Source organism: Antarctobacter sp., from assembly GCF_965277915.1.
Classification (GTDB): Bacteria; Pseudomonadota; Alphaproteobacteria; order Rhodobacterales; family Rhodobacteraceae; genus Antarctobacter.
The window spans coordinates 847,104-902,699 of sequence record NZ_OZ255849.1 but is presented as its reverse complement, the minus strand read 5'-3'; the positions used below and the strand labels follow the sequence as shown (position 1 = coordinate 902,699).

Genomic DNA, 55,596 nt, shown 5'->3' with positions numbered 1-55,596 from the left:
TGGAAGCTGTCCAGGGGCGCAGGAGGACGAATTGTCCCGATCAGCCGCGGAACATGACCTTGCCCTTGCGGCCCGTGGCGCGCGCGGCGGTCGCGGCCTCGGCCCCCTGGTCAAGCGAAAAGACCTGGTCGACCGTCATCGGCAACTTGCCCTGGGCCGCCAGGGTGACCAGTTCGGTCATCAGGCGCTTGCGGTCCTCGCCAGACATCTCTTCGATAACCTTCTTGCCCCAGAAGCCCTTCAGCGTGATGTGCTTGAAGATGATCGGCCCGGTGTCCAGTTGCAGCGGCGCGCCGGTCGCGGTTCCGAAAGTCACGAGCAAGCCCTCGACCCCCAGCAATTCAACGAGGTTGGCGCCCATGTCGCCACCGACCGAGTCGACCGCAGCGCGCGCCCCCTCGGGCCCCAGCAGCGCCTTTGCCTCTTCGATCCAGTCCTCGCCCTCGGTCACCAGCACGTTGTCGATACCCAGTTCGGTCAGCTCTGCCTTCGCGGCGTCGCGACGGACGAGGTTGAGCACCTTGACGCCGCGGGCTTCGGCGAGCTTGGCCAAGATCTTGCCCACCGCGCCGTTGGCCGCGGTCTGGACGATCCAGTCGCCTTCGGAGACATGCAGGAACTCAAGCAGCGAAATGGCCGAAAAGGGCATTGCGACCAGCTGGGCACCGGCCTCGTCGGAAATCGCGTCAGGCAGTGGCACGACACCGGCGGCAGGGGCCGCGAAATACTCGGCCCATGTGCCCATTGCGCCGGCCGAGGTCACGCGCTTGCCCAACAGTTCCTGCGGGACGCCCTCGCCCAGCGCCTCGACGACGCCGACGGCCTCTGTACCGCCGATGGCGGGCAATTCCGGTTTCACGCCGTAGGAGCCATGCACGGTCCAGAGGTCGTGGTTGTGGATCGTCGACAGGATCGTCTTCACCAGCACCTGACCGGCACCCGGCTTTGGCGCATCGACGTCGGCGGTCTTGAGAACTTCGGCAGGCTCGCCGAATGTTTCGTGAATCACGGCTTTCATCAGGTTTTCCTTCTTCGGAGTGTTCAGGCCCGCAAACGTGCGCGGGCGTCTTTCGTTGCATCGCGCAGGGCGGTGTCTTCGCGCGAAATCCGCGCGAGGATCGCCGCACCCAGAAGCGAAGCATAGATGCGTCGGGCTTCTGACAGGCGGTCCGGAACCGAACGCAGGCTGCCATCCTCGGCCCCTTGCCTCAGAAGGTCGGCCAGCCGGCCGATGAATTGCTCGATTCCGCCCTGCATCGTGGCGCGCATCGGTTCGGACAGATCCGAGACCTCGGCCCCCAACTTGACCACGAGACAGCGTTCGACCAGCCCCGGCCCCGCCGCCTGCGACAGCCAGGCGTCCATGAAACGGTCCAGTTTGTCCGCGGCCATTCCCGGCCCGTCGATCAAGGTGTCGAGACGCGCGATATAGGCGTCCGTATAGGCCTCGATTGCGGCGCGACCGAAATCCTCCTTGGAGTCGAACCAGTGATAGAAGGACCCCTTGGGCACGCCTGCCGCCTTGAGAAGGGCGGACAGGCCAAGCCCGGCGAACCCGTGCGTCAGCAAGAGCGCCTCGCCAGCGTCAAGAATGGTCTTTCGGGTATCCGGCGTCTCTGTCATGAGCGCCAGATAGGAACAATTAGACCGGTCGTCTAGCTACTTTTTCGTGACTTACAGGAATCAGGCAACAACGGCGGCCCGTTCCAGCGCCGGGTAGCGCAGCGCCAGGGTCGCTGCGCGGGTGACGTAGGCGATCATCAGCGCCGCCCAGAGCCCATGCGCGCCCCAGACGGGGATCAGGACGGACACGGCGGCAAAGTAGACCACCACCGAGATCGCCATCATGTTGCGCATGTCGCGCGTGCGCGTGGCGCCGATGAAGATCCCGTCCAGCATCCAGGATGGCAGCCCCAGCACCGGGGTCGCCACGATCCACGGCAGGTAGATCCGCGCCGTTTGCTGCACCTCGGGGTCCTTGGTCATCGCGTCGATGATCGTGCCTCCGAGCAGGGCAAAACCCAGCGCGAATACCAGATTCGACAGAAAGCCCCAGAGCGCGGTCAGCCAGACCGCCCGCCGCAGCATGGCCACGGCACGGGCGCCGAAGGCCTGCCCCACCAGCGCCTCGGCGGCAAAGGCGAACCCATCCAGCGCATAGGCCATGACCTCGATGAAATGCAGCAGGACCTGGCTGGCGGCCAGCGTCACCACGCCAAAGCCGGCGCTGTAGTAGAAGATGAAGGACAACATGATCGCCTGCAGCAGAAGCGAGCGGATCAGGATATCCGTGTTCACGGCGGCCATGTGACGCAGGCGCGCGCGGTCGAAGACCCGCGGCCAGTCACGCCATGCCGGGTTGTCGAATGCGGACCGGCACAGCCAGAGGCCCAGGACCAGCCCGGTCCAGTCCGCGATGACAGTGGCCAGCGCCACGCCCTTGACCCCCATGTCCATCCCGACGACGAACAGCAGGTTCAGGCAGATGTTCACCGCAACCAGCCAGAGTTGCAGCACGAGCATGGCGCGCGTCTTTTCCTGTGCGCCCAGCCAGCCGTTGATACCGTAAATTGCCACCGCCGCCGGGGCCGACAGGATGCGGATGTCCATGTAGCCGTGGGCCAGCGACTTGACCTCGTCGCTGGCGGGCGACAGGCCGAACCCGAAGCCGGCAATCGGCCCCAGCAGCGGGATCAGCAACAGCCCCCCTGCCCCGCCGATCATCAGCGCGCGGGTCAGCAGGGCCGCGACCTCGGCCCTGTTGCCCGCGCCCTGCGCCTGTGCGGTCATGCCCGCCGTGCCCATGCGCAGAAAACCGAAGATCCACAGCACGGCGGTGATCAAGGCCGCCCCAACGGCCACGGCGGCGATCGGCGTTGCATCCGGGATCTGGCCGATGATGGCGGTGTCCGCGATGCCCTGCAGCGGCACGGTCATGTTGGAGATGACGATCGGCACGGCAATCGTCAGGACACGGGCATGGGTGATGGGCTGGGACGCGGTCATGGCTTGCCGGAAATCGGGGACAGGGAATGACCCCGGGATATGGGCGCCCCGCCGAAACGGCAAGGGTGGGCCACGAGCTTACGTGGGGTCACCCTGTGTACTCTGCCCGCTTACCCTTCCTTGCGCGGCATCAGGAAATGCGCATTGGCCTGGGCAATGGGACGGTCGCGATTGTCCTGCCAGGCCTCGGCCTGGACGCTGGCATAACGGCGCCCGGACCGGGTGACACGGGCGCGGCCATAGGCGTCGCGTGGCAGGCCCGACCGCAGGTAATCGACGGTAAAGTCGATGGTCTTGGGCAGGCGCGGCAGCGTGCCCCGGGTCATGTCGTCGGGATCCAGCGCGCCGGATTCGATGTCCTGCCAGAGATAGGCCCAGTTCAGGGTGACCATCGCGGTGATTTCCAGGAAGGCGGCTGTCACGCCTCCATGAATCGCGGGCAGCATCGGGTTGCCGATCAGCTTGTCGTCGTAGGGCAGCAGGGCCGTCAGTTCGTCCCCGCGCCGGTCGAAACGCACGCCGAGGTACTGCATGTAGGGCACGCCGGAGACCAGCGCCGACAGCGCCGCGTCACGACGTTGCTTGATGACCTGAACGGGTTCGGGCGCGGAACGCTGCATCATTTGCTCTCCACGGTGAAGGTGCCGGTGGCGGTGGCCACCGGGCGGTCGGTGTCGTCGTCCGTGGCGGTGGCGCGAACAAAAGCGACCGAGCGCGTGATGTGATGGCAGACCGCCCGCGCGGTAATGGCCTGACCCGGTGTCGCGGGGCGCATGTAGTCGATGCGCAGGTCAATGGTGGCGGTGCCCGCGGGCGATTTCGGATGGCTCATTACCGCCGCCCCGCCGCAAGTGTCCATCAGGGCCGAAACGGCGCCGCCATGAATCACGCCGGTTTCGGGGTCGCCGACGAACCGGGCGTCATAGGGCATCCGGATGACGGCGATGCCTTCTCCAAGTTCTGCGATCTCCATGCCCAGCGCCTTGCAGTGCGGGATGGAATCGATGAACTGGCGGGCGATGTCGACCTTGTCTGCACTCATGCGCGATCTCCTTGGGGTCTTTATGGGCGCGGGATCGCGGCGCTGCAAGCGGGGCGTTCCGCCGGGCGGGGCGAGGCGGCTTGTCACCCCGGCAGGCTGGGCTTAGATTCCGCCGCAGGCGGATGGGGAGACAAACGATGGACGACACGCGTCTGACGTTCAAGGAAATGTGCGCGAAGTTCGACGTGACGCCGCGGACCCTGCGGTACTACGAGTATATCGAGCTGATCTCGCCCCTGCGAGAGGGCCGGACGCGCCACTATGGCGCGCGCGAGATCGCCCGCATGACGCTGATCCTGCGCGGCCGACGCTTTGGTTTCCAGCTCGAGGAAATCCGCCAATGGCTGATGATCTACGAGGAAGAAGGCACAGAGGCCCAGATGCAGGCCTGGCTGGAGATGGCGGACCGGCAACTGAAACAGTTGGCCGAGGAACGCCGGCAGCTGGATGAGGCGATGGCCGAACTCCAGGCGCTGCGCGACCAGACAGCCGACTCGCTGGGTCAATCAGCCTGACCAGCCCTCCCCTGAATCAAGCGGGTCCGGAATTCCTTACCCCGGGAATTTTTACCACTTGGTAGAAAATTGCGCTGATGGCAGGTTGACCTTGCCTTATCTTACGTCAAGCATAAAGTGACGCAGCGTATGAGTTACGTCACCCGGTTTTCCCATTGTATGAAAGTCCGGAAAGACGCACCTCGGTTGTCGCTACGGAACTGTGACGGACGGAGAACCGAGGATGCGAGACATGGCAGACGAGCAACTAATGACGATCCGGGAAATGTGCGACGCCTTCGAAGTGACCCCGAGGACGCTGCGCTTTTACGAGCAGAAGGAGCTGCTCTTCCCGATCCGCGAAGGTCAGAAACGGCTGTTCACCCGGCGTGACCGGGCCCGGCTGAAACTGATCCTGCGCGGCAAGCGTTTCGGCTTCAGCCTCGAGGAAATCCGGCAGCTGCTGGATCTCTACGATGTGGGCGACCAGCAGCGCACGCAGCTGGCGGCGGCCTACGACGTGGCCCAGGAGCGCCTGGCGGAGCTGATCCGGCAGCGAGACGAGCTGAACGCGGCAATCGGAGAGTTGCAGGACCAGATGAAATGGGGTGAGCGGATGCTGGCCTCGATGGAGAACAAGCGCGCGGCCGAATAAGCGCGGCCGCGGGCAGGACTTTCAGGGAGAGAGAGACATGCCCATCTACACGGCGCCGACCAAGGACCAGGTGTTCCTCCTGGACGACGTGCTGCAACTCAGCACACAGGACGTTCCCGGCTACGCCGACCTCGACCGCGAGACGCTGGACGCGATCCTTGGCGAGGCAGCAAAGCTGGCTGAAAACGTGCTGGCGCCGCTGAACCCGGTCGGTGACGAAGAGGGCTGCACCCTGGAAAACGGCGTTGTGCGCACGCCCAAGGGGTTCAAGGACGCCTTCGACCAGATGCGCGAGGGCGGCTGGACGGCGCTGGATTGTGACCCCGACTATGGCGGCCAGGGCCTTCCTTACGTCGTGGCCACCGCAGTGGGTGAGATGTTCTCCTCGGCCAACATGGCCTTCAACATGTACCAGGGCCTGACGCATGGCGCCTACAACGCCATCCATGCGCATGGCTCGGACGAGCAGAAGGCGATGTACCTGCCCAAGATGGTCAGCTGCGAATGGGGCGGCACGATGAACCTGACCGAGCCGCATTGCGGCACGGACCTCGGGCTCATCCGCACCAAGGCGGTGCCCAACGATGACGGCAGCTATGCCATCACCGGCCAGAAGATCTGGATCAGTGCCGGTGAACACGACATGGTGGACAACATCATCCACCTGGTCTTGGCGAAACTGCCGGATGCCCCGGATGGGGTGAAGGGCATCAGCCTCTTCATCGTGCCCAAGTTCATGGTGAACGAGGACGGCAGCCTTGGGGATCGCAACGCGGTGTCCTGCGGCGGGCTGGAATCCAAGATGGGCATCCACGGCAACGCCACCTGCGTGATGAACTACGACGGCGCCAAGGGCTTTCTCGTGGGCGAGCCCCACAAGGGCATGCGCGCCATGTTCACCATGATGAACGAGGCCCGGCTGGGCGTCGGCCTGCAGGGCTATGCGCAGGGCGCGGTCGCCTACCAGAACGCGCTTGCCTTTGCGAAGGACCGCGTTCAGGGCCGCGACGTGACCGGCGTCAAGAACCCCGACGGCCCGGCCGATCCGATCATCGTGCACCCGGACGTGCGCCGCAACCTTATGGACCAGAAGGCCTTTACCGAAGGCGCGCGTGCCTTCGTCATGTGGGGCGCGTCGATGATCGACCGCGCGCACCGCAACGAGGATGCGCAGGCCGAAGGGCTGATTTCCCTGCTGACCCCGGTGATCAAGGGCTTCCTGACCGACAAGGGGTTCGAGACCACGGTGCTGGCGCAGCAGACGCTGGGCGGGTCGGGTTTCACCCGCGAGTGGGGGCTGGAACAGTTCGTGCGCGACGCCCGCATCACCATGATCTACGAAGGCACCAACGGCATCCAGTCGCTGGACCTCGTGGGCCGCAAGCTGGGTCAGGATGGCGGTAAACACGTCATGGCCTTCTTCGAGATGGTCAAGGGCTTCATCGCCGAGCACAAGGGCCAGGACGATGATTTCGACGCGCAGTTCCTCGACCCGCTCAAGGCGGCCTCCAAGGACCTGCAGGCGGCGGGGATGTATTTCATGCAGCACGGCATGAAGAACCCGAACAACGCCCTGTCCGGGTCCTATGACTTCATGCATCTCTTCGGCCATGTCTGCCTTGGCCTGATGTGGGCCCGCATGGCCTGGACCGCACGCGGCAAGCTGGCGACAGGTGATGGCGATGCCGAGTTCCTGAGCACCAAGATCGCAACCGGGCGCTATTACATGGCACGGCAACTGCCGATGACGGCGACGCACCTGAAACGCATCGAATCCGGGGCAGAGCCGGTCATGGCGCTTGAGGCAGAGGCCTTCTGAGTCAAAGGTGTGGCGGCGGGGATCTCCCCGCCCTGCGCCAGCGGCGGACGTCCCGCCCGGCGCCCCTGACTTCGGAGGACCCATGCCCAAACGCTTTCGCCTGACCCGCCGCTTTCCGGTCGCCATGACCGAGGACGGCTATCGCAAGCTGAAATCCTTTGCCCACGAAGCCGGGCTGGACGAAGGCGAGGCCCTGTCCTTCCTATTCGAACACTTCGAGAGCGTGACCGACAGCGAGGCGCTGGCCCACCGGCTGCGGCTGTTCAACGCCGATCTCGACGAGCGCAAGAAATAGGAGGTCCGATGCCGCGCGACTGGATGACAGACGAGCACGCGATGCTGTCCGAGATGATCGCGAAGTTCATCGAAACCGAATGGACGCCGCTCTACGACAAGTGGCGCCAGCAGGGCCAGATGGACCCGGAGACCTGGCAACAGGCCGGGAACCTGGGCCTGCTGTGCCCCTCGATCCCCGAGGAATACGGCGGCGCCGGCGGCGATTTCGGCCATGAGGCGGTGATCCTGATGGAGGCTGCCCGCGCCAACCTCGCCTCCTGGGGGCACGGCATCCATTCGGGCATCGTGGCGCATTACATCCTGGCCTATGGCACCGAGGACCAGAAACAGCGCTGGCTGCCCAAGATGGTCTCGGGTGAGATCGTCGGCGCCCTGGCGATGACCGAACCCTCGGGCGGGTCGGACGTGCAGGGCATCCGCACGCGGGCCCTCCGCGAGGGCAACGCCTATCGGCTGACGGGGCAAAAGACCTTCATCACCAATGGCCAGCACGCGAACCTGATCGTCGTGGCCGCCAAGACCGACCCGGCCGAGGGCGCCAAAGGCGTGTCCCTGGTGGTGGTCGAGACCGAAGGCGCCAAGGGGTTCTCGCGGGGGCGCAACCTGGAAAAGATCGGCTGCCACGCGGCGGACACTTCCGAGCTCTTCTTCGACAACGTCGAGATCGCGCCGGAAAACCTGCTGGGCGGCGAAGAGGGGCGCGGCTTCTACCAGATGATGCAACAGTTGCCGCAGGAACGGCTGATCATCGGCTGCGGCGCAGTGGGCGCGATGGAAGGCGCTGTCGAACGGACAATCGCCTATTGCAAAGAGCGTGAGGCCTTCGGCGGTCCGCTGATGCAGTTCCAGAACACCCGCTTCAAGCTGGCCGAATGCCAGACCAGAACGACAGTGGCCCGCACCTTCCTCGATGCCTGCATCGCGGAGCATCTCGAAGGCAAGCTGACCGTCGAAAAGGCGGCGATGGCGAAATACTGGCTGAGCGACACGCAGGGCGAGGTCCTGGATGACTGCCTGCAACTGCACGGCGGCTATGGTTTCATGCAGGAATACGCCGTGGCCGAAATGTGGACCGACGCAAGGGTACAACGCATCTATGGCGGCACCAACGAGATCATGAAGGAGCTGATTGCCCGATCGCTCTGACCGGGTCGCGAGTGGATATGGGAGATTGGAGTATTTTCAGAGAGAAGAAACAGGAAGGTCGCACATCGGACCCGCACGTCCGGGCAGCAGTCGACCTTCCCGCCTTGCCCGCGCCTTTGGCTAGGCACGGGGCTTCTCCTCTCGCGGTCATCGGCTCTCCAGCCTGTACCGCGAGGGTGAGCATGGCGCGTTAGACTTAATGCAAGGTTACCGCCAGAAGCGCCCTTTGGGCTTCTTCTCTCTGAAAATACCTCCACGGGGGTGCGGGGGTGTGAAACCCCCGCGGCCCGACGGGATCAACAAGCGCAACGGGAGGCGCGACGCATGACGATGAAACTCTATTGCTTTGGCGAGTCGGGGCATTCCTACAAGGCGGCGCTTGCCCTGCAGCTCGCCGGGCTGGACTGGCAGGCGGTGCAGGTCGATTTCTTCAACGGTGAAACCCGGAGCGCAACCTATCGCGCCGAGGTGAACGAAATGGGCGAGTGCCCGGTGCTGGTGGACGGTGATATCTGCCTCAGCCAGTCCGGCGTGATCCAGCAGTACCTGAGCGAGACCTACGGGCATTTCGGCGGCGCCACGCCAGAGGAAAGCCGCGAGGTGCTGCGCTGGGTGCTCTGGGACAACCACAAGCTCAGCTCGATGGCTGGCATGACCCGCTTCCTGATGAACTTCCTGCCAGAGGACAAGCGGCCCGCCGAGGTGATCGCCTTCAATCAGGGGCGCCTGAAGTCCGCCTACCAGATCCTCGATGGCCACCTCCAGGGGCGGGACTGGATTGTTGGCGACGCGCCCACCAACGCCGATCTGACCTGTTGCGGCTACCTGTTCTACCCGGAACCCTTCGGGTTTGACCGCAGTGACTGGCCAGCCATCGACCGCTGGTTGACGAACATCCAGGGCCTTCCCGGCTGGAAGGCCCCCTATGACCTTATGCCCGGCTCCCCCGCTGACCGAAGCTGAAAGACACCGGGCCAGACGAAGAAGGACTGACCATGACCGACGCATTTATCTACGACGCCGTCCGCACTCCGCGCGGCAAGGGCCGCAAGGATGGCGCGCTGCACGAAGTGACCTCGCTGCGCCTGTCGGCGCAGGTTCTGAACGCCGTCAAGGACCGCAACGGGCTTGACGGCCACGCGGTCGAGGACGTGATCTGGGGCAATGTCACCCAGGTCGGCGAACAGGGCGGCTGCCTGGCACGGTCGGCGGTGCTGGCCTCGGACCTCGACGAGACCATCCCCGGCCTCGCGATCAACCGGTTCTGCGCCTCCGGGCTGGAGGCCGTGAACCTGGCCGCCAACCAGGTCCGTGGCGGTGCGGGCATGGGCTATATCGCCGGCGGCGTCGAGATGATGGGCCGCGTGGCCATGGGCAGCGACGGCGCGGCAATCGCCGTCGATCCCAGCCTTGCGATGGAGAGCTATTTCGTTCCGCAGGGGATCAGCGCCGACATCATCGCCACCGAATACGGGTTTTCCCGCGACGATGCGGATGCGCTGGCGGTCGAAAGCCAGCGCCGGGCGGCCGCCGCCTGGGAGGACAAGCGGTTCGAGAAATCCATCGTCACCGTGCGCGACATGAACGGCCTGCCGATCCTCGATCACGACGAATACATGCGCCCCGGTACCGACATGCAGACGCTGGGCGCGCTGAAGCCCTCGTTCAAGGACATGGGCGAGTCCATGCCGGGTTTCGACAAGGTCGCCCTGATGAAATACCCGCACCTCGAGCGGATCGAGCACGTCCACCACGCGGGCAACAGTTCGGGCATCGTCGACGGCTCTGCCGCGATGCTGATCGGCAACAAGGAGTTCGGTGAGAAATACGGGCTGAAACCGCGCGCGCGCATCCGCGCCACGGCCAAGATCGGCACCGATCCCACCATCATGCTGACCGGCCCGGTGCCCGCGACCGAGAAGATCCTGAAGGACAGCGGCATGTCGATTTCCGACATCGACCTCTTCGAGGTCAACGAGGCCTTTGCCTCGGTGGTGTTGCGTTTCATGCAGGCCTTCGACGTCGACGACAGCAAGGTCAACGTCAACGGCGGCTCGATCGCGATGGGGCACCCGCTGGGGGCCACCGGGGCGATCATCCTCGGCACACTGCTGGACGAGCTTGAGCGCAGCGGCAAGGGCACCGGGCTGGCCACGCTGTGCATCGCGTCCGGCATGGGCGCCGCCACGATCATCGAGCGGGTCTGAGGCCCACCCATGAGCCTGTCGCCGGAAACCGCGCAAGAAGTGGCCGCCAGCCTTCTGGCGGCCACGGGCGATGCGTTGGCCACCGGCGACTTCGAGCTGTTCCGCAGGAATTTCCAGCTGCCCCAGTCCATTGCAACGATCGGCGGCACACGCACCCTGAACACAGAGGAGGACCTGCGCCGGACCTTCGAACAGATCCGGGCACACTACGCCGAAATCGGGCTGGACCGCCTGGACCGCTGGATCGAGGTGGCGCTTTTTGACGGCCCGAACGAGATCCGCAGCTGCCATATTACCCATATGCTGTCCAAGTCGGGAAAGCTGCTGAACACCCCGATCCTGACCATGTCGCGCCTCGTGCGCGCTGGCGAGCGGTGGCTGATCGGCGGAACGCAATACACCATTTCCGCCGAAAGCGCCCACGGGCAGGCCCTGCTGAGTGACGGCACGCCCTATCGCCCACAGGGCGCCGGCGGCGCAGCCGAAGCGATCTTTCAGAACCACCTGGACCGGGTCACTCGGGCCTACCTCGAAGACAGGTTCGACCTGCTGACGGCGGCGGTTCAGCTGCCGCTCTTCCTGCAGGCCAGCGAGGGGGCCATGCTGATCTCGGACGTCCAGCAGCTGCGGGAGGATTTCAAGCGCTCGGTCACCCGGCTGCGTGTGCAATCGGTCAGCGACATCGTGCGCCGCGTCCAGTCGGCCGAGATCATCGGGGAAAAACGTATCCACGGCACCTATCGGACTCATATCCTGAGCGCGGAACAACTGGTTATCCCCGCGTACAAAAGTTCCATGAGCATCGAGATGGGAGAGGACCTCAACTGGCGCATGACCTCGGTCATGCATCCGATTGGCCACCTGACCCTGCCCGACGGACCGGCGCACGCGGAGGGTTTCGGCCCGGGAGAACGGGTATGACATTGCGCAGTGCTGCGGAAATCTACCAGGCGAACCTGGACGCGGTCAGCCGGATGCTCTTTGCCGGGGATCTCGACAGGATCGCCTGTCATATCGCAGTGCCCTGCGCGGTGCACACGCAGGACAGTTCGCAGCGTATCGAGCAGTTGGACGACCTGATGGTCATGCTGCGCGAACAACGTGACTGCCTGCGGCGGCTGGGCGCGACGGAATACCACCGCATCTGCATCGAGGCAGAGTTCACCGACCCGACAGGCCAGCGCATCCGGGGACACCACAGGACCTACCTGCTGCGCGGCGGCTCTTACCTGATGGAGCCCTACCCCTGCGAGCAGCAGATCGAATTGCAGGGAGACGACTGGAAGGCGCTCGACCTGAACTGCCAGATGCGGAACAGCGACCTGACGTTGGTCGGTCCGCAGTTGATGGAGCATCTTCGTCGCCGCGAGGCCCACTCCGACAAGGGAGAGAGCTGATGCCGAAAATCGACCTAAACGCAGTGCCGGTCAGGTCAGGCTCATCTTACCCGCCCCCGCACGATGCGGCGATGGCGGGCCGCAGCCAGCAAAGGCTGGGCGATGCCGCCGGATTGACGCAGTTCGGCGCAAACCTGGTGCGGCTGGCCCCGGGGGCGATGTCCTCCTTGCGGCACTGGCACGAGCGCCAGGACGAATTCCTGGTCGTCACCGAGGGCGCGCTGACGCTTGTGGACGATCATGGAGAGACGCCACTGGCGCCCGGCGATTGCTGTGCCTTTCCGGCAGGCGATCCGAATGGGCATCACATCGTCAACCGTTCGGAGGTCGAGGGCGCCTTTGTGGTCGTGGGCACCCGGACAAGACAAGAGACCGGCTGGTACCCGGATCACGACCTGAAAGTCGAGGTCACGGATGGCGACATGCGTTTCCTGCGCCGGGACGGCGGGGAGGTGACAGATCCATGAGTTCTGCCGTTTTCACCGACAGCGACTTCGCCGAGTTCATCGCCGATATCTCTGCCCCATTTCTGACCGGCGAGATCGCGCGCTGGCGGGCGCGCATCCGCCTACCGTTCAGCATGGTCACGGGCTCAGGCCAGGTCACACTGGAGACCGACGATGACGTCGCCCGCAATTTTCGCCTCTACCTTAACGTGGTCAAGGTGATGGGCCTGAATCTTGTGCACCGAGAACCCGTGGGGGTCGAGCACTGCGAGGACGGTACCGTGCTTGCGACCTACCGCACGCAGCTGCTGCACAACGGCACCCGCATGGTCGAACCCTACACGTCGACGGCGCTCCTGCATCCCGACCCCGAAGGTTGGCGCATGTCGGCAATCCTCAACGCCCGTGGCCACCACGACTGGAGCGGGCGCCCCCTGAAAGACACTGGAGAGTGAACATGACTGATTTCACGATGGAAACCGGCGCCGATGGCGTGTCCGTCATCACCTGGGACGTTCCCGGCAAGTCGATGAACGTGATGACGCTGGAGGCCTGGGACGAGTTGGACACCCTGGTTGACCAGGCTCTGGCGGACAATGCGGTCAAGGGCGTCGTCATCACCTCGGGCAAGGACAGCTTTGCTGGGGGCATGGACCTCAAGGTGATCGCCAAGATGAAGGAGATGGCGGGCGACGATCCCGCCAAGGGTCTCTTTGACGGGATCATGAATGCCCACCGTATCATGCGCAAGATCGAGCGCGCGGGCATGGATCCCAAGACCCTGAAAGGCGGCAAGCCCATCGCCACCGCCCTGCCCGGCACCGCGCTGGGGATCGGGCTGGAAATCCCGCTGTCGACGCACCGGATCTTTTGCGCCGACAATCCCAAGGCCAAGATCGGCCTGCCCGAGATCATGGTCGGCATCTTTCCCGGCGCGGGCGGCACCACGCGGCTGGTGCGCAAGATGGGCGCGATGGCGGCCTCTCCGCTGCTTCTGGAAGGCAAGCTGAACGACCCGAAAAAGGCCAAGGCGGCCGGTGTCATCGACGAGGTGGTCGAGGACCCGCTGGCGGCGGCGAAGGAATGGGTGCTGCAAGCAGGCGACAAGGACATCGTGAAGCCCTGGGATGCCAAGGGTTACAAGATGCCCGGCGGCGCACCCTACCATCCGGCGGGCTTCATGACCTTCGTGGGCGCCAGCGCGATGGTGAACGGCAAGACCAAGGGCGTGTACCCCGCCGCCAAGGCGCTGCTCTCGGCGGTCTACGAAGGCGCGCTGGTGCCCTTTGATACCGCGCTCAAGATCGAGGCGCGCTGGTTCACCAACGTGCTGATGAATCCCTCCTCCGGGGCGATGATCCGCTCGCTCTTCATCAACAAGGAGGCGCTGGAGAAAGGCGCGGTGCGGCCCGCCGATGTGCCGGATCAGAAGGTGAAGAAACTGGGCGTGCTGGGCGCGGGCATGATGGGCGCGGGCATCGCGCTGGTCAGTGCGCAGGCGGGCATCGAGGTGGTCCTGCTGGACCAGCAGCAGGAGGCCGCCGACAAGGGCAAGGCCTATAGCGCCGACTATGCCGCCAAGGGGGTCAGCCGCAAGAAGATCACCCAGGAGAAGGCCGACGAGATGGTGGCCCGCATCACCGCGACCACCGATTACGACGCGCTCAAGGGATGTGACCTGATCGTCGAGGCGGTGTTCGAGGACCCGAAGATCAAGGCGGAGGTGACCAAGGCCGTGGATGCGGTGACGGGCGACGACTGCATCTTTGCCACCAACACCTCGACCCTGCCGATTTCGGAACTGGCCAAGGCGTCGAAGTCGCCCGAGCAGTTCATCGGCATTCACTTCTTCTCGCCCGTCGAGAAAATGATGCTGGTCGAGATCATCAAGGGCAAGGCAACCGGCGATCGCGCCGTGGCCAAGGCGCTGGATTTCGTGCGCCAGATCCGCAAGACGCCCATCGTCGTGAACGATGCGCGGTTCTTCTACGCCAACCGCTGCATCATTCCCTACATCAACGAGGGCATCCGCATGGTCAAGGAAGGGGTCTCCCCCGCCCTGATCGAGAATGCGGCCAAGATGGTGGGGATGCCGTTGGGGCCGCTGCAATTGGTCGATGAGACCTCGATCGACCTGGGCGCCAAGATCGCACGGGCGACCAAGGCGGGCATGGGCGATGCCTACCCGGACGGCGAGGTGGACGAGGTCATCTTCTGGATGGAAGGCGAAGGCCGGCTGGGCCGCAAGGCCAAGGCCGGGTTCTACGACTACGATGAACAGGGCAAGCGCACGGGCCTGTCCCAAGCGGTCAAGGCGCGCTATCCGCAAGCCGAGGATCAGCCCGACCTGATCGAGGTGCAGCACCGCCTGCTCTTCGTCCAATCGCTGGAGGCCGTGCGCGCGCTGGAGGAAGGCGTGCTGATGGACATCCGCGAGGGCGACGTGGGCGCGATCCTGGGCTGGGGCTTTGCCCCATGGTCCGGCGGTCCGTTGAGCTGGCTGGACATGATCGGCGCGCCCTACGCGGCGGAACGCTGTGACCAACTGACAGAGGCGCATGGACCCCGGTTCACCTGCCCTGCCCTGCTGCGCGAGATGGCCGAGAAGACACAGAGCTTTTACGGACGGTTCGCTCCGGACAGCGCAAAGGCGGCCTGATCCCTGACCCGAGCCTGGCGCCGCGAGGGCGCCAGGCTCATGTCTGCCGCAGGGGGGCGCGGACTTGTGCCTTTGAAAGGCCGCGTGCAAGCTGCAGCGACTTCCGCCACTGGAGGAACCCGGATGTCCATGTCGCGAACGGGCGGCTGCCCAACGGATAGCCCCCTGCACCCCTCGCTGGAAGAAAGCGCTGCATGGGCCGGGCACTGGCACGCGGCACAGCGGGACAAGGCCGGTCAACCCTACGTCGGGCATCTGGTCCGGGTGTCGCGCCACCTGGTGCGCCTGTTCCCGGATGCTAGTGCCGTAGAGCGTCATGCCGCCTGGCTGCATGATCTGCTGGAGGACACGGAGGTCACCGCAGCGGAACTTGCCGCACGAGGTTATGCGCCCGAGGTGATCGCAACGGTGCAGGCCGTGACCAAATCTCCTGACCCCGAACTGACCTATGCCCAGCGGATCGACCACTTGGCACGCGCGGGAACGGTTTCGGCCATCCGGGTCAAACTGGCCGACCTGAGCGACAATTCCGATCCTGACCGGCTGGCACAATTGCCAAAGGACAAGGCGGCAAGCCTGGGTGCGCGCTATCGTGCCGCGAAACAGCGCCTGTTCGAGGAACTGGACCGGCGTTCAGGGGATCAGGGTGCCGACGGATCGAACCACCCGTCATAAGAAATCCGCCGTGTGCCAGGCACAGGCGTCCTGATCTCGATCCGAACCGACAGGCCCCAGCCTCGGCCCCTCCCGCGCCTGCCCAACGTGGATAGCGTCGCAACAAGGGCCGCCTTAGAGGGGCGCGCAATAGGCCTTGCTGTCGCTCAGCAGAGCCCGCTCGCTCTATCCGTCCCCACCAGAATGCGCGTTTCATCAAACGCAGGTGTGGTTCGGCCTGCCAAGAATGACCGGTGTGGTGGGCGGCACACATCAGGGGCCTTTTTGCAGATGCGCTGCAATGCAGCAAGACGAAAGACCTCAGCGGGTTAGGTCAGCCGGCCCTCTCGCAGGCGAGTCTTGACACTCTGGGGTTGAGACCACTGGCCAATCAATAGACTGAGGCGACGCCGAACCAGGAAGGGATGGCTTCAATTGTCAGTTTTCAGGGTACGGGGAGTGCCTGCAGACGAACGGCGATATCAGCCGTTTTTTTCATCCATTTCAGACCGTTAAATCGATTTTCCAGCTCGGCGAAGCACGATCGCAGCGACCCAACGGCCATGCTGCGCCAGCTGGAGATCAGAACCCTTTGTTAAGGTGGCATCCTTATTCCTGCCGGAAGTCAGATGTGCCGTTTCAAGGCTCAAACCCGTGCCACGAAGGATGCATACCCGCGATGTCAGACATCAGTTTCCACGCCCTCGGCCCGGCCCGGGCCCGCTCTGGCGAAGATCCGCTTGTCGCCTTTCTGCTGAACGCGCGGCGCATGCCGGTCACGATTTCGGCGCGCGAGGTCAACCGGCTCGACTCTCACCGGCTGCAATTGCTGCTGGTGGCTCGGAAACAATGGGAAACGGACGGTATTCCCTTCGACATCACCGACATGGCGCCAAGCTTTCGCGAGGGACTCGAAAGGCTCGGTCTCTCCCCAGACCATTTCGACAAGGAACCGCTGCAATGACCACCAAAGTCCTGGCAATCGACGACTCGCGAACGATCCGAAACCTCCTGCGCGTCTCCCTCGAGGGCGCGGGGTTCGAGTTTCACTCTGCCTGTGATGGCCAGGAGGGGGTCGATGTCTTCCCCGACGTGGATCCGGACGTGGTCATCACGGATATCAACATGCCCAAGTTGGACGGGTTCGGCGTGATCGACACCCTGCGCGGCGGCCCCAACCGGACGAATGTTCCGATCCTTGTGCTGACCACCGAAAGCTCGGACGAACTGAAGGCGCGCGCCCGCAACGCCGGGGCGACCGGCTGGATCGTGAAACCCTTCGACGACGCCTCTCTGGTGTCCGTCCTGCGACGCCTGACGGGGCATGTGAGCTGAGATGTCCGGAAATTCGATCAGAGATACGTTCTTCGAGGAATGCGAGGAACTGCTGGAGGCGCTCGTCGAGGGTCTGTCCCAGATGGAACAGGCCCCCGACGACATGGAGGTGGTGAACGCCGTCTTCCGATCGGTACATTCAATCAAGGGCGGCGCCGGGGCCTTTGCCCTCGACCGACTGGTGTCCTTCGCCCACTCCTTTGAAACGGTGATGGACAAGGTCCGCGACCGCGAACTAGTGGTCGACGAAAAACTGATGAGCCTGTTTCACCGTGCGGGCGACCACCTTTCCGACCTCGTCGACTCCGCGCGTGACGAAACCCATCTGGACGACGAAGCCGAGACCGGCCTGATTGGCGAACTCGATAGCTACCTGGGCGACGAAGCAGCAGCCGAAGAGTTCAGCTTTGACGCGATCACGCTGGATTTCGACGGCCCCGCGATCGAATTGCCCTCCGAGGACGACAGCGCCGCCTTTCGGGTCTTCGATATCCGCTTTGCGCCAAGCCGTGCGCTCTACGAGAACGGCCATGAACCCCTGCTGATCCTCGACGCGCTTGCCGACCTGGGGGACCTGACGGTCGAGGCCGACATCAGCCGCATCCCCGAGTTCGATGCCTTCGATCCCGCGGACGCCTTCTTGTCGTGGCACATGCGTCTGACCAGCAGTGAACCGGAAACCACGCTGCACGAGGTGTTCGAATTCGTCGAAGGCCTGTGCGATCTGGATATTTCCGTCACTGCCGGGGGTAAGGAGGTGCCTGTACCCGCCCCTTTGGATCCGGAGCCATCGACCGGCACCGTAGAGGCCATGGCTGAAATCGAAGCGGCGGAACCGCCATGCGAGGACACTCCCTACGACGGTCCGCCGCGTGAGCGACGCAAGGAACCGCGCGGCCCCAAACCCACCCTCAGGGTCGACCTCGACCGGGTCGACCGGTTGATCAACACGGTGGGCGAGTTGATCATCAACCAGGCGATGATCTCTCAGAGGATCGAGGAACTGGACCTGCCTACAGTCGCGCATCTGACCAACGAACTCGAAGCCTACAAGCTTTTGGCCCGCGACATTCAGGAAGGCGTGATGGCCATCCGCGCGCAACCGGTCAAACCGCTGTTCCAGCGCATGTCACGCATCGTGCGCGAAGCCTCGGACGCCACCGGCAAGAAAGCGAAGATGGTGACCGTTGGCGACTCGACCGAGGTCGACAAGACCGTGATCGAACGCCTGGCGGATCCGCTGACGCACATGGTGCGCAATGCCGTCGACCACGGATTGGAAAAACCCGACGGCCGGGTCGCCGCCGGCAAGGATCCCGTGGGTACGATCCGCCTGTCGGCCTCGCACCGGTCGGGCAGCGTCTTCATCGAGATATCGGACGATGGCGCCGGCCTTGACCGCGAACGGATCCTGGCCAAGGCGATCGAAAAGGGCCTCGTTCCTCCGGACGTGGAACTCTCGGACCCGGAAATCGACAACCTTCTGTTCCTGCCCGGCTTTTCAACGGCGGGCGAGGTCTCGGCCCTGTCGGGCCGAGGTGTCGGCATGGACGTGGTCAAGAACGCGGTGCATGCGCTTGGCGGACGGGTGTCGATCACATCGACCCCGGGCAAGGGCACGACCTTCGCCATCGTCCTGCCGCTGACCCTGGCCGTGATGGATGGTTTCGTGATTTCGGTGGCCGACCAGACGATGGTCATTCCGATCTCCTCGATCCTCGAGACCATACGCCCCAACCCGCGCGACATCCATGTGGTCGGCACCGACAGCGAGGTGGTCAGCGTCCGCGGCTCGTATGTGCCGATCGTGGACGTGGCCGACAACCTTGGCCTCACACGCCACGACGACGCCGGGGGCACCGGCATCCTCCTGCTGGTCAGCACGGAACTGCAGGGCCTGACCGCACTCAGGGTCACCGCGATCCATGACCAGCGGCAAGTGGTGATCAAGAGCCTGGAAAGCAACTATGCCGCCATCCAAGGCGTTTCCGCGGCAACCATCCTGGGCGATGGCAAGATCGCCCTCATCCTCGATCCCGAAGAGCTGATCAATCTGGCCCATGCCTCGGGCAACGATCCCTTTGCACAGCACAGCAGAATGGAGCTTCGTCATGGCTGAGACCGCGGAAGCGCATGCGGATACGCAGTTCGAATTCATCACCTTCTCGGCAGGTGGCCAAAATTACTGTCTCGAGATCACGCAGATCCGCGAGATCCGCCGCTGGACCCCGGTGACCGCCCTGCCCCACACTCCCGGTGATGTGCTGGGCGTGATGAACCTGCGCGGCGCGGTGATCCCGATCTTCGACCTCTCGGCCCGTTTCGGCCTTGGCGCCACGCCGGCGAACGAGCGCAATGTCGTGATCGTGGCCGCCGTGGACGGCGCAACCATTGGCCTGTTGGTCGAGTCGGTGTCCGAGATCCTGTCGGTCGACAAGAGCGAGATCCAGGAAACCCCCGACATCAAGTCCGAGGCAACTCGCAACAGCATCCAGGGCATGATCTCGGTCGACGAAACGATGGTGCGCGTGGTCAACCTCGGCGCGGTTGTCGAAAGCGGCAAGGGATTGCCTGCATGACAAGCTCTCCGCCGGGCGCCTTCACGCGTGACATCCCCTTCAGCGATGCGGATTTCCGCGCCATCGCGCGGCTTGCCCAAGAACGGTTTGGCCTCAGCCTTGCGGAGAGCAAGAAGCCGCTGGTCTATTCACGGTTGTCGCGACGCCTCAAGTCCCGGCAAGTCGGGAACTTCACCGACTACCTGACGTTACTCGAACGCAGCGAGGAAGCGGCAGAGCGCCTGGAACTGATCTCGGCCCTGACCACCAATGTCACCAGTTTCTTCCGCGAGAAACACCACTTCGACGCCCTGGCAGAGGGATTGGCACAGCGCGTGACCGCCGGGAAACGGGTGCGGATCTGGTCGGCGGGCTGTTCCTCTGGCCAAGAACCCTATTCCATCGCGATGACGGTTCTGGACACCGTTCCGGAAGCCGCGCGCGCGGATCTGCGCATCCTCGCAACCGACATCGACCCAAAGATCGTGCGCAAGGCCCGCGACGGGGTCTACTCGGCCGAGGATGTCGCCGGCATTCCCGCGCCGATGCGCGGCAAATGGACCAAGGCAACCGATGCGACCGGCAAGACATACGGCGTTACGCGCGCATTGAAGGATCTGATCACCTTCAACGAGTTGAACCTCATGGTGGACTGGCCCTTCCGCGGCCCCTTCGACGCGATCTTCTGTCGCAATGTCGCGATCTATTTCGATCAGGAAACGCAAAGGCGCCTCTGGCAACGCTTCAGCACCATGCTGAACCCCGATGGGCTCTTGTTCATCGGACATTCCGAACGGGTGACAGGCCCGGCCCTGCAGACCCTCACCGCCTTCGGGATCACCAGTTACCGCAAGGCACGCGCCGGCGTGCCTCCCGCGCTGCAATAGGAGAGCAAGATGGGAATGAAGGATTCTCTCAGGGTCATGGTCGTCGACGACATGGCGACAAGCCGCGGCCTGATCACCCAGGCCCTCGATGACATCGGGGTCAAGAACTATGTCACGGAAAACGACGGGCGTGCGGCGCTCGAACGCATGGCTGCAGGCCCGGTGCACCTGGTTCTGTCGGATTACAACATGCCCGGACTGGACGGTCTTGGGCTGCTCAAAGCCGTGCGCGGCCACCAGACACTGAAGAAGATGGGATTTATCCTGGTCACCGGCCGCCCGACGCCCGAGATCGTGGCCGAAGCCAAGCGGCTTGGCCTCAACAACATGATCAAGAAACCCTTCACCTCGGCCTCGATGAAACAATGCATCGAAAGCGTGGTCGGCCGCCTATGACCGGGGGAAAGGACACCGTGCTGCCCCTGAAACTGGCCACCCGGCGCGCCTCGGACGAGTTGGAGGGCCTGCACGCCCGCCTCGAACGGATCGAACACGGGCTGGACGCGGTGATCGGCCAGTCCACGCAGGCCTTCGATTCCAAGTCGATCGGCATGCTGCAGGAACTGGACATGCTGAGGCAGTCGATCGGTGCGCTTGCCGACTACCTCGATCAGATCTCGGCCGCGACCGATGCCAATGGCATGGTCAACGTCGGCGAGGCACTGACCGCCGTTCCGCTGCGCGACATGGCCTGCCGGCTGGGTGGTCAGGCCAATTCCGCTGCAATCGGCGGCCGCGCGGAACTGTTCTGATGAACCGGGTGCATGATCCCCGGCGACATTGGTCCCATACGGGCGGGGCCTAGCCATGTCGGTCAAGAGTGTCGTCATCGCCACGCCGGACGCCGCACAGCGTAAACGGCTGGGCCTTCTGGTGGATCGCATGAGCGAGTTCGAGGTCATCGCCCAAACCGGCGACCTCATGAACACCTATAATGTCGTCGAGGAACAGTTGCCCAAGGCTGTTCTTATCGCGGACGTCCTGGCCGGCCTCGCAGAGTTCGAGGTGATGCGGGCGCTGTTCTCGACACTGGATATCCGCTGGCTGGTGGTGACCGTGCCGAACCGCAGGACGCGCCAAGCGGCCCCGATCACGGCAGGTTGCGACCCACGATCCGACCTGTTTTCGATCCCGGCGGATGCACCCGGCGAGGTCTATGAACAGCAGCTTTGCGCCCTGACGCGGACCGGCCTTAACCCCCGCCCGGCGGCCAACCCCCATCCGCCCCGTCCGACCGACACCTCGCGGGATCAGGGCGCGACAGGCAACGCGAACAGGCCGGCGATCAAGACCGCCACGGTGCATAATCAAATGCCCGGCGTTTCCCGTGTGGCGCAACCTCTTGGGACACATACGACAGAACCGACGCCGGCAGCGGGGGGCGATCCGATCGTCCTGATCGGCGCCAGCACTGGGGGGGTCGATGCGCTGCTGACTGTGCTGACCCGCTTTCCCGAAGGTTGCCCACCCACATTGATCGTGCAGCACACCGGATCCGGCTTTGGCGAGAGCCTGGCCGGGCTACTGGATCGCCAGTGCCTGCCGACTGTCATACTGGCGAATGAGACCATGCCCCTGAGACGGGGGCAGATCCTGATCGGCGCCGGCATACAGGCGCATCTGGTTCTGGACGGGCGGACCGCAACACGGGTCACGACCATCGCCGACGGCCCGGTCGCTGGTCATATCCCCTCGGTCGACCGACTTTTTCTGTCGGCTGTGCCCGTGGCGCCACGGGTCTCCGCCGCATTGCTGACCGGCATGGGCCGCGACGGCGCAGAAGGGATGAAGGCCCTTCGGCACGCTGGCGCCCGCACGCTCGCACAGGACGAGGCCAGCTGCGTGGTCTACGGCATGCCGCGGGCTGCCGTCGATCTGGGCGGTGCCGAACGGGTCCTGCCCCTGAACAAGATCGCCGAAGCCTTGCTGGCCCGCCGCGGCACAAGCGTCGGCCCAGGCAGGGAAATGCAGAAATGACACCCCAATCCGAGAAGCTGGTAAATGTCATCCAGGGCGAGTTCGAGATTTCGGACAGCCCCGAGGTCATCCTGACGACCGTGCTGGGCTCCTGTATCGCGGTGTGCATGTTCGATCCGCAGTGCCAGATCGGGGGCCTCAATCATTTCCTCTTGCCCAAGCGCGACGGTGGCGAAGGCACGAGTGTCCGCTATGGCGCCTACGCGATGGAGTTGCTGATCAACGGGCTGTTGCGTCGCGGGGCCGAACGCACCCGGTTGCAGGCCAAGATCTTTGGCGGCGCCAGCATGATGGGAAACCTGCGCGACATCGGCGCGTCGAACGCGGCTTTCGCGCGCGGCTTCCTCAAGGATGAAGGCATCGCCTGCATCGCCGAGAGCGTCGGCGGGACATCGGCCCGGCGGATCCGGTTCTGGCCCACAACCGGACGAGTGCGCCAGCTTCTGGTCTCTGCGGATGCCGTATCGTTGCCGGCAGAGCGACCGGCCCCCATCCCCCGGCCCAAGACGGACGAGATCACGCTTTTCTGAGCGGCCCTTCGTCGGTATCCCAACCAGGCGGGCAACTGACCGCAGGCCGAGGGAGACCGAGATGAAGCCATCGTTCCATCCTTTTACCCGCGATCTCGTGCTGGTCGGGGGCGGTCACAGTCATGCGCTGGTCCTGCGGTCCTGGGGGATGAAGCCGCTGCCCGGCGCGCGCCTGACCCTGATCAACCCAAGGCCCGCCGCCGCCTATTCCGGCATGTTGCCCGGACATATCGCCGGACATTACACGCGCGACGCGCTGGAGATCGACCTGGTCCGGCTGGCACGGTTTGCGGGGGCTCGGCTGGTCCTTGGCGCGGCCGAAGGGATCGACCTGTCCCGTGGAGAGGTTCACGTGGCAGGCCGTCCGCCCATCGGATTTGACCTGGCCAGCATCGATGTCGGCATCACAACCGCCATGCCGGAAATCCCCGGGTTTGACGAATTCGCGGTGCCCGCCAAGCCGCTGGAACAATTCGCCGCCGCCTGGCAGAGCTTCCTGCAAAACAGCGGCCGGGCCAGCGTGGCCGTGATCGGCGGCGGGGTGGCGGGCGCCGAATTGATCCTGGCAATGGGTCATGCATTGTCACAGGCCGGACGGCACGCAAAGCTGCACCTGATCGAGCGCGACACGGTGCTGACCGCCCTGCCCGCGCGTTCGACGACACGCTTGCGCGCGGCATTGGAACAGGCCGGTGTCACGCTTCATGAAGGGGCAAAGGTGCAGGCGATCACGCAGGATGGCGTGACGCTGGACGGGCATGAGATCGCCGCGGACTTCGTCTGCGGCGCGGCCGGTGCCCGCCCTCATTCTTGGCTTGCGGAAACCGGACTGGCGCAACAGGATGGCTACCTGAGCATTGACCCGCAGTTGCGCACCTCGGACCCGCACGTCTTTGCGGCGGGGGATTGTGCGCATATGCCATTCTCCCCCCGGCCCAAGGCCGGTGTCTATGCTGTACGCCAGGCTCCGGTGCTGGCGCAGAACCTGCGCACGGCTTTGCGCGAAACCGGGACACTGAAGCGCTACCACCCGCAGAAGGACTATCTGAAACTGGTGTCGATGGGCGGCAAGTCCGCCCTCGGAGACCGTTTGGGCCTGAGCTTTGCCGGCCCATGGGTCTGGCGGTGGAAGAACCGGATCGATCGAAAATTCATGTCCAAACTCAAGGGCCTGCCGCAGATGGCGCTGCCAGCCCTCCCGGACCCGCGTGCCGCTGGTGCGGCAGAGCTGGGCGACAAGGTCCTGTGCGGTGGTTGCGGCGCCAAGCTGGGCCAGGGCGCCTTGATGGCCGCGCTCTGCGAGGAAGCGCCGGAGATGCCCGGGGACGATGCGGCGCTGGTGCGCATCGGCGGTGCCGAGCTGGTTTTCAGCACCGACCACCTGCGCGAGATCACCGCCGATCCCGTAACCATGACGCGCATCGCTGCGCAGCATGCGCTTGGCGACATATGGGCAATGGGCGGCCAGCCACGGACCGTTCTCACCAGCCTTGTCCTGCCTCGCATGTCAGCCCGGCTTTCCAGCCGCACCCTAGAAGAGATCATGTCAACCGCCCGCGCCATCATGAGCGCGGCCGGGGCGGAGATCGTCGGCGGTCACACATCGCAGGGGGCGGAACTGACCATCGGCTTTGCCATCGCCGGTGAGTGCGACGGGACAGCTATCGGCCTTGCCGGCGCACGCCCCGGCGACTCTTTGATCCTTACCAAACCCTTGGGATCCGGCGTGCTCATGGCCGGCGAAATGGCGGGCCTTGCGCGCGGTGAAGACGTGGCAGTGGCCCTGGACCAGATGATCCAGTCGCAGGCGCAGGCCTCGACCCTGCTGAAAGAGGCCCATGCCATGACGGATGTCACAGGATTTGGCCTGCTGGGTCACCTGCGGAACATCTGCCTGAATTCAGGAGTCGGCGCCGAGATCACGCTGGAGTCCGTGCCGTTCATGCAAGGCGCCTTGGACCTCGCGCGCCGCGGCATCCGCTCCAGCCTCTATCCGGACAATCGCGCCCCCTTTCCCGACCTCGCAGACAGCCCCCGGCACGATCTGCTGATCGACCCGCAGACCTCCGGCGGCCTGCTGGCAGCAGTGCCGGGCAATGGCGCGGATACACTGTCGGCGTTGCGGGAGGCTGGCTACGCGGCCGCGCAGATCGGCAATGTCACCGAGAGTACCGGTCAGATCCGGATCGTCTGAAGCCGCGCAGCCAAACGGTCGGCCAGCGCGTCCAGAGCCCCGGGAGCCAACGAGGGCGTCTCCTCGCGGTGCAGAACCTGCGGGGCATGGGCCCGCATCGAACTGCGATACGCCGGATCATAGTGATCCTCGGCCAGCGCGCGGCACAAGGCCAGGCGATCCCCCGCCCCGATCATCGCGTCCCACCGGTCGACGATCTCGTGCCCGCGATGATAGCGCAGCGGCGTCAGCTTTTCGCGCAGGCGCCCCCCATCGGACAGGATGTCGTCGTAGGCTTGCGCAAGGTATTCCGCGCGCGCCGCGATCGGTGCAGAGACCTCTATCCAGGGCGCGACCTTCATCGCGTCCCATAGCGCCGGCGGCAGGTTGATCTGCCCGATCTTGCTGCTTTCCGCCTCCACCACGACGGGCCGCTCAGGATCAAGAGCGCAGAGCGCCCGGGCAAGATCGGATTCGAACCCCTTCTGGGCAGGCTGCCCCCCAGGCATCTCGCCCAGCAGAGAGCCCCGATGCCGTGCCAGCCCCTCCAGATCCAGCACCTGCACGCCGCGATCCTGCAGGCGCGGCAGCAGCGCGGTCTTGGCGGTCCCGGTATAGCCCCCCAACTGGATCAGCCGATGCCGCAGCGGCGCGTCGTAGAGATAGGCCGTGACGAGCCTGCGATAGGTCCGGTAGCCGCCCGGCACCACCTCCGCGCGCCAGCCGATCTCGCGCAGCATCCAGGTGAAAGAGCCTGACCGCTGCCCCCCGCGCCAGCAATAGACCAGCGGCCGCCACCCCCCGTCGTGATGCGCAAGCTGTCGTTCGATGTGGTTTGCGGCGTTGCGAAAGACCAGTGCCGCGCCCAATTTGCGCGCCTTGAAAGGGCTGTCCTGCTTGTAGATCGTCCCGACCCTTGCCCGTTCCTCGTTGTCGAGTACCGGCAGGTTGATTGCACCCGGGATCCGATCCTCTTCGAATTCCGCCGGACTGCGGACGTCGATCACGGTATCGAAACCGTGCTCGTGAAAGCTCTCGAGGCGGTCGGGTATCAGGCTCATTGAGCAGATTTATCCCGGAGCCGCAGGCATTGGAAGGGTCGGATTCTGCAAGGTGAAATTCTGTTGCAAAAGCTGCTGGACACCGGGTCGGACCTCGGCTAAACCGCCTCCACCCGAAGCGATCGCTTCACCCGTGCCCGGGTAGCTCAGGGGTAGAGCAGTGGATTGAAAATCCTCGTGTCGGTGGTTCGATTCCGCCCCCGGGCACCAATAAATCTCTTATTTCACAACGCATTATGCGCCGTCTTGGTGTTTGGGGATTTCTCCATCAACTACCGGGGTGTCGTTTGGGTGCTGCATTGAGCAAGGAGATAAAAGAAATGGGGGGGACTGCGGCGATGCTGGGGTCTATCCCTCTTGATTGCTGAGCAAAAGTGTTGAATTGTTCATGAAAAATTCAACCATGAGCGTAGCGCGCTTCAGTTCAGGCGGGTTTCGGCGGGCGGCAATGTTAATAGCAGATCAACTTGAAAGTTTCTTAGGTAATTTTGAAAGCCTATCAAGTCGAATACGACACTTGAGTTATAACACCGATGAACTCGGCGACCGCATCGACGTTCGTTGTAGTTACATTGCCTTCAAGGATGGAAAACAGACATTCGATGAATTCCTTGAGGTCTTGTACCATCAAATCGTCTCGTTCTGCTTACCACGGTCAGAGATCGCACCCGCTCACGACAGAATGAAACAAGCACTGGCTGACAATGATACAGTTTTGGTCAATCAGATTTCGACGCAATTACATGAGCGTGCTCGCAGTCTCTTTATGAAGGCAAAGAAAGGTAGTCACAGGTCAGGAGAGGCTGGCGAAATCCTACTTTTCGTTTTGGTAGAGTGGCTGCTTGGGGCACCGCAGATCGTATCAAAAATGTACCTTAAAACCAACAACAACATGCCGGTGCACGGAACTGATGGAATCCATGCGAAATTCGACGACGAAACGAAAAAGCTCCTTCTTTATTGGGGGGAGTCTAAAGCACACAACTCTCTAGGAAACGCCTTTAGCAGCGCGATGAAATCAATCAAAGATTTCATTGATGAGGGCGGCCAAGATTTCGAAGTTAAAGTTGTGTCAAGTTTCTCTGATTTCAACACTGCAACCGAAGCGGCGAAACAAGCCTTCATCAACTATCTCGATCCCTACAGTGAAGACTACAATCAATGTATTACCGTCTTTGCCTGCCTGTTAGTTTTTGATTTTCCGCCCAATGATAGTGAACAATCATTTACTGAATCTGCAAATCAGGCCGTCAACGATTTTATAAAGTTTCTGCCCAAGAAGCTCAAACATCGTGAAATGGGAGATATTCGGTTTGAGTTCTTTCTCGTTCCTGTCCCCTCGGCCCAAGATTTTCGAGACAAATTTCAGGTCAGAATAGGTTGGCCCAATGATTGAAGAGCTAGCTGAACGGATTTGGGCCAACCCAAAATTTCACGACGATACGAGCAATCTAAGGAACCTTGTTTTCTCAGATATGTTTGGGTTTGACGGAGCCGCCCCTGAAGTTGGCGAGCGCAATTTAATGCTTCGTCGTTTAACATCCAGCGCTCTGACGCTCGCGTGTTCGGAACGGTCTGAGCTGCGCAAACGCTCATATGACATCGCTACTGGAATATCCGAGTATGCATCGCAGACACACCCTGGTTCCGTATATGCCCTGTTGTTGGCATTGAGTCGTCTTGGGAACTTCCCTGCGATGGAGTTCGCCAAGCGGCGTTACGAAGTCAGTGAATTCGCGTTACCCCAAAGAACAATTGCGGAGAACTCGGCCCGCCGGCAGCAGAACAGCGTGAGGCTGGGTGCTCAGGATTTCTCACTAACAGATTTTCAGTTCGGTCTATGGAACGAGCTAAGTTCCCAACGCACTATCGGAATCTCTGCTCCGACATCTGCCGGCAAGTCGTTCGTCTTGCAGTTTTATGCTAGAAAGCTATTTGAAGAAGAGCAAATATCGTATGCGTCGATCTTGGTTCCATCTCGAGCTTTGATTACTCAGGTATCCGAGGATGTTTCCTCATGGCTTACAAACTCGGGCCTTGAGGTCGAGTTGATTACGACACCAATCCCAGCGGAAGGAAAGTTGCCTGCGAAAGCTGTGTTTGTCGTTACACAAGAGCGAATGCAGCTTTTGTTGTCTGCCCATCCAAACCTCTCTCCCGAACTCGTCGTGGTCGATGAAGCGCAGAACCTTGGTGATGGACCGCGTGGTGTTTTGCTTTCCGCTGTTATCGAAGAGAGCTTGAGGCGTTTTGACAAGTGCCAGTTAGTGTTCGCTGGCCCCAACCTTTCTGCTCCAGAAAAGCTTGCTCATGGGTTTGCTCGAGAAGCCGTCCCAGTTTCGACCGATGAGCCAACGGTCGCCCAGAACATATTTTTCTTGGATACAGGCAACACTGATCAATACAGCGCAAAGGTGTCCTTTTGGAATGATGGACACCCCCTCGAACTTGGTACGGTTGGGTGCGATCAGCCATTGCAGGATCACAAATCAAAGCTTGTGAATTTGGGGCTGCGTTTGGGCGGAAATGGGCAGAGCCTCTTTTATGCGTATGGCCCAAGTGAATGTGAGGAAATAGCGTTTGGATTGAGTGACGTGGAGGGCAGAGAACCGACCGCTGCCCAAGAAGAGCTTTCGAAGTTTGTAAAGGAAGCAGTTCACCCAGATTTCCAATTGGCCTCGTTCGTGCGGCAAGGCGTCGGATATCACTATGGTCGCCTTCCCTCTCTGGTGCGCAAAGCCATTGAAGATGCATTCAGTGAAGGGAATTTGAACTATCTTGTGACTACTAGTACCTTGTTGCAGGGGGTGAACTTACCAGCTCGGAACCTCTTCCTTCACAATCCGAGAAAAGGCGATGATCCAATATCTTCAGTTGACTTTTGGAATCTTGCAGGACGCGCTGGTCGATTGGGGAAAGAGTTCTCAGGCAACATCTTCCTTATTGACTACGGATCGTGGGAAGCTGATCCGCTGTCGGGCACTAGTGATCGAGAAGTCGAACCAACACTCCTCTCACACTTAGGAAGTCAAGCTGATGGTTTGATCGATTATATCAAAGATAGAGATCGAGTTCCCGATCCCCGAGTGCAAGATGAGTATGAAAATACATTCGTGAAGCTTGTGCAGGACCAAATGAAAGGTCGATTGAGTGAAACTCTTTCAAGAGCTGGGCTAGATGAAGGCCACCAAACAAGGATCGAGCTACAAGCTTCAATTGCGAAGGCGCTCGACGAAGTAGACTTGGATGAGAAAACGATTTCTTCTACGCCCACTGTTTCAATTTATAAACAGCAATCGCTACTGGACAGATTGGAAAAAAGCCTCAAAGCCAAGGGGCCCGATTACGTGATCCCCAAGCACCCCCGAGACTCATACGCATACCACAGCTACATCGCGGTGTTACAAAGGTGTCATCAGGAAATACTGAAACTGCCTAAGAAAGACAAATCAGCAAAGTACTTTACCCAGCTTATCCTGCGCTGGATGCGCGGTGATCCTCTGCCCATGATTATCGACGCCAATCTCAAATACAATCAGGATCACGGCATTAAATCCAACAGTGCGACAGTGATCAGGAAGACGCTAACTGAAATTGAGAATGCTGTTAGATTTAAGTACGTTAGAATGTTCTCCTGCTACAACGCAGTTCTCGAGTTCGCATTACGTAGACACGGATATGAAGATAGTATTAAATCGATACCTGCGATTCCGGTGTACCTCGAGATGGGGGCTAGCTCGGTCACTATGATGAGCTTTATCGGACTTGGGCTTTCGCGCTTTACTTCGACGCAGCTTCAAAGATTAGCACGACGGGTTGACATGTCTCAAGAGGAGGCGCGGGTGTGGGTGCGGCGTCAAAACGTTGATGCGCTTGATATACCTTCGGCCTCTGCAAAGGAAATTCGGCGACTCTTTCAAGCGGCCTAACCACCCAACGTGATGCTGCACTAGACGCGCATCAAGTCTTCAAGATTTTTTTCGCTTCATTGTGCGCAGCTGACCCTTTCACCCACTGCCAAGGGGTGCGAGGTTTGCGCGCCTTTGCCAGTTCTGGGTTCGCCTTGGCGTCGGTTACGGCTGCGCGCAGACGTTCACGGGCTTCGCGTGGGTCAATCTTGAGTTCTTCGCAGATGACCTTGAGCGTCACGATATCGGTCATGTCGATCTCCTAAGCTGCTGATGAGGAACGATAAGACGAAGGCGGGCAACAAGTCAGGGATAACCCCAGACGCGCCCTTAGTCGCAGCAAGAGTTGATGTCACAAAGTCACTGCTGGATTTTGGCGCTATCGTCGAACAAGGCGCTTGAGGTCTATCGACACCCCAAAAAATCCCGGCTTGATTTCCAGTGATTCAAAAACCCTTGCTACAAAACCGGGGCCGCGCTCGACCACTTTCCCGTCTGGGTGTGGGCGGCGAATTTGATCCACAACAATAGCCCGAATCTTCTTAACAACTTGTAGAGCATCCTCTTCATCGCGATCTTTAATTGAGAAAAACAGAACAGTGTCGTCCGCGGGATCGATTTCGACTAGAGGTTTATAGGAAACGAGAAAACCGGGTAATTCATTTTGACAATAGCTCCAAACGGGTCCAAGCTCTCTGACTTCCGCTGCAATATCTCCAGCGAACCGTTCGTTAGGGCGAAACAAGTCGACCTCTTTCATGTAGTCAGCGCCAAGGTCATCAAGAGCATGCTGCACTCGCTCAGTTAGCGATTTTTGATCTAGTGCGTAATCTTGATACAGATAATAAACGAACAAGCCACTGTCGCCATAGGTTCCTAAATAGGTCTGCGTGATATGCATGGCTGTGTGTGTCCTCTTTCGTCAGAAACGCTGTGTGTTCGACGCTAATCTCTGTTGTCGCGAGAATAAAAGTGGTGCCAACAACTGGTTGACGCCCTCCTAGGTTCGCCCAACACTAAACGAGGTATGTGAACTCGACTAGCCCGAACTAACCCCGAGCATCGAGAGCGAAACGCGCGCGCGGCGGCGTTGTGTTGAGCCAGGAGCGCCGAGGCGTGCCTCACGCACGGTAATCCCGTCGCAATCCCGGCTGGCGCGCTGTGCGCCGCGCACACGGCGATCAACCCGGCATCTGCACGGACGCGGTTCATCGGCATGGCTACCCCTGTGGTCTCCTTCGCCGGGACGGGAATTACCCTGACGGGCGATGGTCCTCGATCTTATTGCGCTGGCATCGAAACCAGCCAGTGAGGAAATCAGCAATGACGATACGCGCAACATGGGCCTTCAACGGCCAGACGAAAATCATCTTGGGCAACTGGCATCGTCTGTGGTGCCTGCTGTTCGGCCCATTCTACTACCTGTTCAAGGGCATGTTCCTCTGGGCGATCTTGTCGCTGATCACTGCCAATGGCCTGTGGGTCGGCTTTCCGTTGTTCAACCGCGCCATCGTGCTGCGCCACTACCATCGCAAGGGCTGGAAGCAAAACTGATGCCACAATCGCGCTACATAGCGACACCCACTTACCCAGACAGTACCCACGTCTATGATGGTGGTCTTACGTCAATAAGGACCAACGTCGCTTGTCCCAAACATGTGAGCGGACAGAAGTGAAAACGACCCGATGGACACACTAGCCAATGAGTAAACCCACCCACACGGCACCCAAATCAGCGTTTGCAGATCGTCATGAATGCGGACCAATTGAAAAGGCTCAAATATTTGGCTCCGCCTCACCGCCAACAGCCTGATCAATAGTCCGCGTGTCGGTCTCGGGCGCAGCTGCGCGAACCCTGCGAGACTCTAGCAACAGGTGACCATCGGGGGATGGGGGGAGGCGATTTTTTTTCGGCGCGCGCCCCACGGACGGACAAGAGGTCATATCGACTGCCGAGGTTTCCGGCCCCTAGCCGCTCAGTTTTTCTAGTTGAATAACGATAACCTCGGTAACGCGATAACTTCCGGCAGGGGGCGTTGGTTATCTGGTTACCGAAGTTACTGGGTTCATCACGCTTACTCAGCGGCGCAATATCGACCGCGCCCCTGTTTCTCGATTTCGCCATACTTGTGCATCTTGAACAGCAGTTGTTTTATGTTGTTCTCGGGCTTGCCCAAAGCGTCGGCGATTTCCTTGGGACCCGTAGGCTCATCAGCCCCTTCTAGGACTTCAAGGATTGCACTTCGCTCTTCCGACCGACGCACCTCGGCAGCATCGCCCAACACCTTCCACACGCCACCGACAAACTCAACGGCCTGCTCCATCTCCTCGATTTCGCGGCCGCGACCGTAGAGCGTGACGCCCTGCTTGCCTCGATGTAGCACGAAGGCGGCATCTACCGCCCCCGTTAGCCCAGTTGTGCCGGAGATCATATCGAACGGGTCATCGCCCAGCATCTTCCGCAGGTGGTGGATGACGAGGATTGCGACGCCCATTTGACCGGCCATTTCCTGCAAGGGCGACAGTGCCGCATAGTCGGCATCGTAGCCTTCACGCCGGGATTGAGGGCGCACACCAGCGAAAGTGTCAATGATGACGAGCTTCGGACGATGGACCCCGATCCAGTCGCGCAAGTCGTCAACCAGCCCGTCGCCCAAACGTCTGACCTCCGTGGCGAAGTGCAGCCCCGGTGGCCAGCGCTCAACATCGCCGTAGAGCTGGCTCATGCGCCGTTGCAGACGGCGATGGTTATCCTCCAGTGCGCAGTACAATACCGGGCCTCGGCGACATCTGACGCTTCCTAGCGCCAAGTCCCCGGTGGCGACTGCCATTGCGAAGTCCAGCGCCATCCACGACTTCCCGATTTTCGGCTTACCCGCCAGCAGGGTCACGCCCTCGGCAAGGTAGCCGCCTACGGCATATCGAAGGGGTGGAAACTCCTTGGACTGCAGCGTCTTGGCCGAAATGGTCGTGATCGCTCCTTCAGTTGAGGTCCTTTCAATGGACTTCGCAGCGCGACCTTTCCGTTTCGGTGGACGCGGTGTGTTCTTCGGGTTCTGGCGTCGAGTGATTTTGGGTGATTGCCGCTTAGTCATTGCGCCCCTCCACCCACGCGATGATGCGCGACACCTCGGTTTCCAGAGCGTTCTGGTCTTCGCCGTACTTGTCGCGAAAATACGGGCTCGTCCAAACCGCTCCAGCGATTTCGGCGACGGATGCACCCACCTCATGAAGACCCGCTACGATCAAGAAAATGCTGCGGGAACGGTCGGGGGCGACAACATGGTCGTGCCTGAGAAGCTGGCCTGTCGGCACCTTCAGCTTAGCGCGGTATTTGCGCCATACGGAAAGGCGGTCTTGGCCTTCCGGGAGGACCTTAGTTGCTTGCGACCGAACAGCATTGCTCCGACCTTGATCAGGCAATTGTTCCGGTCTTTTGAATATCAGTCGCGTGTCGTAATGCCGGAGAGGGATGAAGGGCTTCGCATAGACTGACTTGTGGTTAAACGAACCCGGCAGGCGCAGCAGCTTGTTCGGCGCGCTTCCGCCCTTGTCGCCTCCGTAGCGATAGGTCAGCGCTTTCGAAAAAGCCGAGGCCCGTTTCGGCGTGTGGGGCCGGTCCCAGAACCACAGTGCCTGAGTATTGCCCGGAGACGTTTCCCAGACCACCGAAGGCAGCGGCACAAAGCTACTCGGGTCGCCCTTGTCGATGTCACACCAGCCCAGACGGCAGAGGTGAACACATTTCACGAGCCGCTTGGCGCGCGTGTACACATTGGGGCTGAAATACTGGTCCCATTTATGGCGGTCGTACTTGCGAAGTAGACGACCAATTTTCACGTCTTCGTTCAGCCATTCGAATTCTTGCACCATCTTGCTTGAGCCGCGACGCTTGAAGCAAAACGCGCCGAACAGGTCCTGAGACACACGGTTTTGCGGCTCCCAGAGGGTGGTGAGAAAATCGACCTGATCTCGGATAACTGTGCGGTCAGACGCGCCATCTTTCCAAAGTGACGGGAACTCGGAGGTTTTAATGATCGGGTACATGGTGTTGCCTTTCAGCTAGGCGCAACTTCTCCGTTCGCGCGAATGTGCGCGTTGCGAGAGGATTGCGATTTTTGGGGAGAGTTGCCTGACTTAGAAGTCAGCGTAGTGGTGACGGGACCGTTCTTCAGCGCGCTCAGCGAGCCACTGTTCGATCTCATTCAGCAGCCAAGCGACGCTAGTGCCAGCGAGGCGCACGCGACGTGGAAAACGCCCGCGGGCCTCCCAGCGCAGGAGTGTGCTGTTGCTCACAATGATGCCTAAGCGCTTCAGATCAGCGCGTGTGGCGAGGGCCTTTCGCCCATCCGAGATATCCATCTTGTCTTTCCTTCTGCATGTTTAGGTTCGCGAAGGAGCGCTCCGACAAGAAAGAAGATGGATCAGGTTGGATCGCATTGCGAGCGAAGGTCCTGAAGGTCTCAGGTCGGTTTGAATTGAAACCTTCAAAGCGACTTCAGGGCTTCTTGGATTTGGCTGTCCAGTTGTTCATGCTGACCTGTGGTCTCGTGAAAAACTCGCCGAACGTAATCCGGAATAATCCCTACGGTCTGGCCCAAGTCCTTGTCCCATTGGCCTCGAGTAATGCGAAAATCGGGAAAGCTCTTCTTGAGGTCCCACAGGCAGACGTGAACCACGTAGAAGCGTATTTCATTGGTGTGCGCGATCTTGCCGCCGTTCTTGCCTTCAACCTCGCCGGACAGCCACTTTTCCAGTTTTGCGGCCCGGTCTTTAAGCGCCGAAAGCTCGGCAAGTAGGATGGAAGGGTCGAGGTGTGCATGCTGGCCGTAGTCTTCCCAGTGAGCAAAGTGCGCAGTGTTTTCAGGCTCAAGGGCGGTTTCAAGCTTTTCAATCGGCTTGATTACATTTCTCTGCAACCACGTGATGCGCTGGGTTAGAGACATGTCGAATGGCGCCAGTCTGAACCCGTTGGGCGATGTCACAATGCCTCGGCGTACCTTTAGGCATTCGTCGCGTAGCCCAGTCCAGAAATCCTGAAAACGTGCGTCATCGGGCAGTCCAAGGATTACTCGGACTTCCTCTCGGCACTGGCCTCCGAACGCACCGTCGTGATTTTCGTCAGTTCGCTCGCCCACAGTTCCAGCGCCTCACGCTTTTCGTTGAAATACGTGTAGCGATTGTAGGTTGCACCGACGCCTGAGACGACTCCTGATTTGTGGTTGGTCACGGCGTCGATCACGTGGGGCATCACGCCGAGCTTTGCCATGCCTGTCGAGGCCGTGCGTCGGAAGTCGTGAAAACGCCAGTCGGGCGTTCCATCAGGCAGGGCCGTATCAACACGTTCTTTCAGTCGCCCGAAGCCTGAAATTGGCGAGCGCCCGGTCGTCGTGAATACGAAGTCACTGTCGAGGAACCTGTGCACCGAACGCAGGATGTCAACGGCTTGATCTGGTAATGGTACGATATGCAGTCGAGCGTTTTTCACACGGTTGGCGGGGAGTTCCCAGATACCCTCATCAAGTTTTAGTTCCGACCAACGCATCCCGGCGACTTCGCTCCGGCGCTGCCCGGTGATCAGAAGGAGCTTGAGGAAGGGACCGAATGGATAGTCCTCGGCATCGCTGTGCTGCCATATCGTCCGAATCTCAGTATCGCTCAGTACGCGATCACGCTGAACCTCACGCGTAGGCGGCCTGAGGAGAGCCACAGGCGACGTTTCGATGTCGCCACGCATGACGCACCAGTTCATGAGCTTTTTGATCGCTGAGAGCGCCCGATTTGCGCGTGTCGGCGTGCCATTGGCGATGATGCCATCCAGCACCTTGCTGACGTCCTGCCGTTTGATCTGGTCGATGGGCCGATCCTTTGACCCGTCAAACTTGTGCAGAACGCTTTCGGTGCGTTTCCAGTCCTTGGTGTTGGGCTTGGCGTGGAGCTCGATGAACTTGGGGATCATCTCGCCCAGCGGCAGGGCCGAAACCTGAGAATCCTCAGGCACCTTATCGAACTCGCCCAACTCGACATCACGGGCGATTTCCATCGCCTTGCGTCTGGCGTCGGCAAGAGAGACCACAGGATAAGGGCCGATTTTGATACGCCTGCGAGCACCGTTCGGGCGGACCAACGTGTAGAACACCTTGGCACCTGTGGTCGACACACGCACATGCAGGCCGTTTACTTTCTGGTCGCGCACTTCGTACCGTTTGGTGGTCGCAGGAAGCATCGCGTCGAGCGATTTGGTTGTGAGCATCTGTTTCATGCTGACATCGTAAGACACCCAGAATCCGCGTGTCAGGGTATGGTTTGAAAAGCTCTGCCACAGCATCGTATTGGCTGGCAGGCTTGGAGACGCTTGGTGATTGAAATTGACGTGCTGTAACGGCCCTCATAAGGTGCTGAAAACAGGCGGTTTGAGGGACAATCCGACGCGATGTCAGATGGGGGAAGTACTATGGATGGAGGTGCGGGTGCAGTTGGGATCAAGTTTGGTATTGAAGTATTAAAACGTACGCTCCCATCAGGACTGGCTTGGGTGAAGACCTATGTCAAAGGTGTAAACCTACTTATTCTAGGCCCTTCGAACTCTGGTAAGACCACATTCTCAGACTATTTGATCTACGGGATATTCAATCCTGAATCCCAGCATATCACAACTGTTGAAGAAACTCCTTCGCCGACTTTCGAAATAAAACTCGGGAAAGGAGAGGCCCTGAAACTCAATGTGAGAAAGTCACTCGACGAGCCGGGCCAAGTGGGGCCAATGGAACACGCTAATTTAGTAAAGCTTCGTAAGCCGCACGCCATTTTGTTGGTGTTGGATGTAAGTCAGCCAATTGAAGAAAACAAGAAGTGGCTATTGGAGTTTTGTGAGCACTTTGAGCGAGTGCTTCAAGAAACAGGCCCGCTAAAAAAGAAGATCAAGTCTATCATAGTTGTGTTAAATAAAAGAGATAAGGTTGCGAACTCAGCGCATTATTCATCAAGAAGTAAAGCAGTCCGGAAGATCTTAACAAGTTCTCTCGGGGGGGTGCTAGGTGCACATAGGGCGAAAGCGATACCCGTCTTGCCGTGCGTTTCCGTTTTGTCTGATGGTCACGGAACTGCACAAATCGATGCGGTCATCTCAACTTTCGCTAAGCAGGTCCGATAAGCCATGATGAGATCTCAAGCAAACATTGTGCCAGAACTCCTCCTCGCTCAATATAACATGAGCAAATCGGAAGAGATTGTGACAAAGAGTGTTTTCAGAGTCATCTGGTTCGGATTTTGTGTGTATTCAACTTCAGTAAACACCAATATTATAGCTGTCCAAACTGCTCTCGACGTGCCCATTGGGTTTGCATTGGTTGAGCAATTTGGCCTTCTTATCGCGGCGATGGCACTTTTAATGATCTCCAGAATGGCAAATACTGGCATCAACCGTCAGGCCAACAGAATTCGAGAAATGATCGTAAGTCTTGATGACGAGCATAAAGACTACTACGTCGAAGAGTTGTACAAACTAGATCGAAAGGATGCCCCTCGATCAACTTTTCAACGCTATGTCTTCATGCGTGAAGAATTTATTTGGTTCGCAGCGTTGATAACCATCTTGTATGTCCGTGTGGCAATTTCTCTCTTTGTTCCCGCCTAGCGTTTGGGGTTTTGTGAAGCCATTGTACTGGCACTCCCCAACGGGTGATGCCCAATTGCTGGGTGCACATTGGGTGCTGAGAGCGCCGGGCTAGGATAGAACCGTCTGAGACAGTTTAGGTGGCTTTGCGGAGCTTAGGCCATTCATGTAGTGTAGTTTTTGCCACGGGCTGAGCCACCTTGAGACGGACTGAATAGAGACCGAGGAAAATTGAAAATCCTCGTGTCGGTGGTTCGATTCCGCCCCCGGGCACCATTATTACGAAATAATATCAATGCATTATGTGAATGGCGCTCGCTCTTTAGCTGCTCGTTCTGCCGTGTGGGTATCATTTGGGTATCATTTAGAAGCTATATGCCCAGAGGCCGCTTGAGACGCGATTTGTAGTTGGGACGTGTATGCCGCGAAACCCACACCGCAAGTAAGACACACCGCATCAAGGTTCCGCTGTTAGAGCTCCGCAGATCGAGCAACACGGATTTGCTACGGGGCGAAAGGGGCTGAGTTCAATCTCCCCGTACCCAGAACAATAACGGTGCAGTGGCTCTTGGCACGTGTCATTGCATTATAGAGTAAGCGCCGTTTGTGCTCATCACTTCCGGTTGCTGACTGTGGCCACAGGACGATCACCCTGTCGAATTCTCTGTTTTTTGCTCCATGTATAGACATAGCCTTGATCTTCGCACTCTTCTTGAAGCCAAGGCGTGTGTTGGTTCTGACTGCATCGGAGACAAAGGAAACCAGTTGATCTTTTTCGAATTCGCTTTGTCCTGTCACCCTGTGAAGCCTGCGAACACGTTGGTCCACTGTTCTGACGATTGGTTGCGCTGAGTGTTCTGCCAACAATGCACAAGTCTCGTCGAATGAAGCCAAGGCTGGAAATCCGATTGCCTCAGCCAGTTCGTACTCAATTGCGCTGTCGCTACCTTCCCACGTAATCGAGAAGGGGCCAAAGGTCCCGCCTTTAGGCCAATTCCATTTTTTTGTTCTCGCGGTCTCGATCGCTTTCAGGATAATGGCGCTCTTAGAGTCTGGCGTGAGAATTGCAACGTCGTCACAGCCTTGTGTCAGTTGAAATGCTAAACTCCATGCGAGCAACCCTGGGTTTTTGGCCGTGGCCGGAACTTCCACAAGCTCGATACCTTCGCCAACCCAATGAACCCTGCCAGTCTTACCAATACCTTCCTCCTTCAGCACGTCCAGAATGCTTTCACCGCTCCTCACGGCCAAAGCAGCGGCAAGCAAACCACTCTTGTTCGTTCGGTGACTTTGAGTAAGGGAATGAGTGGTTCCGGCGCCTAGCAACTGGTCGATGAAGCCCGCTGTTTCTTGGCCGTCGCTCAAACACTGGAAACTGTCTGCGGCAACTACGGTCGTGCAGCATTGCTTCAAGCCAAGAACTATTCCCTGCCGATGGACATCGAGGTCTTGAGCCTCATCGACTAGCAACACGGGGTAAGATCGAGCCACCCAACGTCGAACTTCTGCATCTTTCAAGAGTTCACCGGCCATGAGACAAGGCCCCTGAAATTGGCCCAACTCCTCTGCCTGCTGCCGCATTTCTTCGGTCAACTTGGCGCTTCTTCGTCGGACCAGTGTCTGCGCAAAAGAATCAAAGGTGAGACAGTCAAATTTTTGTCTAAATGATGCTTCAGCGTTCAGGCTTGAAGTCAGCCGCCGTCGCGCACCATTCATAAAGGTAAGTGCAAGCATACGTTGACCCTCACCCAACGCATCATTCTCAATCAATTGCCGGGCATGAGCCACCATGCTGAAGGTCTTGCCCGACCCAGCGGGCCCTTCGAAGAAGTCAAACGTCATCGGGAGGCTCGAACCGGAAGGTCGGCATAGCAGCACCGTCTTCGGTCTCCCGGACGAAAAGTGGAGAACTCTGGACTGATGGGTCAAGCAGAGTGTCACAAAGTGAATTGAGCAGCTGGGCCGCCCGCTTGCGGCATGCGGCTTCACCCATCAGAATTGCAGATGTGATTTCTTGTGTGGGGGCGTACGACTTCCTACTTTCCAAGAAAGCAGAAAGCTCCTCCGCGTCACCGATTGCCGTGTCATTGGCCTCAGCTAACTGGGGCAAAACTTGTGCAAGGTTTGCATCCGCGATCCAAGTGACCACGTGTTCAATTTTCCAGTCTGTTGGCCATATGATTGCCGCGCTAGGCGATGGATCAGCCTCATTCAATTCCGTTAGGTAGTCCCTTCCTGCTTGATCTCCGTCAACAAGGATTGCGCAATGCTGATGCACACGTCTGACCACTTCATGCGTCTCAGCGATCTTTGCGTCGTCTGTCGGCACGACCCCAACAAACGTCGAGAACTTCGATTGTTCGTCTTCAGGCGAATCCCAACTTTGCCTAAGTTCCAAGGCAGTTTGGAGCGCCTCTAGCCAAGCGACATCGCTTATACCCTCTGGTATCAGGACACGCTGATGCATCAGCGCGGCAATTAGCTTTTGTCGCCAAGCGAAAAAGAGGTGTTGCTTGTGATTGGTCGGACCAGCGGGCGCTGTCTTTGACAATGGAGAGACAGACATTTGTCCATCGTCGTTATTGACAAAATAGGTTGCTTCGACAGGGAACATCGCCGCAACCAGCGGTGAGTGTGTAGTGACAATAGTCTGATCACAGAGAGCGTTTAGCCGGTTGACGAGCCGCTTTTGTTGAGAAGGTTGAGGCAGCTCAGGTTCCTCTACCGCGAGGACGAATGACTTATTCGCATCTGCTCTGGCCTTTCCGAACTGCATCAGCAACAAAAGACTTTGCAAGGAAGTCAAACCAGTTCCATGCCGCGCGGAAGGAAGAGTTGGACCATCTCCGTGTGCAAAATGGGGTACGACACTTTCGAGGACAGAGTTGCTGTCTGTACCTGTAATGCGAAGCCGAAGCCTTGGTGATGATGGCATGAGCTTGCCAAGTTCAATATTGGCTTGCTCCACGATTGCTGTTAGCCCATCTTGTTCTTCCAGTCGCTGGCCTACTTCCGGTTCCCAAAGACGTTCCCTTGCATCGCGTATCGCAGTCGCAGGGAGGCCACCCAATGTCGCTACAAGACGACGAAAAAGCTCTGATGTGAAGGAAATCCATTTGTCCCACGTTCTAGACGCAGGGACCATGAAGAAGCCAAGCTCTTGGAGCGTCTTTGACGAAATCTGAGTGTAGCTTGTTTCATCATGGAATGGATCACCCAGGGTTGCTTCATCATCCACGAAGAACCTTATGGTTTCGGCCTCAAGCTCTTGGAGATCATATCGAGCCGCAAACGCAATTTGAACACTAAGATCTGTGTGTTCTCCGTCTGCCGACGCGGCGAGGTCGCCTGTGGCTGGGTTGAGCCACTTCTCAACACCTCCGCGCCCCATGGCAAACCAAGAGGGACTATGCTGTGGTTCATTCTCTGGGAAGCCTGAGATGGTTGCGATGATTAGGATGCGAGATGTTTCGATTGGTCTGCTTTGGTAAAAGTCATGTTCGGTCAAGCGCCGAACCAATCGGTCTCTTCCCAGCAGCAGGGCGAGAGCCTCAACAATCGTTGTCTTGCCGTTATTGTTTGGACCGACAAGGACAGAGTGTTTCCCAAGCGTAATGTCCGCGTTCTGAATGCCGCGCAGGCCTGAAACCTTGAGGCGGTGAATATGCATGTTTTCATCTCTGTTTTGGTCGGTGAAAAGTCACAGTATCGTAAGTTTTTTGTCAGCTTGATGAGTCCTGTGTAACCTATTCTTTTTATTGGTTTTCGGTCATCCGTTGCTATCTACACGTCGCGCGCATGCCACGGAGCAACGCTAACCATGTGAGGCTCTGAGTCCACCGACAAAACTTCAGCCTTGACAAGCACTGCCAGCGTTTCGGCCCAGCGCACTCCGATCTCATTCAGTTCCAGTGCCAGCCGATGCTCAACTATTTCTCCGCCGCCCCCATCGCCATATGAAAACTCTCCGTCACCCAATTCCAGCAGGCACTCACCTTCGAGTTCATCGTCGTCAATTTCCATGCCCGTCTCTGTCTCAATCGCAATAAAGCTTTGATGCCAGATCTGAAATTCATTTCCGTCGAAGTCTTCTATCGTTTCCGGGTAGCGGACCATTTCTGCCCTAGTTTCAGGTGTAAATTTCACGTAGGGGAACGCCAATGCCAGTTCACCCATTGAATATTGCCAGTGAATACGAAACAACTCCCAGTCTCCGTCCTGCTCGCGAGCTTCGAAATACGCTTCGGTCCTCATCTTGGACATCCATTTAACCACGGTCAGGCGTGCTTGAATGCCCTGCTGCTGACACCTGCTCAACCATTGCACAACAGATGAGTCACGCAAGAATCGAGCAATCTCCTTGTCGTTCTCATTTCTTAGGGACTGCCTAAGGATTGGAACAAGATTCCCGTGCAAAACGGCACGAAAAAACTCGTTGTCGAGTTCATTTTTCTTGGCAACTTTCACTCTGACGGTTTTTTGTCCCAGAGTTAGGATGTCAGCGCCAAAATGGGCGCCTACCCACTTCTGCAAGTCAATAGCCAAGAAACGATCAACGCTTTCGATATACAGAGCAAGATATGTCGGTTGCACATTTAGATACCAGAACCTCAAGTGCGCGACTTCCAAGTCCAGAGCCACTTCCTCAACAGCGTCATATTCTTCGCGGCTCAAAGTGCCATCCATGATCCCTTTCATTTGGAACCAGATCAGCGCGGGGGTCACTATTTTTCCATCTCGGTTGGAGTCTGGTTGTGTGAGGTGAAGCCCAATGTCGCGTCCAGCGCGGTCGCGTTCATACTCTACAAAAACACCATAGTTGGCGGCTAAGGCTCTGAACTTGCCCATGTATCTGTTTTCAAAGTCATCGCGACCACCGATCTTCAAATGCTTTGCCCCTTAGTAGATTTCGATTTGTTGCAGGCAACCGTAGCCCGTTTGCCATGTCTCGACACACTCTTTGCACTACATTCCCCCGGCTTCGACCATTCTCTTGTAGGGGAGCCCCATCAGTTCTTCGCACTCGCCAAAGATGCGGTACTTGCGCTCAAAATAAAGGGCCGCACTAGGCGGCCCAGCTATTGATAAGCATAGAGTTGGTTAGGTCGCCAATGCCTTTCTCGCTTCTTTCTCGGCGGCAGACCCCTTCACCCATTGCCAAGGAGTGCGCGGCTTCCTCGCCTTCGCCAGTTCGGGGTTCGCCTTAGCGTCGCTGGCGGCGGCGCGCAGGCGTTCGCGAGCCTCGCGCGGGTCGATCTTGAGTTCGTCGCAGATGGCCTTGAGCGTCACGATATCGGTCATGTCGATCTCCTAGTTTGCTGATGAAGATCGATAAGACGAAGGCCGCTGGCGAGTCAGGGACAATTTTTACCCTACTATGCCGTAGCTAAACTCCAGCTCAGTATTTTGTTCCGGGGGGACAAGGTCCTCTTAAACAACGTCAGTTGCGACGGGACTAAACAACTCGATCTGCCCGAGAATGTGACCGTCCGGTAGGTAACTGACACCGCTATATCCTGTGGTCATTCGCTCTGGTCGGCTGAACTCCCTAAGAACCTCCGGCCCTTGTCTTGACGTATCGACTAGGCGTCGGAAAACTTTCTCTTCTATGCCAAAAAAAGTCCCAGAAGCCTGATCAAGCCGGAAGGGATGCTTTGGCTGCATAATGACCTTACCGTTCTCGAAATCAAAAGGCAGAATTCCGCTGTGATCCGAGGGGAAATAGCCACCAACGAAGCGAAGCCCTTTCATTGTTGGTAGCAAGCACTCCCAAATGGTGATTGAGAAACCAAGTTCACCACTCACCAGAGTGCCCGTTCGGAGAGCCGCTGAAAGCACCGGTTGACGCAGCTTTGCAAGACTAGGCGCATAGTGCAATGATCGAACAGCGGTAGAAAAAGCGCCACTTTCGTCAAAGAATTGGCGTTCACCCGGTGTCTGAGGGTCCTCGGCTGATAGTTTAGTAAATATCTTGTCACTGTGGGTGTGAACCGCCCATCGCATGGCAACAATATACCCTTTTACGCTCATGGGTGCGCCTGATGGGTCAAGTACGCGAACGCGATCAAATTGTTTTCGCCATTTTGCGAATTTCACAGTATTGAAACCCACAGAGCTGATAGTGCCCTTTGCCTCTGCTAGAGATACCTCGCCAGATGAACCAACACAGAAATAGTCGGGCGCGTCCCCATCCTCGGTCGTATCCTTTTCAACTGAAACACCGTGTGCCACGGTCAACGCGCCATGATCTCGAACATCTTCGATGCGGGCCACATGACTGATGTCCAGATGCCTATCGAGAAACCAGCGGCAGAAAGCTTCACCCAGTTCGTTGGAGTTGTTCTGCTTCTTTGTCTTGTTTGCGCCGAGACCATTGTGTTGAAAGCGAAACGGCGTAGTGGGCTCCAATAGCCGTACATGCTCGAAATGCGCTGGGTCAGGATCGGGTGGTGCAATATCGAAGCTCTGCAGATAGTAGTGATGGTAGAGGTCTGCTAGATCCACCATTATTTCAGGCACTGCGCTGCCGGGCTTTGCAGGGTCCTCAAGAGATGGCGGTACTGCTGGGAATTTATTGAGTGCTAGTTTCACCGATTTCTGCATGTTTGCCTTTCTGCTTCGTTCTGAAAAATCAATGCGATCTAAGCATCCAGATTGAAATTAGCTGGCAATCTACGCTGGCACTATGGGTATTTAATTCTCAGTTGCCTCCGCCGTTTGGTCTTTGGCATGAGGTCGGCGTGGACATGGAGGCAGCATCTACAGTTTGTCTTTGAATGATTGCACGGTGATCTGCAACTAACCCGGAGCATCGAGAGCGAAACGCGCGCGCGGCGGCGTTGTATTGAGCCAGCAGCGCCGGAGCGTGCCTCGGGCATGGTGATCCCGTCGCAATCACCGCTGGCGCGCTGTGCGCTGCGCTCATAGCGATAATCCCGACATCTGCACGGACGTAGTCCATCGGCATGACTACCCGTGTGGTCTCCCTCGACGGAGCGGGATTTACCCTGACGGGCGATGGTCTCCGATCTTATTGCGCTGGCATCGAAACCAGCCAGCGAGGAGATCGGCAATGACGATACGCGCGACATGGGCCTTCAACGGCCAGACGAAAACCATCTTGGGCAACTGGCATCGTCTGTGGTGTCTTCTGTTCGGCCCATTCTACTACCTGTTCAAGGGCATGTTCCTGTGGGCGATCTTGTCGCTGATCACAGCCAACGGCCTGTGGATCGGCCTCCCCTTGTTCAACCGCGCCATCGTGCTGCGCCACTACCATCGCAAAGGTTGGGTGCAGGGATGATCGCCAACACCTCCGCCCAAGCAGTTTGCCACCCGAGTGGAACCCGGCGCGTTACGCCGAAACCCAGCGCGAACGCGGACCGCATGAAAAGGTTCGGCAATTTGGGTCCGGCTCACCTCCGACAGACTGATAGATAGTCAACGGGTCGGTCCGGGGCGTTCCGCGCGGTGCCCTTGCGGCAATGTCACAGGACGACCACAGGGGGGATGGGGGGGAGGCGTTTTTTTTAACGGCGCGCACCCTGCGGGCAGACGAGGGGTCATATCGACTGCCGAGATTTTCGGCCCTGAGCCGCTGCCGCTCCCTAAATGAAGATGCTCAAGCTTCTCATCTTTCTCACCGATTTCGTGACAACCTTGGATTTCGATGTTGCTCACAATATTTCTGAGAATGTTGATCAGCTTGAGCATCTTCGGCGCTAAGACTCGGCGAGTTTCCAAATCCACGTCTTGCCCTTTTTCTCGGATTTCACGCCTGCCTCGCGCTTTGCCCGGTTCAGGGTCGGGCGTGAGATTTCGGCGTCAGCGGCCCGTATGAAAAGCTCCGCCGAGGGCATCGGCCCCTTTGCCAGCACCTCCCGGAGGAACTCGACTGCCCGCGCTTCCTCGCTCTGGTCATCCTGCCCCTGTCGCTCAAGATCATCGGCGGAATAGTGGGTGGTGCCGCGCCATTCGATCACCGGCAGGCCCACGGGCTGTGCCACGATCTCGTAGACATAGCTCTGGGGCTTTGCGCCGATGTTGTTCTTGACCTGCGCGAGAATACGCAGGTTCTCGTTCTCAGGGTGCCTGGCAACCGCCAGCGCAGTGCGCGCCACGCCGATCACGTCGATTGACCCAACGCCCCGGTATATGGCTTTCCCCTTGCCGCCCTTGGTCCAGTGCCGGATGACGATGACCGCCGTGCCGTACTCCTTGAACAGCTTGTCGAGTTGGTGCAGCCCCGCTCTGATCGATGTAGGCTTTCCGAGGTCCACCTTGTCCGACAGGAAGGAATAGAGCGTGTCGATCACCACGAGGTCCGGGGTGTGGTCTTCCAGTTCCTGCCGCAGACGCCTTTGTCCCTTGTCGTCAAACACGATGAAATCGTCTAGGACGCGGACTCTTTTTAGGTCCGCTCCCATTTGCTCCATGCGTGGCCTGATCGTGTCGGCGGCGTCGTCCTCTGAACTGATGTAGAGCACATTGCCCTTCGAAACCCGCGAACCATCCGGCAGTTTTCCACCCCGCGTCACAAGTGCGGCAATGTGCATACACAGATACGATTTGCCGAGTTCAGGGTCGCCTTCAAGGATCGTGGTTTTCTCGTAAGGGATCAGAGGCTTCCAGAGCCAGTCAATCTCTTTGGCTTCGATCTCGGCGAGCGTGCGAAACGTGTCGTCGGTCTTCATTTCGTGGCCCCCACTCTTGCAATGATGCGTGAAATCTCGGTTTCCAACGCATCCGGGTCCGCGCCGTATTTGTCGCGGAAGTACGGGCTGGTCCAGATCACGCTCGCGATCTCGTCCAGCGTGGCACCTGCTTCGTGTAAGCCCGCGACCATCGCAAAAATCCTGCTGGATCGGTCTGGTGCCAGCACGCGGTTGTGCCGGATCAGATGGCGTGTAGAGGTGTCCAGCTTGGAGCGGTATTTCTTTAGGACTGTGAGGCGATCATGCGCGTTGGGGTTCATGTCCAACGGGTCCAAATCCCCCAACACAACGCCATCTTTGCCGGTAAGCAGTCTAGGGCGGGTGGTGATCGGTTGCGGGTCGAAATGCACAAGCGGGATGAACGGCGTGTCGTACTGGGGCTTGTGATTGAAGGACCCCGGCAGCCGCAATAGCTTGTTGGGGGCGTTCCCGCCTTTGTCGCCACCGTGCCGGTACGCGAGCGCCCTCGAAAACGCCTGCGCCTCAGTGGGCGTGTGAGGGCGATCCCAAAGCCATAGCGCCTGAGTGTTGCCCGGTGACGTCTGCCAAACAATCGACGGCTTCGGGTCGAACGCGAAGGGGTCAGCCTTGCCCACGTCGCACCAGCCCAAACGAGTCATCAGGACGCCGCCGACTTTCCGGCTCGGACGGGCGTAGACGTTCGGGCTGAAGTATTGGTCGTATCGATGGCGGTCGTAGCGTTTGAGCAGCCGGTCGATGTTGATTGCGCCGCGAAGCGGAACGAACTTGTCGATCATCGTCGAGGTGCCTCTGCGTCGAAAGCACAAGTTCCCAAACATATTGCACCCGGCCATAGCGGGCCGGTACCAAAGATCGCCTAGGAAATCGTATTGCCCTTGCAGCACATCACGCTCGGATGCGCTTTCGGACATCAGTGCGGGGAATTCAGTTTTGAACCTGTATTTCTCACGTTTTAGGTATGACATCGCAGTTTCTTTCATGTGGGCATGCCACGAGGTGCACGCGACAAAGCGTGGCAAGTCCGTGGATGCTGTTATGGGGTGTGCCGGTCAGTATTCGGCGTAGTGCGTGCGTGCGCGCTCGGCGTCGCGCTCAGCGAGCCAGTCCTCGATCTCGGACATGAACCAAGCAACGCTGGTCCCGGCCATGCGTATCCGCCTCGGAAAACGCCCTCGCGCTTCCCAACGCAACAGCGTGGTCCGGCTCACGTGGATGCCAAGGCGCTTCAGGTCGTCGCGCGTGGCCAAGGTCTTGCGACCGTCTTCGATTTTCATATTGGTTTCCTTCAACGTTGGGTGAAGGAATGCGCATTCCGTCTTCTCAGCCGATGGTCAGAAGGTAGCGGATGCGGAGTCAGCAAAAAATTGGAAGGAAATCAGTTCATTTACCGATTGGATTTTTGCGCCGTCCTGCTTTGGCCAAGTCGTCACGCCCCGTAATCTCGATTGCGCGCTTGCGGGCTTCTTTGAATGCGTGGTCGGACAAGCGCGGGAACCGATTTTTGGCATCACGCTTCAATGCTTCAAACGGAGCAATTGTTCTCTGAGGGTCCGAGAAAATTTCAACCAGCCAATCAAGGCACTGGTTCTTCGCCAACTGCGTTGGGGACGCTGGCTGAATTTCCTTGCCGCGAACCCATCGCCGCAACTGATCGATGTGAATCTTGCACCGGACAGGTTCGTTCATGCCGTGGTGAAAAACGAGGTCATCACGCAGGATAAACCGAAAAAACTCTTGGTCTGTATCCTGTGGTCGCAGGTCGCCGCTGTGTTTGAAATCGAGAGTGTGCCAGTGCGCGCTTACATCCCCGGACCGAAGCGCATTTCGAAGGATAGCAAGCACCTCTCGATTCTCGGGGCTTTGGGGGTCTTCGCTGCAATCTTCACACCACGCATCTTTGAAGATTTCACGCCCAACGACTTCGAACGCCCCTCTAGGGCCTTCAAATGGATTTGCGTTGGCGAGGTGCGATTTCGTCATTTTGCGTTCGAACCAATTCCATAACGTGCTGCGACCACATGGCGAGGGCTTCGCGCTTCTCGTCGGCGTATGAATAGACATTGTAGATAGCGGCCACGCCCGAGACCACACCCGTCTTGTGGTTGAGCAGTGCTTCCGTGACGGGCTGTGGAACGCTCAGCATCGCCATGTTGGTGGACATCGTGCGGCGGAGGTCGTGGATGATCCACGGCTCCGTGCCTTCGGGCAATGCCTTATCGAGCCGATCTTTCAGGCGACCGAACCCCGAAATGGGAGTTTTCCCGGTGGTTGTGAACACGTAGTCGGAATTGAAGAATCTCGGCGTCTTGCGAAGCACCTCAAGCATCGCGTCCGTGATCGGCACCGTATGTTGCTTGCCGTTCTTTGCCCGCGACGAAGGCAGCGTCCAAAGGCGTTTTTCGAGGTCAAGCTCTGACCAGCGCATTTCAGCGACCTCGGCACGTCTCTGGCCGCTAAGCATCAACAGTTTCATGCAGTCCCCAAATGGATAGCCCTCGTCGCCACAGACCGCCCACAGCGCGGCCAGTTCATTATCGGTTAGGACACGCTCGCGCGGTTTTTCCTTGGCCCGTGGTTTCATCCCAGAAATGGGGGAGGCATCAATGATCCCGCTTTCGACACACCAACTCATGAGATGCTTGAGGTGGGCCAGCGCACGGTTCGCGCTGACTGGGGCAGACTTGTTGATCACGTCGCAGGCTTTCACGACATCGGCGCGCTTGATCTCGTCGATCCGTTTGCCATGCAGGGTGGTAAATTTCGCCAGCAGGGCTTCCTTGCGCTTCCAATCGCGGTTGTGAACCTTGGCGTGCTTCTCGATGTAGTCGGGGATCACGTCGCCCAGCGTCGACTTGGTCTCGACCTCGACGCCCGTGCGATCCTCGAACCGGCCCGTCTCGATTTCGTAGAGAACCTGCCGCACCCGTTCCCGAGCCTCGGCCAGCGACACGATTGGGTAGCGGCCAATAGGTAGACGCCGCATCCTTCCGTTAATGCGCTTATGCAGGCTGAACGTCTTGGTCCCGGACGCGCTGATGCGTAGGACAAGACCCGGCATCAACTCGTCCCGGAAATCGAGACGTTTCGACGAGATGGGCTTCTGCCCTTCGATGAATTTGGCGGTGAGTTTGCGTTTCATAAGCCCATGATAAGATGGGCGGACAAGCCGCGTCAGGGACAATCCTGAACGGATCGTGACGGTCCAGAGCGTTCTGCAAACACGGCATCGCGGCGCCTCTATTCTCCCTAGGGTGTATAGAAAATACCCTAGGACATCTAGACAGCGCCCTAGGACGTTTCCATATCGGAGCTCATGGGCCCCACGGGCCATCCACCGACGCAACAAACGAGGTCGATATGAGCCAAGATCATGACACAAAGCGTGCAGCCACTTCCCACGTGGAAAAGCTGCGTGAAGAACAGATCACCCAAATGATTAACGGAACGGGTACCGTTGCCGGGATGATGCAAGTCTGGCTACCGAACATTCAAAGCAGGTTCGATAAAGGCGGCAGGAATGCCAATGCCCTGCTGCAGCTGGGCGAATCCCTCTCCGAGATTTTCGCGGAAACAACCACCGCGGGAAGGTCACAATCGACGCTCTCCGCTGGTGGAAATGCGTGGGAAACACTGGTGTGCTACTACCTCAACCTGTGCCTGATCGGATCGAATTCGATTGTAATCAAGAAGCGTTCTCTTGTTCCCACGGTCATTCAGAAGGCTTTGACGGTTTCCTATGGCAATACCGATGCCAATACTGAAAGCGATTTGGTCTGCATCAACTTTCCAGAGGATCCGACACTGTATACCGAGTTGAGGTCCCGGGAGAAACTGGTCGAGCGATTGAATTCGGTTGCGGACTCACACTGGAGGGATCTGTCGATCCTGGTGGTCCAAACCAAGACAAATTGGAACGACAATGCACAAATTCCCATGCTTTGGGACATGGTGTACCAAGGCGCCCCCCACTTTGGTAACGTTCAAGTGGGCACTGGAACAAAATACTTTGGAAGCGGGGTCGACTACGCCCAAATCCGGTATGCCTTTGTTACTGTCCCCACGAACAAGTCAGGCTACAAGCCAACGAGCATGCCTGTTGAACGTGTTCGGAACCTGAGTGGCGGGAATTACTGGGGCAAGGCTACCGAGAAGGGGATTGCGAAGTCCCTTGACCGCATTTTCGTCGGAGCAAGGCTTGGCTCCGGTGAAGGGGCACTTGTCAGCGACACCCTCTCACGTCACCTGTCTCAACTTGGCACGACTTTTTCGTACTTCGGCCTCAAGTAAGACGTTCTGGCTTCGAAAGCACGGCGTAGTCGATTGAACGGTTACGTCGCGCTTTCGATAATCTTCCTGAAATGCTTACCGACTGCCTCTGCCAGTCCGACGGGTACCGCGTTGCCGATCTGCGTGTACTTGGGAACCTCGCGGTCGAACAAGCCTTCAAGGGGGTTGCCTGCGCGGCGTAGGCCCCCGGTTGTGCGCTTCCCGGCAAACTGGTACCAGTCCGGGAAGAGCTGGAGGCGCGCCCACTCGCGCACCGTCAGCGCGCGTGGCTGGCAGAAATGCACGTAGTCATCTGCGAGCGAAGTCGCAGTGATGTTCGGCTGTGTGTTTCCCCATCGGGCACGCAACACGCGCTGCGAGAATTTCTTGGTCTGGAACTGCTCCGGGATTTCCCCTTCGTTATCCAGCATGTGCTGGAACTTCGCGACGATGTTCGGCTTGTGCTTGCTGTACTCCTGTTCCGTCAGGGGAACGGTCTTGGAGTGGAACCACGAGGGTGCTGTCCTGAGTTTGCGCTGTAGATCGTTTTGCGGTGCCCTCGGATAGGCCTTAGTGACGAACGGGCCTTTCGGGAAATCACCGCTCGCGAGAATACCGGGGATGCTTTCGTCGATCAGGTCACTGAGCAAGTCAATTAAGTCGGGGAAGCCTCCCGTGGGCCGTGGCAGGAAGCCACATTTCACCGCGTCCTCGGGGTGGGCGGACGGGTCAAGGAAATCGCACGCTTCCAGAACGTCGTGCCGGACACCTACCAACAGCACGCGGGGCCGGTTCTGTGGTACCCCGTAGTCCTTGGCTTTCACGAGCGAGTACCGGACCGTGTAACCCGGTATCGACCGAAATTCGGCGAGAACGTCCGGGAAGATCTTGTCGTTGCCGCCGCGCGTCCACTTGGCGTTCAGCAATCCTTGCACGTTCTCGAAAAGGAAGATGCGCGGACGCAGACGACGGATGACATGCGCCATGCGCACGAACAGGTGGTTCGACGGCAGGTCGGCCTTGTCCACGTCATACGAGCGACGGATGCCGATACCCGAGTAACCTTGGCAGGGCGGACCACCGGCCAGCACGTCGAGGTTCGACCCGGCTCCAGCGCGTTCGGTCGCGCCCTTGTCGAACGACAGGCCAAGCTCGGGCAGGTTCTTGAGGTCGGCAACCAACTGGTCGAGACGTGGGCCACGTAGCTCGTTCGCATCGTTGCACCGAAGATCCTCGTTGGCAGAGAAGTGCATACCCCCGAGGACGTGGTGCCGATTCTTGAGGTACGTCGCCATCGCGTCAGGGTTCAGTTCGTTCACGAACACCGGCAAGAAGTCCGCGTTCTCGAACCCCATCGATAGGCCGCCACAGCCCGCGAACAGGTCCACCATGTGCATCGGGCGACGGTTCGCCCCCGTTGTGAGGGCCGTGTCCTCCGTTGCGAGGTCATGGGGTGTGGTGGTTGTTTCGAGCATGTCCCAGAAGGTCAATTGTTGTGGTTTCAGGTGAAGCATATCTTGTTTGGGCGGCGGTGTGAACGACTAAACCTGCCCAATTGTCATGTTACATGACTAAGATAGCCTTAATGCGAAAGGCAACAGCGGAAAAGAACAAAAAAAGAACTTGCAGCGATGCCCGAACATGAAAGCTCCCAAGCCCTGACGCCATCCGAGAAACGCAAATTGACGCGCCTGCGAGGTGCCTTGCTGTTGTGGTGGGGCGAGCACGGTGAAGCATTCCCGTGGCGTCGATCCGGGGCCAGCGTCTACGAGCGCATCTGCGTAGAGGTGCTGTTGCAACGCACCCGGCGCGAAACCGTGTCGGCTATCTACGCTGACTTCTTCGAACGTTTTCCCGACTGGCACGCCCTTGCATCGTGTCCTCAGGAAGAGCTTGGCCAATACCTCCAGCCCCTTGGCCTGTGGCGTCGAAGGGCGGCCTCACTCGGCGCGCTTGCCCGGTATGCCGACAAACATCGCGGCGCTTTCCCAAGGACCGAGAAGGAACTGGCAAAGGTGCCAGCCGTGGGCCAATACGTCGGCAATGCCATACTGCTTTTCCAGCACGGCAAGCCGCGTCCGCTGGTCGATGTCAACATGGCCCGTGTGGTCGAGCGCGTCCTGAGACCACGCCGCCTCGCGGACATACGGCATGACCCGTGGTTGCAATCGGCCGCGGCTTGGTTGGTTCAGTCGTCGCCGGTGGAGACCAACTGGGCCGTTCTGGATTTCGCTGCCAAAGTTTGTCGCGCGCGCAATCCTAGATGCGACGAATGCCCATTGGCGCGTCAGTGTTCCTTCGCCAAGGCCCGGTAAGAAGATCAACGGCGGTCATGATGCCCCCTTGGGTATCACTGGGGTAGCAGGAGAGGTGAGCTTGAATGCTTCGGCATGAGAGGGGGTGAGACGATCTGCCAAGCGCAAAGGTCAAGGTTTTCAAACGGCTACGTTGCAGGTTGAGCGAACCTGAGACAGCGCGCGTGGATCAACAGACCAATTGAAAATCCTCGTGTCGGTGGTTCGATTCCGCCCCCGGGCACCATGTTTACTCAGCAAAAACAATTGTGTAGCACGTTTCGCTGCATGGTGACGGGACTCCTTGCTGAGGCTAGGTGCCATATGGGGGTCAATTGACTTCGCACCCAACTACCGCCGAAGTTACCTCGGCGAAGCGGCAAGGATGCCTTCTATTTCGCTTTGGTTTCCAATCCCAAGTGTCGGAAGGACGGCCATCAGAATATTGACTACCCTACTTTCGTTTGAGGCCTCATCGTCTTTCATCGCATCCAAGATACTAACCTCGTGAAGCGCAAGGCGGCTCAGCAGGAAACGTTGCCGTTCCCAGATGAATGCCCACCTTTTCTTGAGCCAAGGCTCCACTGCTTCAGCTACCAAGCCGTAGTTCCCAGTCTGTAGAGCAATTTGGAGAGACTTGAACGCTACCTCGAACACTTGTCGCGGGGAGCCACTTGAGCTACCCCCCGAAATTCGGACACTGACATAAGCTACGATTTGCAGTCTGCTGATCTTCGACGAGAAGGAGATCATAGATGTCGAAACGGAAGCAGCACGCGCCTGAGTTCAAGGCTAAGGTCGCGCTGGAAGCCCTGAAAGGCGAGGGTTGGAGGGACCGTCGCGCCAGTGGCGCGGCGTAAGCCCGAACAACGCGGCCGAGCTGGCCAGCCGGTTCGGGGTGCATCTAGGACCGGCAGGTGTTTGCATGCAAACACAGAGAGGCGACGATGATCCATCAATGGAAGCGGGCCCTGCTCGAAGGCGCGTCCGGCGTGTTCGAGCGCGGAGGCCGCAAGAGGCCCGAGATTGACGAGGAGCAGGTGAAGGAGCTGCACGCCAAGATCGGGTGAATTGGCGGGTGAACGCCACCGGTCCGAGAGAACCCGACAATGCGGTGGCCAACTCTTTTTTGGAACGAAAGCTGAAGCCTTGGGGCGGGAAGTGAGGCGCGGCATGATCGAGCCGGACCACCCGGATCTGTCGATCGGTCAGCAGTGCAAGCTACTGTCGATCGCCCGCTCATCCCATTACTACGAGCCGAAGGGTGAGACCGAGCAGAACCTCGGCCTGATGCGGCAGATCGACGAGCGTCCTTCGGACCTGGAGCCCCCGTTCTTCGGCGTTCGGCAGCCTCTCGGGACATTCCTGCGGAATGCCCTGCCGGCCAGTGGATGACCTGGCATCTGCGTAACGACGGACACCTTGTGAACGAGAAGCGAATACGGCGGCTGATGCGCCTTATGGGTTTGATGCCGATTTACCAGAAGCCCAACACGAGCAGGCCAACGAAGGGGCACAAGACCTATCCCTACCTGCTGAGAAGCCTGCGAGTAGAACGCCCAAACCAGGCCTGGTGCTCGGACATCACCTATCTGCCCATGCGGCGAGGGTTCCTCTACCTCGTGGCGATCATGGACTGGCACACCCGCAAGGTTCTGTCCTGGCGGATATCGAACACCCTGGAGGCCGACTTCTGCGTCGAAGCGCTGAACGAGGCCATCCACAAGTTCGGCCCGCCTGAGATAATGAATACGGATCAGGGATCCCAGTTCACTTCTTTCGCTTGGACGGACCGGGTCCGCCGCTCGGGCGTGCGGATCTCGATGGATGGGAAAGGCCGTTTCCTCGACAATATCTTCATTGAGAGGTTGTGGCGCACCCTGAAATACGAGTGCGTCTACCTTCATGCCTGGGAGACGGGATCGGAGACGAAGGCGGCGATCCGGAAATGGATGACCTTCTACAATCACCAGCGCCCTCACTCAGCCCTCGGCGGCAAGCCACCGGCGCTGGTCTATTGCCAGAGAAATGATATCAACCAACCCGATCAGCAGGTGCAACGAGTAGCTTAAATTACGCCAGTTCCTGTCCAAAAGATGGGGAGTAGCTCACTTTTCCAATTGCTGAGGTCGTAGGGTCAGGACCCATTGATTTCAGAGGGGTGTCGTGATTCACGGTTCGAAAAAGAGCGGTGAACATGTCTGATCTATTCTGGCTGACCGATGCCCAGGTGGCGCGTCTCGAGCCTTTCTTTCCGAAGTCCCACGGCAAACCCCGCGTCGATGATCGGCGTGTGCTGAGTGGGATTATCTTTATCAACCGCAATGGGTTACGATGGCGCGATGCGCCTGCAGCCTATGGTCCACACAAGACGCTCTACAACCGCTGGAAGCGATGGAGTGATAAAGGCGTTTTTGCCCGAATGATGGCTGGTTTGGCTGCTGAACACGGTGAGACGAAGACAGTCATGATCG

The 55,596-nt window shown here is 59.2% G+C and carries 58 protein-coding genes, 1 tRNA gene and 1 pseudogene (1 of these 60 cut by a window edge); 35 read left to right on the top strand and 25 right to left on the bottom strand.

Translation table 11 applies throughout. The features are described 5' to 3' along the window. Positions 1 to 40: 40 nt before the first annotated feature. The 5 genes from ACQY5B_RS05285 to ACQY5B_RS05265 form a co-directional block, all read right to left on the bottom strand. Positions 41 to 1,018, bottom strand: a complete 978-nt coding sequence (locus tag ACQY5B_RS05285; protein WP_420326068.1) for a zinc-binding dehydrogenase — start codon at positions 1,016 to 1,018, stop codon at positions 41 to 43. 23 nt (positions 1,019 to 1,041) lie between these two features. Next, positions 1,042 to 1,623, bottom strand: coding sequence for a TetR/AcrR family transcriptional regulator (locus ACQY5B_RS05280; RefSeq protein WP_420326069.1), 582 nt, complete (start codon positions 1,621 to 1,623; stop codon positions 1,042 to 1,044). Between the two features lie 60 nt (positions 1,624 to 1,683). After that, a complete protein-coding gene (locus ACQY5B_RS05275; RefSeq protein WP_420326070.1) occupies positions 1,684 to 3,006 on the bottom strand; it encodes an MATE family efflux transporter in 1,323 nt (440 codons plus the stop codon). A gap of 110 nt (positions 3,007 to 3,116) precedes the next feature. After that, complete coding sequence (locus ACQY5B_RS05270; RefSeq protein WP_420328704.1) at positions 3,117 to 3,626, bottom strand: PaaI family thioesterase; 510 nt, start codon at positions 3,624 to 3,626, stop codon at positions 3,117 to 3,119. After that, positions 3,626 to 4,048, bottom strand: coding sequence for a PaaI family thioesterase (locus ACQY5B_RS05265; RefSeq protein ID WP_420326071.1), 423 nt, complete (start codon positions 4,046 to 4,048; stop codon positions 3,626 to 3,628). Before ACQY5B_RS05265 ends, ACQY5B_RS05270 begins: the two co-directional genes overlap by 1 nt. A gap of 137 nt (positions 4,049 to 4,185) precedes the next feature. On the opposite strand from ACQY5B_RS05265, the gene ACQY5B_RS05260 reads away from it, so the two are divergent. The 23 genes from ACQY5B_RS05260 (at position 4,186) to selD (ending at position 25,303) form a co-directional block, all read left to right on the top strand. Further along, a complete protein-coding gene (locus ACQY5B_RS05260; RefSeq protein ID WP_305972132.1) occupies positions 4,186 to 4,563 on the top strand; it encodes a MerR family transcriptional regulator in 378 nt (125 codons plus the stop codon). A gap of 232 nt (positions 4,564 to 4,795) precedes the next feature. Next, positions 4,796 to 5,197, top strand: coding sequence for a MerR family transcriptional regulator (locus ACQY5B_RS05255; RefSeq protein WP_305972131.1), 402 nt, complete (start codon positions 4,796 to 4,798; stop codon positions 5,195 to 5,197). A gap of 37 nt (positions 5,198 to 5,234) precedes the next feature. Then, positions 5,235 to 7,016 carry an acyl-CoA dehydrogenase C-terminal domain-containing protein gene (locus ACQY5B_RS05250; RefSeq protein WP_420326072.1) on the top strand — a complete coding sequence of 594 codons (1,782 nt, stop codon included), beginning with the start codon at positions 5,235 to 5,237 and terminating at the stop codon, positions 7,014 to 7,016. Positions 7,017 to 7,098: 82 nt separating this feature from the next. Further along, positions 7,099 to 7,311 carry a hypothetical protein gene (locus ACQY5B_RS05245; protein ID WP_069209703.1) on the top strand — a complete coding sequence of 71 codons (213 nt, stop codon included), beginning with the start codon at positions 7,099 to 7,101 and terminating at the stop codon, positions 7,309 to 7,311. 8 nt (positions 7,312 to 7,319) lie between these two features. Then, the gene (locus ACQY5B_RS05240) at positions 7,320 to 8,459 is read left to right on the top strand and encodes an acyl-CoA dehydrogenase family protein (protein WP_420326073.1); all 1,140 of its coding nucleotides are present in this window, start codon (positions 7,320 to 7,322) and stop codon (positions 8,457 to 8,459) included. A 324-nt stretch (positions 8,460 to 8,783) separates the two neighbouring features. Beyond that, positions 8,784 to 9,422, top strand: coding sequence for a glutathione S-transferase family protein (locus tag ACQY5B_RS05235; protein WP_420326074.1), 639 nt, complete (start codon positions 8,784 to 8,786; stop codon positions 9,420 to 9,422). A 32-nt stretch (positions 9,423 to 9,454) separates the two neighbouring features. Continuing rightward, complete coding sequence (locus ACQY5B_RS05230; protein WP_420326075.1) at positions 9,455 to 10,666, top strand: acetyl-CoA C-acetyltransferase; 1,212 nt, start codon at positions 9,455 to 9,457, stop codon at positions 10,664 to 10,666. Between the two features lie 9 nt (positions 10,667 to 10,675). Beyond that, positions 10,676 to 11,587, top strand: a complete 912-nt coding sequence (locus ACQY5B_RS05225) for a hypothetical protein (RefSeq protein WP_420326076.1) — start codon at positions 10,676 to 10,678, stop codon at positions 11,585 to 11,587. Next, positions 11,584 to 12,063, top strand: a complete 480-nt coding sequence (locus ACQY5B_RS05220) for a hypothetical protein (protein WP_305971083.1) — start codon at positions 11,584 to 11,586, stop codon at positions 12,061 to 12,063. The genes ACQY5B_RS05225 and ACQY5B_RS05220 overlap by 4 nt, the downstream gene beginning before the upstream one ends. Continuing rightward, positions 12,063 to 12,530, top strand: coding sequence for a cupin domain-containing protein (locus tag ACQY5B_RS05215; protein ID WP_420326078.1), 468 nt, complete (start codon positions 12,063 to 12,065; stop codon positions 12,528 to 12,530). The genes ACQY5B_RS05220 and ACQY5B_RS05215 overlap by 1 nt, the downstream gene beginning before the upstream one ends. After that, the gene (locus tag ACQY5B_RS05210) at positions 12,527 to 12,964 is read left to right on the top strand and encodes a hypothetical protein (protein ID WP_305971081.1); all 438 of its coding nucleotides are present in this window, start codon (positions 12,527 to 12,529) and stop codon (positions 12,962 to 12,964) included. Before ACQY5B_RS05215 ends, ACQY5B_RS05210 begins: the two co-directional genes overlap by 4 nt. 2 nt (positions 12,965 to 12,966) lie before the next feature. Further along, positions 12,967 to 15,168 (top strand): 3-hydroxyacyl-CoA dehydrogenase NAD-binding domain-containing protein, encoded by a 2,202-nt coding sequence (locus tag ACQY5B_RS05205; protein ID WP_420326079.1) that lies wholly within the window; start codon positions 12,967 to 12,969, stop codon positions 15,166 to 15,168. 123 nt (positions 15,169 to 15,291) lie between these two features. Then, positions 15,292 to 15,843 (top strand): HD domain-containing protein, encoded by a 552-nt coding sequence (locus tag ACQY5B_RS05200; RefSeq protein WP_420326081.1) that lies wholly within the window; start codon positions 15,292 to 15,294, stop codon positions 15,841 to 15,843. A 658-nt stretch (positions 15,844 to 16,501) separates the two neighbouring features. Further along, positions 16,502 to 16,786, top strand: coding sequence for an STAS domain-containing protein (locus ACQY5B_RS05195; protein WP_043146084.1), 285 nt, complete (start codon positions 16,502 to 16,504; stop codon positions 16,784 to 16,786). Continuing rightward, a complete protein-coding gene (locus tag ACQY5B_RS05190) occupies positions 16,783 to 17,157 on the top strand; it encodes a response regulator (RefSeq protein WP_305971077.1) in 375 nt (124 codons plus the stop codon). Before ACQY5B_RS05195 ends, ACQY5B_RS05190 begins: the two co-directional genes overlap by 4 nt. Before the next feature lies 1 nt (position 17,158). After that, entirely contained in the window at positions 17,159 to 19,276 is a 2,118-nt protein-coding gene (locus ACQY5B_RS05185; RefSeq protein ID WP_420326082.1) for a chemotaxis protein CheA, read from the top strand. Continuing rightward, on the top strand, positions 19,269 to 19,736 hold the full coding sequence (locus ACQY5B_RS05180; protein ID WP_420326083.1) for a chemotaxis protein CheW: 468 nt from the start codon (positions 19,269 to 19,271) through the stop codon (positions 19,734 to 19,736). Before ACQY5B_RS05185 ends, ACQY5B_RS05180 begins: the two co-directional genes overlap by 8 nt. Further along, the gene (locus ACQY5B_RS05175; protein WP_420326084.1) at positions 19,733 to 20,602 is read left to right on the top strand and encodes a CheR family methyltransferase; all 870 of its coding nucleotides are present in this window, start codon (positions 19,733 to 19,735) and stop codon (positions 20,600 to 20,602) included. Before ACQY5B_RS05180 ends, ACQY5B_RS05175 begins: the two co-directional genes overlap by 4 nt. Positions 20,603 to 20,611: 9 nt before the next feature. Further along, positions 20,612 to 20,998: a response regulator gene (locus tag ACQY5B_RS05170; RefSeq protein WP_305971073.1), complete on the top strand. Its 387-nt coding sequence runs from the start codon at positions 20,612 to 20,614 to the stop codon at positions 20,996 to 20,998. Continuing rightward, a complete protein-coding gene (locus ACQY5B_RS05165) occupies positions 20,995 to 21,354 on the top strand; it encodes a DUF8776 family protein (RefSeq protein ID WP_420326085.1) in 360 nt (119 codons plus the stop codon). Before ACQY5B_RS05170 ends, ACQY5B_RS05165 begins: the two co-directional genes overlap by 4 nt. A gap of 55 nt (positions 21,355 to 21,409) precedes the next feature. Then, a complete protein-coding gene (locus ACQY5B_RS05160; RefSeq protein ID WP_420326086.1) occupies positions 21,410 to 22,579 on the top strand; it encodes a CheB methylesterase domain-containing protein in 1,170 nt (389 codons plus the stop codon). Beyond that, positions 22,576 to 23,109 (top strand): chemotaxis protein CheD, encoded by a 534-nt coding sequence (locus ACQY5B_RS05155; RefSeq protein WP_420326087.1) that lies wholly within the window; start codon positions 22,576 to 22,578, stop codon positions 23,107 to 23,109. Before ACQY5B_RS05160 ends, ACQY5B_RS05155 begins: the two co-directional genes overlap by 4 nt. Before the next feature lie 61 nt (positions 23,110 to 23,170). Next, positions 23,171 to 25,303, top strand: coding sequence for a selenide, water dikinase SelD (gene selD, locus ACQY5B_RS05150; RefSeq protein ID WP_420326088.1), 2,133 nt, complete (start codon positions 23,171 to 23,173; stop codon positions 25,301 to 25,303). Here selD and mnmH read toward each other — a convergent pair. Beyond that, positions 25,285 to 26,343 (bottom strand): tRNA 2-selenouridine(34) synthase MnmH, encoded by a 1,059-nt coding sequence (gene mnmH / locus ACQY5B_RS05145; protein WP_420326090.1) that lies wholly within the window; start codon positions 26,341 to 26,343, stop codon positions 25,285 to 25,287. The genes selD and mnmH overlap by 19 nt on opposite strands. 135 nt (positions 26,344 to 26,478) lie before the next feature. Here mnmH and ACQY5B_RS05140 point away from each other — a divergent pair. From ACQY5B_RS05140 to ACQY5B_RS05130, 3 genes are all read left to right on the top strand, one after another. After that, positions 26,479 to 26,553 (top strand) — tRNA-Phe (locus tag ACQY5B_RS05140). 193 nt (positions 26,554 to 26,746) lie between these two features. Further along, on the top strand, positions 26,747 to 27,739 hold the full coding sequence (locus ACQY5B_RS05135; protein WP_420326091.1) for a HamA C-terminal domain-containing protein: 993 nt from the start codon (positions 26,747 to 26,749) through the stop codon (positions 27,737 to 27,739). Further along, entirely contained in the window at positions 27,732 to 30,272 is a 2,541-nt protein-coding gene (locus tag ACQY5B_RS05130) for a DEAD/DEAH box helicase (protein ID WP_420326092.1), read from the top strand. Before ACQY5B_RS05135 ends, ACQY5B_RS05130 begins: the two co-directional genes overlap by 8 nt. 31 nt (positions 30,273 to 30,303) lie before the next feature. On the opposite strand, the gene ACQY5B_RS05125 is transcribed toward ACQY5B_RS05130, so the two are convergent. Both ACQY5B_RS05125 and ACQY5B_RS05120 read right to left on the bottom strand, forming a co-directional pair. Then, positions 30,304 to 30,504 (bottom strand): hypothetical protein, encoded by a 201-nt coding sequence (locus ACQY5B_RS05125; protein ID WP_420326094.1) that lies wholly within the window; start codon positions 30,502 to 30,504, stop codon positions 30,304 to 30,306. 126 nt (positions 30,505 to 30,630) lie between these two features. Then, a complete protein-coding gene (locus ACQY5B_RS05120; RefSeq protein ID WP_420326095.1) occupies positions 30,631 to 31,152 on the bottom strand; it encodes a hypothetical protein in 522 nt (173 codons plus the stop codon). Between the two features lie 422 nt (positions 31,153 to 31,574). Between ACQY5B_RS05120 and ACQY5B_RS05115 the strand changes: the two genes are divergently transcribed. After that, entirely contained in the window at positions 31,575 to 31,805 is a 231-nt protein-coding gene (locus tag ACQY5B_RS05115) for a hypothetical protein (protein ID WP_420326096.1), read from the top strand. 521 nt (positions 31,806 to 32,326) lie between these two features. Here the strand turns inward: ACQY5B_RS05115 and ACQY5B_RS05110 are convergent. The 5 genes from ACQY5B_RS05110 to ACQY5B_RS05090 form a co-directional block, all read right to left on the bottom strand. After that, positions 32,327 to 33,346, bottom strand: coding sequence for an AAA family ATPase (locus tag ACQY5B_RS05110; RefSeq protein ID WP_420326097.1), 1,020 nt, complete (start codon positions 33,344 to 33,346; stop codon positions 32,327 to 32,329). Next, positions 33,339 to 34,298 carry a DNA-primase RepB domain-containing protein gene (locus tag ACQY5B_RS05105; protein ID WP_420326098.1) on the bottom strand — a complete coding sequence of 320 codons (960 nt, stop codon included), beginning with the start codon at positions 34,296 to 34,298 and terminating at the stop codon, positions 33,339 to 33,341. The genes ACQY5B_RS05110 and ACQY5B_RS05105 overlap by 8 nt, the downstream gene beginning before the upstream one ends. Positions 34,299 to 34,388: 90 nt before the next feature. Beyond that, positions 34,389 to 34,613 (bottom strand): helix-turn-helix transcriptional regulator, encoded by a 225-nt coding sequence (locus ACQY5B_RS05100; protein ID WP_420326099.1) that lies wholly within the window; start codon positions 34,611 to 34,613, stop codon positions 34,389 to 34,391. 125 nt (positions 34,614 to 34,738) lie between these two features. Then, entirely contained in the window at positions 34,739 to 35,197 is a 459-nt protein-coding gene (locus ACQY5B_RS05095) for a hypothetical protein (RefSeq protein WP_420326100.1), read from the bottom strand. 122 nt (positions 35,198 to 35,319) lie between these two features. After that, the gene (locus tag ACQY5B_RS05090) at positions 35,320 to 36,513 is read right to left on the bottom strand and encodes a tyrosine-type recombinase/integrase (RefSeq protein ID WP_420326101.1); all 1,194 of its coding nucleotides are present in this window, start codon (positions 36,511 to 36,513) and stop codon (positions 35,320 to 35,322) included. 192 nt (positions 36,514 to 36,705) lie between these two features. Here ACQY5B_RS05090 and ACQY5B_RS05085 point away from each other — a divergent pair, with 192 nt between their 5' ends. After that, positions 36,706 to 37,404: a GTPase domain-containing protein gene (locus ACQY5B_RS05085; protein ID WP_420326102.1), complete on the top strand. Its 699-nt coding sequence runs from the start codon at positions 36,706 to 36,708 to the stop codon at positions 37,402 to 37,404. A gap of 57 nt (positions 37,405 to 37,461) precedes the next feature. Continuing rightward, complete coding sequence (locus ACQY5B_RS05080) at positions 37,462 to 37,887, top strand: hypothetical protein (RefSeq protein ID WP_420326103.1); 426 nt, start codon at positions 37,462 to 37,464, stop codon at positions 37,885 to 37,887. Positions 37,888 to 38,370: 483 nt separating this feature from the next. On the opposite strand, the gene ACQY5B_RS05075 is transcribed toward ACQY5B_RS05080, so the two are convergent. The 5 genes from ACQY5B_RS05075 to ACQY5B_RS05055 form a co-directional block, all read right to left on the bottom strand. Beyond that, positions 38,371 to 39,708, bottom strand: coding sequence for an ATP-binding domain-containing protein (locus ACQY5B_RS05075; RefSeq protein ID WP_420326104.1), 1,338 nt, complete (start codon positions 39,706 to 39,708; stop codon positions 38,371 to 38,373). Then, positions 39,698 to 41,536, bottom strand: a complete 1,839-nt coding sequence (locus ACQY5B_RS05070; RefSeq protein WP_428400324.1) for an ATP-dependent nuclease — start codon at positions 41,534 to 41,536, stop codon at positions 39,698 to 39,700. Before ACQY5B_RS05070 ends, ACQY5B_RS05075 begins: the two co-directional genes overlap by 11 nt. A 113-nt stretch (positions 41,537 to 41,649) precedes the next feature. Further along, positions 41,650 to 42,753, bottom strand: a complete 1,104-nt coding sequence (locus ACQY5B_RS05065) for a DUF4365 domain-containing protein (RefSeq protein ID WP_424976717.1) — start codon at positions 42,751 to 42,753, stop codon at positions 41,650 to 41,652. Positions 42,754 to 42,966: 213 nt separating this feature from the next. Further along, a complete protein-coding gene (locus tag ACQY5B_RS05060; protein WP_234184855.1) occupies positions 42,967 to 43,167 on the bottom strand; it encodes a hypothetical protein in 201 nt (66 codons plus the stop codon). A 129-nt stretch (positions 43,168 to 43,296) separates the two neighbouring features. Next, a complete protein-coding gene (locus ACQY5B_RS05055) occupies positions 43,297 to 44,457 on the bottom strand; it encodes a hypothetical protein (protein WP_424976716.1) in 1,161 nt (386 codons plus the stop codon). A gap of 481 nt (positions 44,458 to 44,938) precedes the next feature. Here ACQY5B_RS05055 and ACQY5B_RS05050 point away from each other — a divergent pair, with 481 nt between their 5' ends. Continuing rightward, positions 44,939 to 45,169 (top strand): hypothetical protein, encoded by a 231-nt coding sequence (locus tag ACQY5B_RS05050; RefSeq protein ID WP_420326108.1) that lies wholly within the window; start codon positions 44,939 to 44,941, stop codon positions 45,167 to 45,169. Positions 45,170 to 45,306: 137 nt separating this feature from the next. Here the strand turns inward: ACQY5B_RS05050 and ACQY5B_RS05045 are convergent, their stop codons facing one another. From ACQY5B_RS05045 to ACQY5B_RS05020, 6 genes are all read right to left on the bottom strand, one after another. Then, positions 45,307 to 45,579 carry a hypothetical protein gene (locus tag ACQY5B_RS05045; protein WP_420326109.1) on the bottom strand — a complete coding sequence of 91 codons (273 nt, stop codon included), beginning with the start codon at positions 45,577 to 45,579 and terminating at the stop codon, positions 45,307 to 45,309. A gap of 8 nt (positions 45,580 to 45,587) precedes the next feature. Then, entirely contained in the window at positions 45,588 to 46,559 is a 972-nt protein-coding gene (locus ACQY5B_RS05040) for an AAA family ATPase (RefSeq protein WP_420326110.1), read from the bottom strand. Next, positions 46,556 to 47,338 carry a DNA-primase RepB domain-containing protein gene (locus tag ACQY5B_RS05035; protein WP_420326111.1) on the bottom strand — a complete coding sequence of 261 codons (783 nt, stop codon included), beginning with the start codon at positions 47,336 to 47,338 and terminating at the stop codon, positions 46,556 to 46,558. The genes ACQY5B_RS05040 and ACQY5B_RS05035 overlap by 4 nt, the downstream gene beginning before the upstream one ends. Before the next feature lie 273 nt (positions 47,339 to 47,611). Next, positions 47,612 to 47,836, bottom strand: coding sequence for a helix-turn-helix transcriptional regulator (locus tag ACQY5B_RS05030; RefSeq protein ID WP_420326112.1), 225 nt, complete (start codon positions 47,834 to 47,836; stop codon positions 47,612 to 47,614). A gap of 106 nt (positions 47,837 to 47,942) precedes the next feature. Further along, positions 47,943 to 48,542, bottom strand: a complete 600-nt coding sequence (locus ACQY5B_RS05025; RefSeq protein WP_420326113.1) for a hypothetical protein — start codon at positions 48,540 to 48,542, stop codon at positions 47,943 to 47,945. Then, positions 48,505 to 49,701 (bottom strand): tyrosine-type recombinase/integrase, encoded by a 1,197-nt coding sequence (locus tag ACQY5B_RS05020; RefSeq protein ID WP_420326115.1) that lies wholly within the window; start codon positions 49,699 to 49,701, stop codon positions 48,505 to 48,507. Before ACQY5B_RS05020 ends, ACQY5B_RS05025 begins: the two co-directional genes overlap by 38 nt. A gap of 260 nt (positions 49,702 to 49,961) precedes the next feature. On the opposite strand from ACQY5B_RS05020, the gene ACQY5B_RS05015 reads away from it, so the two are divergent. Beyond that, a complete protein-coding gene (locus tag ACQY5B_RS05015) occupies positions 49,962 to 50,849 on the top strand; it encodes a hypothetical protein (RefSeq protein ID WP_420326116.1) in 888 nt (295 codons plus the stop codon). Positions 50,850 to 50,890: 41 nt separating this feature from the next. Here ACQY5B_RS05015 and ACQY5B_RS05010 read toward each other — a convergent pair whose 3' ends face one another. After that, a complete protein-coding gene (locus tag ACQY5B_RS05010; protein ID WP_420326117.1) occupies positions 50,891 to 52,318 on the bottom strand; it encodes a DNA cytosine methyltransferase in 1,428 nt (475 codons plus the stop codon). 141 nt (positions 52,319 to 52,459) lie between these two features. On the opposite strand from ACQY5B_RS05010, the gene ACQY5B_RS05005 reads away from it, so the two are divergent. From ACQY5B_RS05005 to ACQY5B_RS04990, 4 genes and pseudogenes are all read left to right on the top strand, one after another. Further along, positions 52,460 to 53,143, top strand: a complete 684-nt coding sequence (locus ACQY5B_RS05005; RefSeq protein WP_420326118.1) for an iron-sulfur binding domain-containing protein — start codon at positions 52,460 to 52,462, stop codon at positions 53,141 to 53,143. A gap of 926 nt (positions 53,144 to 54,069) precedes the next feature. Further along, on the top strand, positions 54,070 to 54,192 hold the full coding sequence (locus ACQY5B_RS05000; RefSeq protein ID WP_305972074.1) for a hypothetical protein: 123 nt from the start codon (positions 54,070 to 54,072) through the stop codon (positions 54,190 to 54,192). Positions 54,193 to 54,268: 76 nt separating this feature from the next. Further along, positions 54,269 to 55,194, top strand: a pseudogene (locus ACQY5B_RS04995) (IS3 family transposase); the annotation flags it as partial. Between the two features lie 125 nt (positions 55,195 to 55,319). Next, the gene (locus tag ACQY5B_RS04990; RefSeq protein WP_420328558.1) for an IS5 family transposase occupies positions 55,320 to 55,596 on the top strand; it runs 481 nt beyond the window's last position. Within the gene, positions 55,320 to 55,596 belong to an annotated coding region that runs on past the window's edge; the region does not span the whole gene.

Coding starts and splice junctions, on each gene's coding strand:
- ACQY5B_RS05285 (WP_420326068.1), bottom strand. CDS start 1,018: ATGAAAGCCGTGATTCACGAAACATTCGGCGAGCCTGCCGAAGTTCTC.
- ACQY5B_RS05280 (WP_420326069.1), bottom strand. CDS start 1,623: ATGACAGAGACGCCGGATACCCGAAAGACCATTCTTGACGCTGGCGAG.
- ACQY5B_RS05275 (WP_420326070.1), bottom strand. CDS start 3,006: ATGACCGCGTCCCAGCCCATCACCCATGCCCGTGTCCTGACGATTGCC.
- ACQY5B_RS05270 (WP_420328704.1), bottom strand. CDS start 3,626: ATGCAGCGTTCCGCGCCCGAACCCGTTCAGGTCATCAAGCAACGTCGT.
- ACQY5B_RS05265 (WP_420326071.1), bottom strand. CDS start 4,048: ATGAGTGCAGACAAGGTCGACATCGCCCGCCAGTTCATCGATTCCATC.
- ACQY5B_RS05260 (WP_305972132.1), top strand. CDS start 4,186: ATGGACGACACGCGTCTGACGTTCAAGGAAATGTGCGCGAAGTTCGAC.
- ACQY5B_RS05255 (WP_305972131.1), top strand. CDS start 4,796: ATGGCAGACGAGCAACTAATGACGATCCGGGAAATGTGCGACGCCTTC.
- ACQY5B_RS05250 (WP_420326072.1), top strand. CDS start 5,235: ATGCCCATCTACACGGCGCCGACCAAGGACCAGGTGTTCCTCCTGGAC.
- ACQY5B_RS05245 (WP_069209703.1), top strand. CDS start 7,099: ATGCCCAAACGCTTTCGCCTGACCCGCCGCTTTCCGGTCGCCATGACC.
- ACQY5B_RS05240 (WP_420326073.1), top strand. CDS start 7,320: ATGCCGCGCGACTGGATGACAGACGAGCACGCGATGCTGTCCGAGATG.
- ACQY5B_RS05235 (WP_420326074.1), top strand. CDS start 8,784: ATGACGATGAAACTCTATTGCTTTGGCGAGTCGGGGCATTCCTACAAG.
- ACQY5B_RS05230 (WP_420326075.1), top strand. CDS start 9,455: ATGACCGACGCATTTATCTACGACGCCGTCCGCACTCCGCGCGGCAAG.
- ACQY5B_RS05225 (WP_420326076.1), top strand. CDS start 10,676: ATGAGCCTGTCGCCGGAAACCGCGCAAGAAGTGGCCGCCAGCCTTCTG.
- ACQY5B_RS05220 (WP_305971083.1), top strand. CDS start 11,584: ATGACATTGCGCAGTGCTGCGGAAATCTACCAGGCGAACCTGGACGCG.
- ACQY5B_RS05215 (WP_420326078.1), top strand. CDS start 12,063: ATGCCGAAAATCGACCTAAACGCAGTGCCGGTCAGGTCAGGCTCATCT.
- ACQY5B_RS05210 (WP_305971081.1), top strand. CDS start 12,527: ATGAGTTCTGCCGTTTTCACCGACAGCGACTTCGCCGAGTTCATCGCC.
- ACQY5B_RS05205 (WP_420326079.1), top strand. CDS start 12,967: ATGACTGATTTCACGATGGAAACCGGCGCCGATGGCGTGTCCGTCATC.
- ACQY5B_RS05200 (WP_420326081.1), top strand. CDS start 15,292: ATGTCCATGTCGCGAACGGGCGGCTGCCCAACGGATAGCCCCCTGCAC.
- ACQY5B_RS05195 (WP_043146084.1), top strand. CDS start 16,502: ATGTCAGACATCAGTTTCCACGCCCTCGGCCCGGCCCGGGCCCGCTCT.
- ACQY5B_RS05190 (WP_305971077.1), top strand. CDS start 16,783: ATGACCACCAAAGTCCTGGCAATCGACGACTCGCGAACGATCCGAAAC.
- ACQY5B_RS05185 (WP_420326082.1), top strand. CDS start 17,159: ATGTCCGGAAATTCGATCAGAGATACGTTCTTCGAGGAATGCGAGGAA.
- ACQY5B_RS05180 (WP_420326083.1), top strand. CDS start 19,269: ATGGCTGAGACCGCGGAAGCGCATGCGGATACGCAGTTCGAATTCATC.
- ACQY5B_RS05175 (WP_420326084.1), top strand. CDS start 19,733: ATGACAAGCTCTCCGCCGGGCGCCTTCACGCGTGACATCCCCTTCAGC.
- ACQY5B_RS05170 (WP_305971073.1), top strand. CDS start 20,612: ATGGGAATGAAGGATTCTCTCAGGGTCATGGTCGTCGACGACATGGCG.
- ACQY5B_RS05165 (WP_420326085.1), top strand. CDS start 20,995: ATGACCGGGGGAAAGGACACCGTGCTGCCCCTGAAACTGGCCACCCGG.
- ACQY5B_RS05160 (WP_420326086.1), top strand. CDS start 21,410: ATGTCGGTCAAGAGTGTCGTCATCGCCACGCCGGACGCCGCACAGCGT.
- ACQY5B_RS05155 (WP_420326087.1), top strand. CDS start 22,576: ATGACACCCCAATCCGAGAAGCTGGTAAATGTCATCCAGGGCGAGTTC.
- selD (WP_420326088.1), top strand. CDS start 23,171: ATGAAGCCATCGTTCCATCCTTTTACCCGCGATCTCGTGCTGGTCGGG.
- mnmH (WP_420326090.1), bottom strand. CDS start 26,343: ATGAGCCTGATACCCGACCGCCTCGAGAGCTTTCACGAGCACGGTTTC.
- ACQY5B_RS05135 (WP_420326091.1), top strand. CDS start 26,747: ATGAGCGTAGCGCGCTTCAGTTCAGGCGGGTTTCGGCGGGCGGCAATG.
- ACQY5B_RS05130 (WP_420326092.1), top strand. CDS start 27,732: ATGATTGAAGAGCTAGCTGAACGGATTTGGGCCAACCCAAAATTTCAC.
- ACQY5B_RS05125 (WP_420326094.1), bottom strand. CDS start 30,504: ATGACCGATATCGTGACGCTCAAGGTCATCTGCGAAGAACTCAAGATT.
- ACQY5B_RS05120 (WP_420326095.1), bottom strand. CDS start 31,152: ATGCATATCACGCAGACCTATTTAGGAACCTATGGCGACAGTGGCTTG.
- ACQY5B_RS05115 (WP_420326096.1), top strand. CDS start 31,575: ATGACGATACGCGCAACATGGGCCTTCAACGGCCAGACGAAAATCATC.
- ACQY5B_RS05110 (WP_420326097.1), bottom strand. CDS start 33,346: ATGACTAAGCGGCAATCACCCAAAATCACTCGACGCCAGAACCCGAAG.
- ACQY5B_RS05105 (WP_420326098.1), bottom strand. CDS start 34,298: ATGTACCCGATCATTAAAACCTCCGAGTTCCCGTCACTTTGGAAAGAT.
- ACQY5B_RS05100 (WP_420326099.1), bottom strand. CDS start 34,613: ATGGATATCTCGGATGGGCGAAAGGCCCTCGCCACACGCGCTGATCTG.
- ACQY5B_RS05095 (WP_420326100.1), bottom strand. CDS start 35,197: ATGTCTCTAACCCAGCGCATCACGTGGTTGCAGAGAAATGTAATCAAG.
- ACQY5B_RS05090 (WP_420326101.1), bottom strand. CDS start 36,513: ATGAAACAGATGCTCACAACCAAATCGCTCGACGCGATGCTTCCTGCG.
- ACQY5B_RS05085 (WP_420326102.1), top strand. CDS start 36,706: ATGGATGGAGGTGCGGGTGCAGTTGGGATCAAGTTTGGTATTGAAGTA.
- ACQY5B_RS05080 (WP_420326103.1), top strand. CDS start 37,462: ATGAGCAAATCGGAAGAGATTGTGACAAAGAGTGTTTTCAGAGTCATC.
- ACQY5B_RS05075 (WP_420326104.1), bottom strand. CDS start 39,708: ATGACGTTTGACTTCTTCGAAGGGCCCGCTGGGTCGGGCAAGACCTTC.
- ACQY5B_RS05070 (WP_428400324.1), bottom strand. CDS start 41,536: ATGCATATTCACCGCCTCAAGGTTTCAGGCCTGCGCGGCATTCAGAAC.
- ACQY5B_RS05060 (WP_234184855.1), bottom strand. CDS start 43,167: ATGACCGATATCGTGACGCTCAAGGCCATCTGCGACGAACTCAAGATC.
- ACQY5B_RS05050 (WP_420326108.1), top strand. CDS start 44,939: ATGACGATACGCGCGACATGGGCCTTCAACGGCCAGACGAAAACCATC.
- ACQY5B_RS05045 (WP_420326109.1), bottom strand. CDS start 45,579: ATGCTCAAGCTGATCAACATTCTCAGAAATATTGTGAGCAACATCGAA.
- ACQY5B_RS05040 (WP_420326110.1), bottom strand. CDS start 46,559: ATGAAGACCGACGACACGTTTCGCACGCTCGCCGAGATCGAAGCCAAA.
- ACQY5B_RS05035 (WP_420326111.1), bottom strand. CDS start 47,338: ATGATCGACAAGTTCGTTCCGCTTCGCGGCGCAATCAACATCGACCGG.
- ACQY5B_RS05030 (WP_420326112.1), bottom strand. CDS start 47,836: ATGAAAATCGAAGACGGTCGCAAGACCTTGGCCACGCGCGACGACCTG.
- ACQY5B_RS05025 (WP_420326113.1), bottom strand. CDS start 48,542: ATGACGAAATCGCACCTCGCCAACGCAAATCCATTTGAAGGCCCTAGA.
- ACQY5B_RS05020 (WP_420326115.1), bottom strand. CDS start 49,701: ATGAAACGCAAACTCACCGCCAAATTCATCGAAGGGCAGAAGCCCATC.
- ACQY5B_RS05005 (WP_420326118.1), top strand. CDS start 52,460: ATGCCCGAACATGAAAGCTCCCAAGCCCTGACGCCATCCGAGAAACGC.
- ACQY5B_RS05000 (WP_305972074.1), top strand. CDS start 54,070: ATGATCCATCAATGGAAGCGGGCCCTGCTCGAAGGCGCGTCCGGCGTG.